Raw genomic sequence first — 57671 nt, forward strand, 5'->3', positions numbered from 1 at the left:
AAGCGCAGGGTGATCGTGCTTGGTATCGTCATTTGCGTCGCTTGCAATGGGCTTGGCAAGGATTGTCTCCGATCGAAATGGAAGGCGTACTGTCCAAAATTGCTTCATCTTCTCACTCGCGAACCAATGATGATTGGTTAGACACTGTAATGGGTTATCACAGTGGTAACTGGACATTTGAGTGGATCAAGCTTGGTATGGATCATCAGAAGCGAGCAAATGAAATGCAAGGAGAAGAGGCAGCGGATGAACTCTTCACTGCTTCTTTGTGTTTTAGTATTGCAGGCTACCCACATTTAAAAAATGATAACTTGGCATCGCAGGCTCAAGTACTGGCAAACAAAGCGTATTCTGACGGCGCAGAAAAAACTAAGTACACCATCAAGCAAATTGAAGTGCCTTACCAAAATCGCAAAATCATCGCGAACCTCCATTTACCAAGAACGGATAAACAGTTGCCTGTGGTCATGGTGAGCGCTGGTTTGGATACTCTACAAACCGACATGTGGCGTTTGTTCCGTAATCGTCTTGCACCGCGAGATATTGCAATGTTAACCGTGGATATGCCTTCGGTAGGGCATAGCTCTCATTGGCCCTTGACCGAGAATTCAAGTTGCCTACACCAAGCGGTATTGAATGAGCTTTACTCGCTACCTTGGGTTGATCATCACAAAGTGGGGTTAGTTGGGTTTCGTTTTGGTGGTAATGCCATGATCAGACTCTCTTTTGTCGAGCAGGAAAAGATCAAAGCTTGTGTCGCTCTAGGCGCACCCGTACATGATATTTTTACTTCCCCTCAGAAGTTACAAAAAATGCCGAAGATGTACTTAGATCTTTTGGCTTCCCGTTTGGGGAAAAATGCGGTTGATATTAATAGCATGGCAGGTCAGATGATGGCGTGGTCATTGAAGGTTCAGGGCTTCCTGAGCAGTCGAAAAACCAAAGTGCCTATTTTGGCTTTGAGTCTTGAAGGCGATCCAGTGTCGCCACACAGTGATAATCAACTTGTTGCTCTATTTAGCCAGTATGGTAGAGCGAAAAAAATCAGTTCCAAAACAATTACAAAAGGATATGAGCAATCCCTCGATTTAGCCATAAAGTGGCTAGAAGATGAATTATTAGGGTGACAATTCTCCTAAATTAGTTAAGAGTGATATATCTGAGCAAAAAATAAGCTCATGATAATTAAAAATAATAATCATTCTTGGGTGTTTACTTTTAACTATGAAAACGGAGATTCATATGTCAGAGACGACTCAGGGCCCGACTCACTTTCGCTTGATGTCAAAGTTGAAGGCGATAGGGCCTTACCTGCGCGAACCACAATCGCAAGAAGGGCGCTATTATTTTGATTGTTTATCTGTATGTGTAGACGACAAAAAATCGCCTGAGAAGCGTGAATTTTGGGGCTGGTGGATGGATTTGGAATCCATCGAGGGAGGCTTTACTGCTAAATATCATATTGGCAAGTACAACAAAGAAGGGCAATGGGTATCTGAAGCCCTTCCCAAAAAAGTGGTAGAGGAAGTGTATCTCACGCAGAGCACATTCCATCAAAAGCTGGTTGATACTTTAGAAGAACACTTCAAATTAGAAGTCGAATATCACACGGAGTCTTTCGATTTCGCTTAATTTGGTTGTTTTCATTTAATACCAAACAAAAAGGTGCGAAAACGCACCTTTTCTCTTGTTAATTCCCTATTTGATTGTTAAAACATCCTCTCTTTATTTGTTTTTCACTTCAGAAGACATCATGACAACGAATCAACAAAATGCAGTTGTTTCACAACCACAAACTGTCGTTGTGAAACTGGGTACAAGTGTGCTGACAGGCGGCACTCTGGCACTCGACCGTGCACACATGGTTGAGTTAGCACGCCAGTGTGCTGAGCTTAAAAAACAAGGCCATTCAATCGTAATGGTTTCGTCTGGTGCGATTGCAGCAGGCCGTGAGCATCTTGGTTACCCCGCATTGCCCAACGAGATGGCGAGTAAGCAGTTACTTGCCGCGGTGGGGCAGAGCCGCTTGATTCAAACCTGGGAGTCTTTGTTTGGTATTTATGGTATCAAGATCGGCCAAATGTTACTAACCCGTGCCGATTTAGAAGATCGTGAGCGATTCCTTAACGCGCGTGACACTATTAATGCGCTCGTCGCGAACGATATTGTTCCTATCGTAAACGAAAATGATGCCGTTGCGACTAGCGAGATTAAAGTTGGCGATAACGACAACCTTTCCGCTTTGGTAGGCATTTTATGTGGTGCAGATAAGCTCTTGCTTTTAACGGACCAAAAAGGTCTGTTTACTGCTGACCCTCGTAAAGATCCGAACGCAGAGCTTATCAAGGAAGTAAAAACCATCGACGACACGCTGCGTAAAATCGCAGGTGGAAGCGGTACAACATTGGGTACTGGTGGTATGGCTACGAAGCTGCAAGCCGCAGACATCGCTCGCCGCGCAGGTATCGAGGTTATTATTGCTGCTGGTAGTGCGCCGAATGTTATCTTTGACTCTCTAAGTGCTGAACCTCAGGGCACGCGCTTCCTACCTTGCGCTGAAGCCTTAGAGAACCGTAAACGCTGGATTCTAGCGGGACCTGCGGCATCGGGCGACATCGTTATTGATGATGGTGCAGTCAATGCTGTGGTCGGCAAGGGCAGTAGCCTACTTGCTAAAGGGGTCATCAAAGTTAGTGGTGACTTCGCACGAGGCGAAGTGGCGCGTGTAACAAACGCTCACGGTAAGTTGGTGGCTCGTGGCATCAGCGCCTACTCAAGTGATGACCTAACTAAAATTACTGGTAAACACAGTAAAGATATCATCTCTATTTTGGGGCATGATTATGGCTCTGAGGTGATTCACCGCGATGATTTGGTCGTCATTCAGGAATAGAATTAGAGGGAAGCAAAGTGGATTTAACGAATATGGGTAAAGCTGCTAAAGATGCAGCTTTCGAATTAGCGACAGCGTCAACTGCGCAAAAGAACCAAGCATTAGCCATCATTGCTGATGAGCTAGAAGCAAACTCTGCTGCTATTTTGGCGGCAAACGCTAAAGACATCGAACTTGGCCGTGAAGCGGGTTTAACCGATGCGCTGCTCGATCGCCTTTTGCTTAATGAAGAACGACTGACTGCAATTGCGAATGATGTTCGCAACGTCATTAGCTTGAACGATCCTGTAGGCAGCGAAATAGACAGTAAGGTACTGGAAAATGGGATGTCACTGTCTCGTCGTCGTGTGCCGCTTGGTGTCGTGGGCGTAATTTATGAAGCGCGTCCAAACGTAACCATTGATATTGCAGCGTTGTGCTTGAAAACCGGCAACGCAAGCATTTTACGTGGTGGCAAAGAGACCTTTTTCTCGAATATGGAATTAGTGAAGGTTATTCAGTTTGCGCTCGCAAAGGCGAACCTTCCAGCCGCTTCTGTGCAGTACATTGAAAAACCAGATCGTGAGCTTGTTTCTCAATTGCTTAAGTTGGACGATTACGTCGACATGATCATTCCACGCGGTGGTGCTGGCCTACACAAAATGTGTAAAGAAAACAGCACGATTCCGGTGATTATTGGTGGCTTTGGTATCAGCCATATCTTTGTCGACGAATCCGCTGATCTAGAGAAATCCCTGAATGTGGTTGAGAACTCTAAAGTTCAACGTCCATCTGCGTGTAACTCATTAGATACGCTGCTCGTGCATGAAAAAATTGCAGCGCAATTCCTACCAATGATCGTAGAGCGCATGAACGATAAAGTGACCTTCGTGACAGAGCCTAAGGCAAAAGCACTGATGGCTCAAGCAACACAAATTCGCGATGCTGTTGAAGGTGACTTTGATACGGAATGGTTGAGCTACACTCTTGGTGTAAAAGTTGTGTCTGATGTGAAAGATGCCATTGTTCATATGCGTGTCCATAACGCGAGCCACTCAGATGCGATCATGACCAATAGTTTGGAAAACTCAGAACTGTTCATCAATTCTGTCGGTTCGGCGGCGGTTTATGTGAATGCTTCAACGCGCTTTACAGACGGTGCGCAATTTGGCCTTGGCGCAGAAGTCGCAGTATCTACGCAAAAGCTACATGCACGCGGTCCGATGGGCTTAGAAGAGCTAACTAGCTACAAGTGGGTTGGTAAAGCGAACTACTTAGCACGCAGTTAACACATTCGACGAGATCTTGAGTGAAAAAGGGGCCTTTGCGCCCCTTTTTGTTTTGTCTAACATACCAATTCCGCTACACTACATGAGCTTTTATTTCGGTTTGAAAGCGTTATACCCAAATAGCTTTAATAGAGTCCGTATAACCATGAACGCGTGGTTATCCGTGATTGCTCATGAGGTTATTTTGGTATAGATATGGAGGTGATATGCATTGTCCTTTTTGTTCCGAGAACGATACCAAAGTTATTGATTCCCGCTTAGTGGCTGATGGCCATCAAGTTCGACGTCGCCGTCAGTGCTTGGCGTGTAGCGAGCGTTTCACTACGTTTGAAAGCGCAGAGTTAGTGATGCCTAAAGTGATCAAATCGAATGGCAACCGTGAACCATTTGATGAAGATAAAATGGTTGGCGGTATTCAACGAGCTTTAGAGAAACGCCCAGTGAGTGCCGATTCTATAGAGTTAGCGATCAGTATGATCAAATCACAACTGCGTGCGACGGGTGAGCGAGAGGTTCCGAGTGAAATGATTGGTAATTTAGTCATGGACCAGCTCAAAGAGCTCGATAAGGTGGCTTACATTCGTTTCGCTTCCGTTTACCGCAGCTTTGAAGATATTCGCGAGTTTGGCGAAGAGATTGCCCGCCTAGAAGACTGAGTAGCTCATGACTCAACACACTCCTGAAAGCGCGTTTTCTGATTTAGATTTCGCCATGATGTCACGAGCTATTAAGTTAGCGAAACGTGGCATTTATACCACCGCCCCTAATCCAAATGTAGGGTGTGTCATCGTTCGTGATGAAGAAATTGTCGGTGAAGGCTATCACCATCGTGCTGGTGAGCCGCATGCCGAAGTGCACGCGATGCGCATGGCGGGTGAAAAAGCAGTTGGTGCAACCGCTTATGTGACGCTAGAACCTTGCTCTCATTACGGCCGTACACCGCCATGTGCCGAAGGGCTGATTAAAGCGAAAGTGGCACGTGTGGTTTGCGCCATGGTAGACCCAAACCCGAAAGTTGCAGGTCGCGGCATCCAGATGTTACGTGATGCCGGAATTGAAGTTCAAATCGGCTTGTTAGAGCAAGATGCCCTTGCCCTTAACCCTGGTTTTATAAAGTACATGCGTACAGGCATGCCGTTTGTTCAATTAAAAATGGCGGCCAGTTTGGATGGGCAAAGCGCACTCAATAATGGTCAGAGCCAATGGATCACCTCCCCAACGGCCCGCCAAGATGTGCAGCGTTATCGAGCAATGAGTGGTGGCATTCTTTCTACTAGCAAAACGGTGATTGATGATAATGCATCACTCAACGTGCGCTGGGATGACTTACCTAATAGTGTTCAAGCGCAGTATTTACAAGAAGAGCTTCGTCAACCAGTACGTGTAATCTTAGATCGTCAGAACCGTTTAACTGATGCGCTCAAGCTGTTCCATACCGATGGAGAGCGAGTTATTGTTCGCTCTGATGGAGACTGTATCCCTCTATTGGACAGCGCTGACCAAATTGACTTATCAACGACATTAAAACGTATCTCTGATGAGCACCATATCAATCACTTATGGGTTGAAGCTGGAGCTACGCTAGCGAGTGCGATGATAAAGGCTAATCTTGTAGATGAGCTCATTGTTTACCTTGCGCCAAAACTCATGGGCAGCGATGGTCGGGGGCTTATCGGTGCTTTAGGGTTAAGCGCTATGGCTGACGTCATAGATTTAAACATTACAGACGTTCGTATGGTTGGGGTAGACATTCGCATCACCGCCACCATAAAACGTAATGAAATTAGATAAGAAATAGTATGTTTACAGGAATAGTAGAAGCAGTTGGCAAGTTAGCTGCGATTACGCCGAAGGGCGAAGACATCACCGTCACGGTTGAAACGGGTACGCTTGATATGTCAGACGTTAAGTTAGGCGATAGCATTGCGACCAATGGTGTTTGCTTAACGGTAGTTGACTTCGGAAGCCACTATTACAGTGCTGATCTGTCATTAGAAACCTTGAAGAAAACGGGGTTTGCTGAATACCAAGTAGGCGATAAGGTGAATCTAGAAAAAGCCATGTTGCCAACAACGCGATTGGGTGGACATATCGTTTCTGGCCATGTCGATGGGGTTGGTGAAATTGTCGAACGCAATTCAGTTGGCCGTGCGATAGAGTTTTGGGTTGCAATGCCTGCGGAAATTAGCAAGTACGTTGCAGAGAAAGGCTCGATTACTGTTGATGGTATTAGCCTAACCGTCAACGACTTACGTAAAAATGCTTTTAAGCTGACGATCGTTCCTCATACGAGTGAAGAAACTACGATTGACCAGTTTCAAGTGGGGCGCAAAGTCAACTTGGAAGTTGATGTACTTGCGCGTTATATGGAGCGTTTACTGCAAGGACAACAAGAAGATAAGGCCGAGTCTCGTATCACGATGGACTTTTTACAGCAAAACGGTTTTGCATAAGTCTTGGGAGTGGCTGCGTGAGGCATGCGATAAAGAGCAGACTCACAGAACACCGCGAGATTCATTGACTTGCTTAATGCAAAGCTCAAACTATTGACCTAACTAGCATTCACTGCAACGTAATTTTTCATTGCTGTCGCAATAACAAATTTAGAATAACGGGATAACAGACTATGCCAATCAGTACGCCACAAGAAATTATTGATGATATTCGCGCAGGCAAAATGGTCATCCTAATGGATGATGAAGACCGCGAGAATGAAGGTGACTTGATCATGGCTGCCGAGCATATTACGCCGGAAGCCATCAACTTTATGGCAACCTATGGCCGTGGCCTGATTTGTTTAACCATGACCAAAGATCGTTGCGAAAGTCTAGGTCTGCCACCAATGGTGCAAGACAATAATGCGCAATACACCACCAACTTTACTGTTTCGATTGAGGCAGCAGAAGGGGTAACGACGGGTATTTCAGCCGCAGATCGCGCACGTACCGTTCAAGCAGCAGTCGCGCCAAACGCTAAAGCTGCGGATTTGGTGCAGCCTGGTCACATCTTCCCTCTCGCAGCTCAAGACGGCGGTGTACTGACTCGCGCAGGTCACACTGAAGCTGGCTGTGATTTGGCTCGTCTTGCTGGTTTAGAGCCAGCATCGGTGATTGTTGAGATCTTAAATGACGACGGCACCATGGCTCGTCGCCCAGATCTAGAGATCTTTGCAGAGAAGCACGGTATTAAATTGGGCACTATTGCTGACCTAATTGAGTACCGCAATAACACTGAGACAACGATTGAACGTGTGGCAGAGTGCAAGTTACCGACAGAGTTTGGCGAGTTCACGTTAGTCACGTACAAAGACACCATTGATAACCAAGTGCACTACGCAATGTGCAAGGGCGATTTGAAAGAAAAAGCGCCACTGGTTCGCGTTCATCTTCAAGACGTTTTTACCGACTTACTACGTAGCGATCGTAATGCAGAGCGCAGCTGGACACTAGATAAGGCAATGAAACGCATTGGTGAAGAGGGCGGTGTACTGGTTGTTCTTGGCCATGAAGAATCGACCGATCTACTTATTCATCGCGTGAAGATGTTCGAAGCGCAAGACAAAGGTGAAGCACCAACGCTTGCTAAAAAACAAGGCACGTCTCGCCGTGTTGGCGTTGGTTCACAGATTCTTGCGGATCTCGGTGTACATGATATGCGTCTTCTGTCATCGACCAACAAAAAGTACCACGCGTTAGGTGGTTTTGGTCTGAACGTTGTTGAGTACGTCTGCGAGTAACAACCGAACAATAAGTTCCTAGTCTTTGACGTGCTTAACTCGTCAATGGCTAGGAACCAGTGATTTGCCTCCAATTTCCATTAGATATTGCTCACAAATTTGTGCTAGAATCCGGCGATTCTCACTTGATGAACATATTTCACTTATAAATAGAGTTAAAGGAAAGCTTATGAAAGTGATCGAGGGTGGCTTCCCAGCGCCAAATGCAAAAATTGCTATCGTTATTTCTCGTTTCAACAGTTTTATTAACGAAAGCCTACTTTCTGGTGCGATCGATACACTAAAGCGTCACGGACAAGTAAGCGAAGACAACATCACGGTTGTGCGTTGTCCAGGTGCCGTAGAACTACCTCTAGTAGCTCAGCGTGTTGCTAAAACTGGCAAATTCGACGCTATTGTTTCTCTAGGGTCTGTTATTCGCGGTGGAACGCCTCACTTTGACTATGTTTGTAGTGAAATGAACAAAGGTCTAGCACAAGTGTCTATGGAATTCAGCATTCCAGTAGCATTTGGTGTTTTGACTGTTGATACGATCGATCAAGCGATTGAACGCGCAGGAACCAAGGCTGGTAATAAAGGTGCAGAGGCTGCACTAAGCGCACTTGAAATGATTAATGTACTATCTGAAATTGATTCCTAATGGGGGCCAGTGTGAAACCAGCCGCACGTCGTAACGCACGTCAATTCGCTCTACAGGCGATCTACTCATGGCAAATTACTAAAGAGAATGTTGCCAAGATTGAAGAACAGTTTTTGTCTGGCGACAAATACGATGAAGAAGAACTTCATGCATCTGAGCCAGCGCTTGCTGCTCCAGAGACAGACGTAGCTTACTTCCGTGAACTATTAAGCGGTGTTGTACTTAGCCACGCTGAGCTAGATAGCAAAATTCGTCCATACATCTCTCGTCCTATGCAGGATTTAGATATGATGGAACTTGCTCTTCTTCGCCTTGCTATGTACGAGATGACTCGTCGCGAAGATGTTCCTTACAAAGTTGTTATCAATGAAGCGATTGAACTTGCAAAAGTTTTTGCAGCAGAAGATAGCCACAAGTTTGTGAATGGTGTACTTGATAAAGCAGCACCTCACATTCGTAAGAAATAACGATTTCTTCAATGAAAAGGTCAGCACATGCTGACCTTTTTTGTATCAAAAGCTTTTACATCAAAAAGTAAGTGAATTATGTCTGGTGAATTTAATCTGATAGACAAGTATTTCGTCGGTCGTCAGAGCCAACGTAAAGATGTCCATCTAGCCGCTGGTGATGATTGCGCTTTGGTCAAAGCGCCAGCTAATGTTCAGATTGCGATTAGCACGGATACATTGGTAGCTGGAACGCATTTCTTAGCCGACGCGAACCCAGCATGGGTCGCACACAAAGCATTGGCTTCTAACATCAGTGATTTGGCGGCGATGGGCGCAACGCCTGCGTGGGTGAGCTTTGCATTAACGATGCCTGAGCCAGATGAAAAATGGCTTGCTCCTTTCTGTGATGCATTTTTCGAACTGGCTGATTACTATGGTATTCAGTTAATAGGCGGTGATACCACCAAAGGGCCATTGTGTCTGACACTCACGGTGCAAGGTTTTGTACCTGAAGACAAAGCGCTCACGCGATCCGGAGCCAAGCCTGGGGATTGGGTATATGTAACGGGAAACCTTGGCGATGCAAAAGCTGGCTTGGATGTGATTCTAGATGACTCTCTGCGCAGCAGAGCCGGCGCGGAAGCACTAGAGCGAGCTCATTACCTTAGTTCTCCGCGTGTGCTTGCTGGACAAGCTCTTGTTGGCTTAGCCTCGTCGGCGATAGATATTTCAGATGGTTTAATCTCTGATATTAAGCACATTTTACAGCGATCTCAGGTTGGGGTTAGTATTGATGTCTCTCAGCTACCGATCTCTTCAGAATTAGTCCAGTTTTTAGATGATAAGATCAGCGCGCAGCAGTATGCTTTAGCAAGTGGCGAAGAATACGAGTTGTGTTTTACCGTGCCGGAGCAAAATCGAGGCTCGTTACAAAGCGCTTTATCTCATACTGGCTGTAAGGTCACATGTATTGGTCAAATCCGACCAAATGGAACCTTCGAGCTGCATGATAACAATCAACCACTTGATTGGGACTTAAGTGGCTTCGACCACTTTAAATGATCTGAGCTAAGCTCTAGCCAAGAGCCTGTTACTATTGAGTAACTCGCAGGCATGACGATTGAAACCAAACTAGCAGTATAGGTTTAAGGATATGACCAACCCTCTTTCTCTGATTTCATTAAAGAATCCGTGGCATCTATTGGCGACGGGTTTTGGCAGTGGATTATCCCCGTTTATCCCTGGAACAATGGGCACACTGGCGGCCGTGCCTTTCTTTTTGCTGTTGGCACAATTACCATTTACGGCGTATGTCATTGTTGTTCTGATTTCGTGTGTGATCGGCATTCAAATATGCCAAGTGACGTCTGCAGACATGAAAGTACATGATCATGGTTCAATCGTATGGGATGAGTTTGCGGGCTTTTGGATTACGATGAGTATTGTACCTGCACTGAATATTCCACTCACTGAATGGAAGTGGTTGATCACTGGCTTCATCTTATTTCGTTTTTTCGATATGGTAAAACCTTGGCCAATTGGGTGGCTAGATAAGCGAGTTCACGGTGGGCTGGGTATTATGGTTGATGATATCGTGGCGGGAATTATGGCTGGTGTTGCCCTGTTTCTAGTCGCAAAATACGCTGGCTGGATGAATTAAACCATGAACTAAACACTGGACGTAAAAAAGGGATGCCATGAGCATCCCTTTTTACATGCTATTTTGCTAAATAATCCAAGATGGATTTTTCAATTCCTTTTGCATCGAGACCAAGCTCTTCATGCAGTTCATCTTGTGTTCCCTGATGAATAAACTCATCGGGTAAACCTAGGTTTAAGACTGGCTTAATGATTTTATCTTTCATCATGAACTCAACGACACCCGCACCTGCACCACCTGCGATAACATTTTCTTCTAACGTCACGAGCACGTCATGATCTGCGGCTAATTGACGAATTAATGCTTCATCGAGCGGCTTCACAAAGCGCATATCAGCAACAGTGGCGTTAAGGTATTCTGCCGCTTCTAGCGCGTTACCCAAGAAAGTACCAAAGCTCAGAATAGCAACTTTTTCACCTTGGCGAACCATGCGCCCTTTACCGATTTCTAACGCCGTAAACTCAGTTTCGATTTCTACGCCCATGCCGCTACCACGAGGGTATCGAACCGCACTCGGGCCAGAATGCTTATGGCCAGTGTAAAGCATTTGTCGGCACTCGTTTTCGTCGCTTGGCGCCATGATCACCATGTTCGGAATACAGCGCATAAAGCTCAAATCGAACGCACCTTGGTGAGTTTGACCATCTGCGCCAACGAGACCTGCGCGGTCGATCGCAAACATCACTGGTAAGTCCATGATCGCGATGTCGTGGATCAATTGGTCATAACCACGTTGCAAGAAAGTCGAATAGATAGCAACGATTGGATGATCGCCCGCAATTGCCATGCCTGTTGCCAGTGTCACTGCGTGCTGCTCAGCAATCGCCACATCAAAGTATTGGTCTGGATACTCTTTTGAGAAACGCACCATACCTGATCCTTCGCGCATTGCTGGCGTAATTGCCATTAGCTTAGGATCTTGGGCCGCCATGTCACATAAAAAGTCACCGAAGATCTTTGAGTAAGTTGGCTTACCGCCACTGCTCTTCGGCAGACAATTATGCGTTGGATCGAATTTAGGAACACCATGGTAGCCGATAGGATCTTTCTCGGCAGGCTCATAACCTTTGCCTTTCTTGGTCATGATGTGCAGGAATTGAGGGCCTTTGAGCTCACGCATGTTTTTTAGCGTTTTGACGAGTTCATTGACGTCGTGTCCATCAATCGGGCCAATGTAATTAAAGCCGAACTCTTCGAACAGAGTACCAGGCACTACCATGCCTTTGAGGTGTTCTTCCGTACGGCGAACCAACTCTTTAATAGGTGGAACACCAGACAACACTTTTTTACCGCCTTCACGGATAGAAGTGTACAAGCTGCCAGAAAGTACTTTCGCAAGGTGGTTATTCAGGGCGCCGACGTTTTCTGAAATCGACATTTCGTTGTCGTTCAAAATCACCAACATATCAGGATGAACGTCGCCAGCGTGGTTCATGGCTTCGAATGCCATGCCTGCTGTAATTGCGCCATCACCAATCACACTGACGATTTTGCGACCTTTACCTTCTTTTTGTGCGCTGATGGCCATGCCAAGACCTGCACTAATCGATGTCGAAGAGTGGCCGACAGATAAGGTGTCATATTCACTTTCTTCACGCCAAGGGAAAGGGTGTAGACCATCCTTTTGGCGAATTGTTGGCATTTTATCGCGACGTCCGGTGAGGATTTTGTGCGGGTAAGCCTGATGACCAACATCCCAGATCAATTTGTCGATAGGGGTGTTGTAAACATAATGCAGAGCGACAGTTAGCTCTACGGTGCCTAAGCCAGACGCTAAGTGTCCGCTAGATTGGCTCACTGAATTTAGCAGATACGTTCGCAGTTCATCACACAGATTTGGTAATGTTTCTTTCGGAAGAAGACGTAATTCTTCCGGTGTATTTGCTAACGCCAGTGTTGGGTACTTTGAAATATCAAGAGTCATATAAATGCGCGCTTATAGTGTTAATTTTTGCGCTCGATGACATATCGGGCGAACTCTTCGAGTAACTGAGTATTGTATGGGATAGCTTCCAATGCTTGAAGTGCTTCCTGTAACAGAGTGTGAGCTTTCTCTATGGCTCCCTCTAAACCCAGCAGGGAAGGATAAGTGCTCTTATTCAGACCTTGGTCGGAACCTTGAGGCTTACCCAGTGTTTCTGTGTCACTGATGATATCAAGAATATCGTCTTGAACCTGAAACGCCAAACCAATTGCTTTTGAGTAGCGCTCCAAGTGAGGTAGAACCTCGATACCTTTCTCACCAGCAGCTAATGCACCTAATTTTACCGCACAATCAATCAGAGCTCCGGTTTTTTTACGGTGTATCTCTTCCATTTCTTCAAGAGAAACTTGGCGATTTTCCGCGCCTAAATCTAAGGCTTGCCCTACACACATGCCGCTGGCACCAGAGGAATGCGCTAAGGCTTTGATCATATTGATGCGTTGAGCTTCTGCCGCCGAGCTTAATTGACCATCAGAAATAATAGTGAAGGCAAGAGTTTGTAGTGCATCACCTGTCAGTATTGCGGTTGCTTCATCAAACTTAATATGACAAGTTGGTTGACCTCGACGCAGTTCATCATCGTCCATGGCTGGCAGATCATCATGAATGAGTGAGTAGGCATGTATACATTCGATAGCAGCGGCGGGGGTGTCTAAGTCTTCAGGTTTACAGCCGAGCATTTGACCTGTGATGTAAACAAGAAAAGGGCGAACGCGTTTCCCACCTAGCAAAAGGCCGTATTTCATTGCTTGAATCAATGGCTGCTCTTGATATGGAAGCTGATCGAGCCACAAATTCAATTGCTGATTGTTTCTTTGTTGAAAAGACGTCAATGTCTGTTGCATCACATTGCTCACTACTGATTGTTATTCTGAATCTGGTTTGAAGTCACTCAGTGGTGCTTCATCATCTTCACTAAGAAGAATGCTCACGCGCTGTTCGGCGTCGCTTAATTTAGTTTGGCCTGCACGAGCTAAGGCAATGCCTCGTTCAAACTTACGCAGGGCATCATCTAGAGCAAGATCGCCATTTTCTAATTGATCAACTAAGCTATCAAGCTCTTCAATGGTTGCTTCAAAGGTCATGTTTTCTGGTTTCTTGACCGCCATCTTTTTTCTGCCTTAATCAAGCCTCGGGTAAGATGCACGAAAGTTACCTTAGCCTAGTAACTTGGTCAAATTTAACCTTATATAATTGTCACAAAATTAGCGTTCAACGAGTCTAAGCGATGAAACCCCATATTTTGGTTGAGGTTGTTAAGTGTAATTTGTGATCCATTAGCTAAGATTTTTCTAAAAATTCTGCGCGAGTTGTCGATACAGGTAATAATCCGCCCAATGGCAGTATTTGAGTATAGCGTGAGGAGTGCTTTGTGGATTTAGCAACCCTATTAGGTTTGATTGGTGGTTTTGCATTCGTCATTATGGCGATGGTGCTTGGTGGCAGCATCGGCATGTTTGTCGATGTCACGTCGATCCTTATTGTCGTTGGTGGCTCAATATTCGTTGTGTTGATGAAGTTCACAATGGGACAGTTTTTTGGTGCGACAAAGATTGCTGGCAAAGCCTTCATGTTTAAAGCGGATGAACCCGAAGACCTGATTGCAAAAATTGTGGAAATGGCCGACGCGGCACGTAAAGGTGGTTTTCTTGCTCTTGAAGAGATGGAAATAAACAACACATTCATGCAGAAAGGCATTGATCTACTGGTTGATGGCCATGATGCCGACGTTGTGAGAGCGGCACTCAAAAAAGACATCGCGCTTACGGATGAACGACATACGCAAGGTACTGGTGTATTTCGCGCCTTTGGCGACGTTGCTCCTGCGATGGGAATGATTGGCACCTTGGTTGGTCTTGTTGCGATGCTTTCAAACATGGATGACCCTAAAGCGATTGGACCAGCAATGGCCGTTGCACTCTTGACCACATTGTATGGCGCGATCCTGTCCAATATGGTGTTTTTCCCTATTGCGGATAAACTTTCTCTTCGCCGTGACCAAGAAACGCTAAATCGCCGTTTGATCATGGATGGCGTATTAGCGATTCAAGATGGCCAAAACCCGCGAGTGATCGATAGTTACTTGAAGAACTACCTCAATGAAGGTAAACGTGCCCTTGAGATTGACGAGTAACTTGGAGAGTCGTGATGGATGATGAAGATAACAAATGCGATTGTCCGCCACCTGGCCTCCCGTTATGGATGGGGACATTCGCAGATTTGATGTCGCTGCTGATGTGTTTCTTTGTTCTTCTGCTCTCGTTTTCTGAGATGGATGTACTGAAGTTCAAACAAATTGCAGGATCAATGAAATTTGCCTTCGGTGTGCAAAATCAGCTTGAAGTGAAAGACATTCCCAAAGGCACTAGCATTATTGCCCAAGAGTTTCGACCGGGTAGGCCGGAACCTACTCCGATTGATGTTATCATGCAGCAAACCATGGACATCACTCAGCAGACGCTTGAATTCCATGAAGGAGAGTCTGATCGAGCTGGTGGCACAAAACGTGATGAAGGCAAGTTAACGGGTGGGCAATCGCCAGAAACGTCAACTCAAAACAATGAGTCTGCCGAAGCGGACATGCAACAACAGCAATCTAAAGAGATGTCGCAAGAGATGGAAACCTTGATGGAAAGCATCAAGAAAGCCTTAGAACGAGAGATTGAACAAGGCGCCATTGAAGTTGAAAACCTCGGTCAGCAGATTGTTATACGTATGCGTGAAAAAGGTGCATTCCCAGAAGGTTCGGCCTTCTTGCAGCCTAAGTTTCGCCCTTTAGTTCGTCAGATTGCAGAGCTAGTAAAAGATGTGCCAGGCATTGTTCGAGTATCTGGCCATACAGACAATCGACCGCTAGATTCGGAGCTTTATCGTTCTAACTGGGATCTCTCTTCTCAGCGCGCAGTATCAGTCGCGCAAGAGATGGAGAAAGTGAGAGGCTTCTCTCATCAACGTTTAAGAGTACGAGGCATGGCGGATACTGAGCCCTTGTTACCGAATGATTCTGATGACAATCGCGCACTTAACCGACGGGTTGAAATCAGCATTATGCAAGGCGAGCCTCTCTACAGCGAAGAAGTGCCGGTAATTCAATAACTAGGCTTTAGTTTTAAGTCAGTAAAGAGATAAGAAAGCGAGCAGATTGCTCGCTTTTTTTGTTTTTCCAATCCGCTTGGGTGTATAATCTTGCGCCTTAAAAGTGAGCTCAGACTACTTTTTGTGACTGAAACGCGGTTTTACTGCGTATGAAGTATTGAAGTTGAGTGTCACTCTTTGTTGATTGCGAAACTAACCTGCGAATTAGACTATGAAATTTATTGTAAAGCCCCATCCAGAAATTTTTGTAAAAAGTGAATCTGTGCGTAAGCGCTTCACAAAGATTTTAGAGTGCAACATTCGTAACATCATTAAGAGCCGCACGGAGTCTGTCGCGGTATTTAACCGTCGTGATCACATTGAAGTGACCTCTGATAGTAACGAATTCCACGCTGAAGTTCTTGAGGTTTTGACTCATACACCAGGCATTCACCACGTACTGGAAGTGAAGCAAACTGAATTTAAAGACTTGCACGATATCTTCGAGCAAGTGCTAGAACTCAACCGTGCTGCACTCGAAAATAAAACCTTTGTTGTACGTGCGAAGCGTCGCGGCAAGCATGACTTTACCTCTATTGAACTAGAGCGTTATGTAGGCGGTGGTTTAAATCAAGCGATTGAAAGCGCTAGTGTTAAGCTACGAAACCCAGACGTGACGATCAAGGTAGAAGTCTCGAACGACAAGCTAAACCAAGTATTGTCTCGTCATAAAGGCCTAGGTGGTTTCCCTCTGGGTACGCAAGAAGACGTGTTAAGCCTGATCTCAGGTGGTTTCGATTCTGGTGTTTCAAGCTATCTTCATATCAAGCGTGGTTCAAAAGTACATTACTGCTTCTTTAACTTAGGTGGTCCAGCACACGAAATCGGCGTTAAGCAGGTTTCTCACTACCTATGGAACAAATACGGTTCTTCAGCAAAAGTACGTTTTATCTCAGTTGATTTCGAGCCTGTGGTTGCGGAAATCCTAGAGAAAGTCGATGACGGCCAAATGGGCGTGATCTTGAAGCGTATGTTTATGCGTGCAGCAGGCATGATCGCCCAGAAGATGAAGATCGAAGCATTGGTAACAGGTGAAGCGCTAGGTCAAGTATCGAGCCAAACGCTAACCAATCTACGCCATATCGACAACGTAACAGACACGCTGATTCTGCGTCCGCTTATCAACTGGGATAAAGAAGACATCATCAATCTAGCACGTGAAATCGGCACAGAAGATTTCGCGAAGACAATGCCAGAATACTGTGGTGTTATCTCTAAGAAGCCAACCGTGAAAGCGGTGAAAGGCAAGCTAGAAGCTGAAGAAGAGAAATTCGACTTTAGTATCCTTGAGCAAGTGGTTCAAGAAGCTCGCATGATGGACATTCGTGATATTGCGAAAGAGTCTGAGCAAGCCGCACCAGAAGTAGAGCAAGTTCAAGCGGTAGAAGAGCACGCGGTTGTGCTAGATATTCGTAGTCCTGAAGAGGAAGACGATAACCCACTTGAAATCGAAGGTGTGGATGTGAAACATATCCCTTTCTACAAGCTGGGTACACAGTTTGGTGACTTAGACCAGTCTAAGACATACCTACTTTACTGTGACCGCGGTGTGATGAGCCGTCTGCAAGCGCTTTACTTGCAAGAGCAAGGCTTCAGCAACGTAAAAGTTTACCGTCCATAGCTGACTGTTAAAATACGTTAAAAGGCGCAAATTGAGACATCAATTTGCGCCTTTTTTGTTTTTGATCGCGTTACAGACAACCATTACTTAGCATAATGTTGAGGCTTATCGCAAAGCCATACACTTTGTGTTGATATAACGATAATTAATCCGAAAGAAGAGTAATAAAGTGATATTGCTGCCAGATATGCGGATGAGATTTTTGATAGATAAAAAAACACCGCCTAATTTAGGCGGTGTAACAAATTTGACAGACAGGTCAAAAATAAATACAGGAAGTATATGTTTTGTCACAGGGAGTGTGGACAAAACATTATGGTAGAAATCTACCTAACTCGAAATACGAGTTTGCAAACACAACATCGCAACAACGAAGCCAATTGATTTCCAAAGAAATCAAGCCGTTCAGGCCCGTGTTGCGGGGTGAAATATAGAATTTATCTGGCTGTTCGACAACGGACATTTTATAATGTTTCAGATTAAAAAAACTAATCCTATTAGAGGTCCCATATGTCTCGCAGATTGCCTCCATTAAATTCGCTTCGAGTCTTCGAAGCGGCTGCTCGTCATCTCAGTTTTACACGAGCAGCAGAAGAGTTATTTGTTACTCAAGCCGCGGTCAGTCACCAGATTAAAGCGCTTGAAGAGTTCTTATCATTGAAGCTCTTCCGTCGACGTAATCGTTCTTTGTTGTTAACAGAAGAAGGCCAAAGTTACTTTCTCGATATCAAAGATATCTTCACCTCGATTGCGGAAGCGACAGATAAGGTGTTGGAACGTAGCGAAAAAGGGGCATTGACGATTAGCCTACCGCCGAGTTTTGCTATCCAATGGCTTGTACCTCGTTTGGCCGATTTTAATGCTCAAGAGCCCGATATCGATGTACGTATTAAAGCCGTAGATATGGATGAAGGCTCACTGACTGATGATGTTGATGTGGCGATCTACTATGGCCGTGGGAACTGGCCAGGTTTGCGAGCAGATAAATTGTACCAAGAGTTTTTGATCCCACTTTGTTCACCTTCATTACTTTTGGGTAACAAACCATTAGAATCTTTAAGTGACCTCAAATTACATACTTTGTTACACGATACTTCGCGTAAAGACTGGAAGCAGTTTGCTCGTCATTACAACATTGAAGGCATCAACGTAAACCACGGTCCTATTTTTAGTCACTCAACGATGGTGCTACAGGCTGCTGCGCACGGTCAGGGGGTCGCGCTCGGTAACAACGTACTCGCCAAACCTGAAATGGAAGCCGGACGACTCATTGCACCATTCGACGAGGTGTTGATATCTAAGAATGCATTCTATGTGGTGTGTCATGAACAGCAGGCAGATATGGGCCGAATCGCAACGTTTAGAGATTGGATGTTAGCAACCGCGAGAAAAGAACAAGAGGAAGTATTGGATGAATCACTGGATAGCTGAGGGGCCTGAAAACGGACCGCTGTTTATTTTTGCTCACGGCGCAGGTGCGGGGATGGAGCATGACTTCATGACAGCTGTCGCCAAAGGATTAGTGGAGCAAGGTATTCGTGTAGTGCGTTTTAATTTCCCTTACATGGTGAAACGTTCGGAAGATGGCAAAAAGCGTCCGCCCGATCGCGCGCCAAAGTTGCTCGAAGCATACAGCGAAGTGATCGCTCACTTTACTTCTTCTCCCGTGGTTATTGGTGGTAAGTCAATGGGCGGTCGTATGTCGAGCTTGTTGGCTGAAAATGAGCTGGTGGCGGGCATTGCCTGTTTAGGGTTTCCATTTCACCCGCCAGGAAAGCCAGAGAAATACAAAGGCGAGCACTTAGCAACCATTGAGAAACCTACGCTGATTCTTCAAGGGGAACGAGACACCTTTGGTAAGCGTGAGGAATTCGATGATTTCGTCCTTTCGTCACAAGTAACGGTGAGCTTTTTACCTGATGGTGACCACAGCTTCAAACCGCGCAAGATCTCAGGTCATACTGAAGTGGGTAACATTGCACTCGCGATAGAGCAGTTAGCGGCGTTTATAAAAGAGGTGTACAGTGAAAAGTAAGTGGTTACTCTCATTCTCTGGTTTGTCTGGGCTGCTTTCGGTCGCTCTTGGAGCATTTGCTGCTCATGGGCTAAAAGCGACACTGGCCCCTTATTTGCTCGGTGTATTTGAGACCGGAGTTCTGTATCAATTTATTCACACGTTGGCGATTGTGTTTTGTGCCATTCTGCTTCTGCTCAATTTGGGACAAAAAGCACAAAAGTATTTTTTCATTGCGGCGATTTGCTTTATTATCGGCATCTTTTGTTTTAGCGGCAGTCTTTACGCGCTGGCGCTGACGGGCATTAAGTGGTTTGGGCCAATTACTCCTGTGGGAGGATTACTGTTCATGATTGGTTGGTGTCTGTTCTTTTTTGCTGCGTTCAATATCAAAGAGGTCTCCAAGTGAAACAACTAATGCTCTATTGCCGTTCTGGCTTTGAGAAAGAGTGTGCTGGTGAAATTCAGGACAAAGCGACACAGTTGGAAGTGTATGGCTTCCCTCGTGTGAAGAGAAACTCAGGTTATGTTGTCTTCGAGTGTTACCAAGATGGAGATGCCGACAAACTTGCGAGAGGTTTAGACTTTAAGTCTTTAATTTTTGCTCGACAAATGTTTGCGGTAGCAGCTGAGTTTCAATCGTTGCCAAGTGATGACCGCATTAGTCCAATTTTGAATGAACTAGCAGACATTGAAGCATTCCCTCGTTGTGGTGATTTGAGAATTGAAACGCCAGATACAAATGAAGCGAAAGAGCTACTGAAATTCTGCCGTAAGTTTACCGTCCCAATGCGTCAAGCGTTGCGCGGCAAAGGCTTAATGCTGAACAAAGATAACGCGAAAAAACCAGTACTGCACATTTGCTTTGTTGAGCCTGGCCACTGTTACGTTGGTTACTCTTACACTGACAACAACTCACAGTTCTTCATGGGTATCCCTCGCCTTAAATTCCCAGCAGACGCTCCAAGTCGTTCAACACTTAAACTGGAAGAAGCATTTCATGTCTTTATTCCACGTGAAGAGTGGGATGAGCGTTTGGCACCAGGTATGTGGGGTGTGGATTTAGGTGCATGTCCAGGCGGTTGGACGTACCAATTAGTGAAGCGCTCAATGTTCGTTCACTGCGTTGATAACGGCATGATGGCAGACAGTTTGATGGAAACTGGCCAGATCAAACACCATATGGTGGATGGCTTTAAGTTCGAACCAGACCGCAAGAACGTAACATGGATTGTTTGTGACATGGTGGAAAAGCCAGCTCGTGTTGCTCACCTGATGGGACAGTGGCTGTTAAAAGGTTGGGCAAAAGAGGCCATCTTTAACCTTAAGCTGCCAATGAAAGGGCGTTATGACGAAGTGCTGCAAGACCTTGAAAATCTGAAGCAGTTCCTCATTGATAATAAGGTAAAGTTCAAGCTACAAGCTAAACATTTGTATCATGATCGTGAAGAGATCACGATTCATATCCAATGTCTGTCGAATATTTCACCTTACTAACTTTATTCCCTGAGTCTTTTGGGGATAGTGATTAGAATAGAAAAAGCGCCTTCAAATGGCGCTTTTTTAATATCTGAGTGTTTCATGGTGTGAAACTACCATCGGGCACTACTCCGCTTTTTTTGGCCCTAAAAAGCGAATATCTTGCAAGTTAAAGCCTAGTTCTATATCGCACTTTAAAGCGGCGACGCGTTTACATAAACGAGCAGACTCAATGTGCTCATCCAATTTTTTACGGTATTTCGGTACGAGATCTTCACTAGCGTAGGCAGCTTCAATACTCTCAAACTGAGTGAGAATCTCTTTCGCTGCTTTCGGGCCAATTCCAGGTACGCCCGGAACCTGGCTAGAGCTTATCCCTGTTAATCCCCAGTAATCCGCTAGTTGACTTGGTTTTACGCCGAACTCTTTTTCGATAAATGGTTCATCTAACCAACGATGTTGGAAATAATCACGGATTTGTAGGGTAGGGGAAAGTAGCTGGCAGTAACCTTTGTCAGTCGAAACGATGGTGACTTTTTCACCATGGCTGGCCACTTTCGTTGCGAGTGTAGCAACCAAATCATCTGCTTCATCGCCTTCAGACAGCAATGAATCAATACCTTGCTCCCACCACGCTTGTTGAATCGCATCTAACCCTTGCAGTAGTGGCAGAGGCATTGGTTTTCGGTTTTGCTTATAGTCAGGGAGAATTTCAGCGCGCCAACCTCTGTCTTGTTCGTGGTGATCAAAAACTGCGATGATGTGTGTCGGGTTGGCCTCTGACAGAATGCGAGTGAGGGTTCTTTGCGTTGTGGTTATGGTTCTTGCTATGTCGGTTGGATCTGGTTGTGCTGAGTGCACTCGGCGGATCAGGTTTAGGGCATCAATGATAACAAGATGAATAGACATAATGACTTAGCAATAAAAAAGGGGCGTAATGCCCCTAGTGTAACGAATGCTAGCCTGACTATCGACCACCAATTTCCGGGTGAGCGATTCGATAACACGGTTCGTAGTCTGAACCGCCAGGTAATTTCATTCGGTGCTGTTCGACAAAGTCTTTTAGCAACTTATCGAGTTTTTTCATGAGGACTGCGTCGCCATGAATGGTGAAAGGCCCTCTACGTTCTATTTCTCGAATGCCTTCAGCCTTTACGTTACCTGCCACTATGCCAGAGAAGGCTTGACGCAAGTTGGCCGCTAAAACTTGCGGTTCTTGATCTAGGCTTAAATCCAATTGTTCCATCGACTCATGAGTAGGCTCGAATGGCAGTTGGAAGTTTGGCTCAATTTTCAATGACCAGTTAAAGCTGTACGCATCGCCTTTCTCTTTTCGGTGAAGGCGTACCGAGTCCATGGAGCGTTTCATAATACGAGCGACTTCTGCCGGGTCGTCAATGATGATCTCGTAGTGCTTTTGCCCTTCCTCACCAAGTGTGTCGCGAATGAACTCATCAATAGAGCGGAAGTACTCTTCACTCTCTTTTGGTCCTGTTAATACGATAGGCATTGGTTGATCGGCGTTATCCGGGTGCATCATGATGCCAAGAATGTACAGTAGCTCTTCCGCTGTGCCCGGGCCTCCTGGGAAAATAACGATACCATGAGCCATACGGACGAAAGCTTCCAAGCGCTTTTCGATGTCGGGCATGATGACCAGTTCATTTACTATTGGGTTTGGTGGCTCGGCCGCAATAATCGAGGGTTCGGTTAAACCAAGATAACGTTGCTGAGTATAACGTTGCTTTGCGTGCCCAATTGCTGCACCTTTCATCGGCCCTTCCATTGCGCCAGGGCCGCAACCTGTACAGATGTTAAGTTCACGCAGGCCCAGTTCGTTACCCACTTCACGTGTGTACTGATACTCCACTCCATTGATAGAGTGACCACCCCAACATACGACAAGATTCGGTGCGATACCTGGAGTTAATGCTCTGGCATTACGAAGAATGCCGAATACGAGGTTCGTAATGTGAATTGGGTTAGTAAGGTTGAGCCGCTGGGCGTCTGCCAAATGCATGTTTACGTAAACGATATCACGCAATACGGAGAACAGATGCTCTTGGATACCTTTAATTATTTCGCCGTCAACAAAAGCGTGCTCTGGCGGATTAGTCAGCTCAAGCTTAATACCACGCTCACGACGCACGACGTTGACATCAAACGATTGGTATTTATCGAGCAGTTCTTTCGAGTTATCGGTATGGCTACCGGAGTTCAACACCGCTAATGTGCAATTACGGTACAGCTGATAAAGTTCACTCGAGGCTGTGTTCTTTAAGCGCTCTACTTCTAGTTGAGATAGCAAGTCCATGCTACCAGCGGGGCTTATATGGGTAATCATAACGCCTCCTTGTGTTGCATTAATTTGAGGGAAAGTACCAACTTACCTTTTTGGTGTTATACGTATGGTTTGATGAAAGGTAGTTGGCCGATTTGGTTTTATGGTTATCAACTCCCAAGCAACCTCAAGATGATACATTTGCCTTTTATAAATACATCATCTTGAAGTGACTTGGGTTTTTACAGCTTAGCAGACTAAAAGGGAAGAAATGTGATAACTCGTTGAAAATGGGTGGTTATAAAGCGAAGATTGCACCAAATTTGGTTTGTTTGCTCGCTTTTTGTACGAATCTTAGCTCCAGTTAAGCTGGTTTGTTCCACGTTTTTTAGCGTCCGCAAGCATCTTGCCAAGACGATCGAGCACATACTCTGGCGTATCGGACTCTTTGAAAGACGTCGATACAGCAGCTAAGGTAATCATGATATTTTGCTCACGGAACTTAAAGGGTAATTGGCTAATATCACGCTGGATATGCTTAATAAGATCCAGTGTGTATTCTTCAGATTGTTCCGGGACGAGTAGAATGAACTCCTCGCCACCAAAGCGAGCCACTGTTTCCGTTTCTGATACGCGCTTGTTAATAGTACGAGCGATGATCTTCAGCGCTTTATCGCCAGCCGTATAACCATAGCTATCATTCACCGCTTTGAAATTGTCTACATCAAACAGCACAACACGAAGGTTTTGCTGAGAGCGAATCCAACGGCGATACTCTAGCTCTAGTCGATCGTTAAATGCAGTGCGGTTATAAACTTTAGTCAGCGGGTCGAGCAACATACGCTGAGCTTGGTCATCTAAGCGTCGACGATAATCTTGCGTAGTTTCAAATACCGCTTCGAGTTGGTTCTTACTGTAACTTAACCGCTCTTGCAGCGCTTGCTCTCGCTCTTCCGTCATTTTCAGTCGCTCTGTCAGCGACGCCATTTTTTCGAGAAGAGGCGTGATTTCTTTTTTCACAACCGCGATATCTTGAGCTTGATTAAGTGACTTTTGGCTTAATTCAACCAAGCTGTTCATTTCTGTGTTGAGCTCTTGGCGGTGTTCAAAGTAGGTATGATGCTGGTCGACGTTCTGATGAACGGTTTTTAGGTTACTTGCGAGAGAAGTGTTCAGCTGATCAAGGAATTGGCTAGACGCCTCGCGCTCGAACTTTGTTGCTTCGACAACCAATTTCAGCGTTGAGAGCGTAAGCTCAATGAGAGACTCGGCACTCACGCCAAGGAGCAACTTAGCGCGAATATCCAGCAATCTATCGCCTGATTCTCCCTCGAAATCAAGCTCTGTAATAGTATGTTGGAGGTCGCTGGCTAAGCACTCAAGCTGAGATCTGTCGGGATTGTTTTCAAATTCACTAAGATGTAGACGTGAATTAGACGTGATGATTTTCAGAGCGCGTTCGTAAATACTCAGTAGCTTAGTGGCTTGATCAGCTTTATTGCTGGCGTGAACTTCAGAGAAACTCATCAGGTTCCGTAGTTCACGTTTTAACTGCGCAGGTAAGCCCGTGACACGTTGCAGTGTTTCACCACTGTGCTTGATTTGTTCGTCAAGGTAACCGTTTTGTTTATCCATCGTCTTCGACTGCTGTTTGAGCATCCTCTCTAATACCGCTAAACGTGGGATAAGAGTACTGATATCTTTTTGATGTTGCAGCTCTTGTTGGATTTCAAACAGGTAATTGGATACCTGGGTATTCGAACCCTGGCAAGCTGAAGACAATGATGCCACAACGCGTTTAAGAACTTGTTGTTCACGTTTGAATTTGAGTGAAGTATCACGATGTGTCAGTCTGAGTTGGTCAAGTTGACAACTCAGCTGATGAAGCTGCGACTGAATATCGGATTCCAAGATTCCCATGAAGTGACTACGGTTAAGTCCATGTACTACTGACAATTATCCGATAATAACAAAAAACGTTATAGCGTCATTAGTTATTATGTCTAACAGGCGTTTAATTATCCATTTTTTAATATTTTCTTGATGTCGTCCTCATTCTTGTAGGACGAATGGATCTTAATCAGGCCTTGGCTAATGGCATGCTGACAGGCGGTTCTTATGTTACCCGTTGCAAAGCTCGCGGCGGGTGCGTTATCGATGGCTTTCAAGAAAACCCAGTGGCTTTGCTTATCCTTCAAGCTGACTTCTCGCGCAATGTGAGTCGCAAGCAGCAACAGATCGAGTAATTCCTCGTCGTTAATTGCAGTGTAGGCTCGTGGTAAGAACGGATAATCGCTGATACCCATGCGAATAATGCGGTTGACGTTGTGCTGCTGAGCGAACTCATCCACCCAAGTCTGGAATTTCTCGAACATGACTTCGGCAGAAGCATCACGGTCAGCGTTCGGTTCTATGTAGAGTAAGTTCGCATCTGAGAAATGGTAAAGACGCGACGGTTTTTCTATTTTTTCCGCAAGGAAGTCGCCAAATGCCCGTTCTAGTTCTAGACCTGCCTTATAGCCGTTATGGACGTACATGCTTCGTAAGAATGGCAAATCGATCATAACAAAGCGTAGGCGATCATTAAGTGGTTCGTGGATCAATTCACCCATTTGCCATTGCTCGAAAGTTTCGCTCGACTTTTTCAATGAGCGAGAAAGCTTAACATTCAGCATACGCAAGTTACGTAAACGAGAGCGAGAGTGGGTGAAGAGGTCGTTACGCAGTTTTTCGATTTCACTTGCTTGGCGCTGCATAATGACACCACGGCGCATAATGAACAAAAACATGACCAAGACAGTAATAAACAATGCAAATGAGATTTTCTGGAATTTACGATGCTCTCTTTCCACTTGCTCTAAGCGTTCTGATTGACCGATGTAATGGATGGTTTGTTCGGCAAATTCTTTTTGCTGACGGAACGCATCCTCACTGATTTGGTTAAGCTGCTTTTGTTCTAGACGAACGAGGTTGGTGTATTTTTTATAAGCTTGCAGAGAAAGTTTGTATTCGCCTGCCTGCTCGTAACCCAACCCAAGTAAACGGTATGACTGCTGCTTAATGAAGTTGTTATTTTCAGGTGACTTTTCAGCAAGTGCTAACGCCAGCTTAGCATTAGTAATGACGTCTTTACTGTCATTTTGATGATAAGCCAGACCTGACTGAAGCAGGGCAGCCTTTGCTTCAAGCTTAGGAATATTGGTGTATTCTAAAAGCTCTTTAGAGCGGTCTAAGTACTGCTCTGCTAGCGCGTAGTTATAGAGTTGTAGGTAGGTAGCCGCCAAGCTTAAGCGAATTTTAATGATTCTATTGATGTTCTTACTGGTACTTTCATGGTCAAGCACGTTGAAGTAATGCACTAACGCAAGGTTAAACTTACCCTGATAAAAGTAGATGTCGCCCATTTGCTCTAGGACGTCCGCTAGGATCGGAGAGCTAGGGTAAGAGTCATAAAAATCTGCGGCTTGAGATAAGTATTCGATCGCTTTGTCGTACACTCGTCGCTCCTGGAAGAGCCTAGCCAAAAGGCGATTCACTTTTGCTAATCTTGCACCACTGTTACTTTCAATAGATTGCCAATAACCGTATAGCAGCTCTGACAAAGCCAAATTGTATTTCTTGCTATTGAGGTAAAACTCGCCGACGGCTGTGTAGTAGTCGATCAAGGCTAACTCAGAGCGGCTATCGTCAAGCATGGTCTTTGCTTCAGAGTACAAGTTTTCCGCTTTAATGATATCGCCACTATGTGAAGCGAGGAGTGCTCTTTGCATCACTAGTCGGTAGCGAACGCTGTCGGTGCGTTGTAATACGGCATCGGCTTCATCGAGCTGTTGTTCAATTTGGTTAAGCGTGTCTTCCGCTTTTGAGTAGTTTTCGTCGTACATCCAAATCATTTGGTTGCGCATCAGCTGGAGATCTAAGTCCATGTACGGCAATTGATATTCTTGCGCTAAGCGTTCCGCTTTATTTAGGTGCTCGATAGCCGAACGAACATTACCCATGGCGTAATCTGCCTGAGCGATAATCTTGTGCGCTTCGATGGTGCTGCTTGGTGTGCGAACGCTACGATCTGTTTCGTCGCGAGACATGGCTGAAGGGCTGTCACTTTCTTTGCGTTCTGTTAGCTCACGCTGTGACAAATAGTTGGTTGCCGCTTGTTTTGCTTGTGATGGTTCTATTTCCGCCAATTGTTGTGCTTCGTTGAGTAACGCGGACGATAAAATGGTTGCATGAAGTGGCTGTACAAACAGCAAGCAAAGAAAGCCAATCAATTTGAATAGACGCGAACTGTCCCAAAACATCCTTTCGTTCCCTCGAACTGTTTTTAGATATGGCGATAACGGCGAAAAGCCTCAATTAGCCGTTTAAATGCGGGTTGAAGCCATTTGATATAGTAACATGCTTGGACAATAAAAACGTCCGGCAACCCTTTAGATTGCCGAACTTATTTCTGTTGCCTATGCGCTTACTGACGAGCCATACGGTGATTGTGAGCTGGCTTATCTTGTTCCGTTGAGCGGTAAGGGTTGATATCCAAGCCTCCACGGCGCGTATAGCGGGCAAATACGGTCAGTTTGCTTGGTTGGCAGTATTTCATTAGATCCGTAAAAATACGCTCTACACACTGTTCGTGGAACTCATTGTGCTCGCGGAAAGACACTAAGTAACGTAACAGCTTCTCACGAGCTATTTTTGCGCCGTGGTAGCGAATTTCTACACTGCCCCAGTCGGGTTGGTTAGTGATCAAACAGTTTGATTTCAATAGGTGGCTATGTAGCACCTCTTCAACTTGTACTTCACCTGCTGCACCTTCAAGCAAATCGGCATCGAAATCGTAACTGGTGATGTTAATGTCTTGGTCATCAATACATTCACCGTCCATTGTTACGATAGGTTGATTGGTATAGTGGGTCACTGGATTCACCTCAACCAGCACCTTTTCACCTGCGCATTCAGAAAGGTCTTGTGTTAAACGCTCAGTCACTTCTTCCCAGCTTGCAAAGCGGGTTTGGTTATAGCTGTTTAAGTACAGTTTGAAAGACTTCGATTCAATCAAGTTTGCGCTGGTGGCTGGAATGTATACTTCGCCAACGGCCACTTGTGGTAAACCTTTACTATTTAACCAAGACAGTTCGTACAGCGTCCAAATGTCGTGCCCCATGAAAGGCAGAGTATCGCCTAACTGGAGGTCATCTCGGTTCAGGCTGCGAGGGACTGGTTGCAGCAAGCTTGGGTCATACTGGTTCGCATACTCGGTCGTTTTACCTAGTGTTAGGCCAGCAAGCTCTTTAGCGTCAGAATATTTGCTCATACTTTGTGGTCGTTTTCGATTAGAATGGCGAGAATTTTACTGAATCCGCTGGTCAATTGCCATCCGGCAAGTACGGCTATCTGATAAATAAGGAATGAGGAGACCTTCATGACCCAAAACGTTACTCAGGCGCTACAAGAGTTCAGCCTGCGCTACCAACAAGCTTGGCAAGCTAAGCACAATGAGTTGCCAAGCAGTGAAGAGCTTGCAGAGCTTGTTTCTCCTTGTGTCGAAGAGAAGCGTGATGGAAAGGTGCTTTGGAAAGCGGTCGCACGTGATGAAATGGCCGATTTCACCAATGTGGAAAATGCGATTGAGTTGTCACTGCAAGATGATGTTAAAGCCTTTTATGGTTCTCAATACTGCGCTGATATGGAGGCAACTTGGCAAGGTAATTCGTTGACGCTGCTGCAAGTCTGGAGCGATGACGATTTCGTGCGTCTACAAGAAAATATTCTTGGTCATTTGGTGACGCAGCGCCGCTTGAAACTTAAACCAACAGTATTTATCGCAGCGACAGATGAGGAAATGGATGTGATTTCTATTTGTAACCTCACTGGCAATGTGATTCTAGAGCGTTTGGGCACCTCTAAACGTGATGTATTGGCAGATTCATTGGTTGAGTTCTTGAATAAGTTAGAGGCTGCCGTCTAAGTATGTATGTTGTTGAGTTGCAGTTTGAGTGTTTTGATAACACCACCGTCAGCGCGGTAGACAAAGCCATTAATGGCTTGATGGATGCTCTGCGTTACAACGGCCAAGTATTAGGTCGTGAATTCCCGATAGTGATGGGAGAAGGTGAATTTTTCGTTCGTGTTGTTTGCCCAGAACAAGACAGCTTGCATCCACGTTATCACTCAGATTTCGTCAAAGTGTGCATGAACCGTTTGTCGGATGCGTCTTTGCTTGCTCCGAAAATGCGTATGCTAGGGCGTGATTTGAATTCAGAACAAGCAGCCGAAGAAGAGACACCTAGCTGGCAAGTGTTGTACACGACTTATGTTCATACGTGTTCGCCTTTGCGAAGTGGTGAAACCCTGTTGCCAATTCCTTTGTATCGTAATGAGCCAACACTTAATGGAGACCATAAAGCCGTCATTAAGTGGCAGACTGAGTGGCAAGCGTGTGATGAAATCCAAATGGCAGGGGGTTGCCGAGCGGAACATGCGGCGCTGCACGAAATTTGCGATGTGGATAGTGTGCTGTTTCGCCGAGGTTGGGACTTACGTGGCCGTATCGAATACATCACGAAGATCCCTACGTACTATTACCAGTATCGTGTCGGTGGTCAGTCGCTGGAGAGCGAGAAAGCGCGCAAGTGTCCAAAATGCGATGGCGAGTGGCTACTCGATGAGCCACTACATGAAATATTTCATTTTAAGTGTGATGACTGCCGAATCGTGTCGAATATCTCTTGGGACCATCTTAAGTAGCGAATTGAAGCTACTTAAATGGGTAGATAGACAAATAGAAAGGGCTGATGTTTTCACATCAGCCCTTTTGTGTTTAGAACGTTTATGTTTAGAACGTTGTTTTCAGTCATGTTTTGAAAAGTGGGATTACCAACCTTTCACAACACCGCCTTTGAACAGCTCTTTTGCCGCTTCGTAAACTTCTTCCGTTTGGTAAGCTTTTACGAAGTTTTGTACGTTTTGCGCATTAACATTTTCTTCGCGAGCGACAATTAGGTTTACGTATGGTGAGTCTTTATCTTCAACGAACACGCCGTCACGCTCTGGCGATAGGTCGATAGAGCTTGCGTAAGTGGTGTTGATGATAGATAGCGTTACGTCATCCAATGAACGTGGAAGCTGTGGGGCTTCTAGTTCAATGATTTCGATATTTTTAGGGTTGCCTACGATGTCACGTACTGTAGCGAGTAGACCAACGCCATCACGTAGCGTAATCAAACCTTGTTGCTCAAGAAGCAGTAGTGAGCGACCTAGGTTAGTTGGGTCGTTTGGTACTGCGATGCGTGCGCCATCTTGAATTTCATCAATTGATTTTACTTGCTTTGAGTAACCAGCAATAGGGTAAACGAATGAGTTACCCGCGATAGCCAGTTTGTAGCCGCGGTCTTTCACTTGTTGATCTAGGTATGGTTTGTGTTGGAACGCATTCGCGTCTACTGAACCATCATCCAGAGCGGCGTTTGGTGTTACGTAATCGGTAAATGTTACTAGCTCAACGTCTAGGTTGTATTTCTCTTTTGCTACTTTAGCGGCAACTTCGGCTACTTGTGCTTCAGCACCAGCAATAACGCCAACTTTTACTTTGTTTACGTCTACTTCTTTGTCGCCGCAACCCGCTAGAGCAAGAGCAGAGGCAGCCGTTGCTACAGTCAAAAGACCTTTAAGGCTAAATTTCATCTTTATCTCCTTATAATTTGTATTTTTGATACTTATCTGTGGTCTACACGGCGCACCACTGCGTCACCGATAGACTGAATAATCTGTACTAGAACAATCAACATCACGACAGTCACGGCCATGATAGTTACATCGTAGCGGTGGAAACCGTAACGAATGGCTACGTCACCTAGGCCGCCGCCGCCTACCGTACCCGCCATAGCTGAGTAGCTAACGAGAGTGACCAAGGTAATCGTTACTGAGTTAACAATAGTCGGCATTGCTTCAGGTAGTAGAACTTTTGTGATGATCTGTGTTGGTGTCGCCCCCATTGACTGCGCTGCTTCCACCAAGCCTGTCGGTACTTCTAATAAAGCACCTTCAATAAGACGAGCGACAAAAGGAATGGCGCCAATAGTCAGTGGGACGATTGCTGCGGTTGTACCGATAAAGGTTCCAACTAGCATTTTTGTCACTGGAATAATCGCAACCATCAGTACGAGGAATGGCACAGAACGACCAATGTTAACGATAGCGCCTAAGCCGCTATTTAGTTTGGTGTTTTCAAGTAGGCCGCCTTTCTTAGTAATATGGAGGATTACGCCTAATGGAATACCCACAGCAAAGCCGACTAATCCGGCAACCGCAACCATGTAAAGCGTTTCCCACGTTGCACCTAAAAGTAGTTTGCTGTTTAAGCTCAGCCATTCAGAAATCGTATTAAAGGACATAACCAAGTACCTCTACTTTTACGTTGTGCTTACGAAGGTATTCAAGAGCTGCGTTGTCATCTTCTTCGTTACCAAATAGCTCTGCGACCATCATGCCGAATTTCACGCCACCAGCGTAATCAAGGTCGGAACTCAAAATACTCACATCAATATTGTATTTACGAGAAATTTGCGACATTAACGGTGCATCGACGGTTGCGCCAGTAAACTCTAAGCGAACCAACGGGTAGCCGCCATCAACACGCTCTGCTTGCAGACGAGCTTGGTAATCTTCAGGAATGGAAAGATCCAGCGTTGAGCGAATGAATTGGTGCGCTAGCTCTGTCTTAGGGTGCGCAAAAATATCGCCAACGGTGCCTTTTTCCACCAGCTCACCACCACCGATGATTGCTACTTCGTGACAGATACTTTTTACGACTTCCATTTCGTGAGTGATAAGTAAAATCGTGATGTTGAGTTTGCGGTTGATCTCTTTCAATAACTCAAGGATAGATTGAGTTGTTGCTGGATCTAGTGCGCTAGTGGCCTCATCACAAAGCAGCACGCTAGGATCGGATGCCAATGCACGAGCAATTGCCACACGCTGTTTTTGTCCGCCACTTAAGTTAGATGGGTAGCTCTCGTGTTTGTCGGCTAAGCCTACAAGCTTTAGCAACTCAGTTACTTTTGTTGTGATTTGCGATTTGTCTTTACCTGCTAGTTCTAGGGGTAATGCCACATTATCAAACACAGTACGAGACGAAAGCAGGTTAAAGTGCTGGAAGATCATGCCAATGTTACGGCGTGTTTCGACTAGTTGTTTTTTACTGAGTTTGGTTAGATCCACACCATCAACGATGATGGAACCAGAGGTCGGCGCTTCTAGCATGTTGACACAGCGGATCAGCGTACTTTTACCAGCACCTGATGAACCGATAACACCAAAGATGGTGCCTTTGTCGATGTGTAAGTTAATGTCTTTCAGGGCAAGGATTTCCTTACTGCCTTGGTAGAACACTTTATTGACGTTTTTTATTTCTATCATGTTTCAACCTGCCCAAAGATACGGGGAACTTCGCTGTCAAAAACGGCCTTTGACAGAACTTAATGTTGAGCTTTATCTCAATTTTCAGTTGATGCTATGGGTTAAGCAGAATGAAGTCAATAGATATTTTTACGTCTAGACGTCTAAATGTATGGATGTTCTGTTTTGAAACGAAGATGTATAGATAACAAGCAGGAGGTAGACGGCAGGGCACCCTCAGGTTTACCGATTCTTGCCCAACAAATCAACCGTTTTGTCGAGGCCAAGAATGAATTAGATAGTGTTGAAGTTTATAAGGTATGTAATAATCTGATTAAACCGAGTTAATAGAGAAATACGTTTTGGCAAAACCTGCTGTTTTTATCGATCGTGATGGCGTGATAAACGTTGACCACGGCTACGTTCATGACGAACATGATTTTGAGTACATTGATGGTGTTTTTGAAGCGACGAAAGTGCTAAAAGATAAAGGCTACCTTCTAGTGTTAGTGACGAATCAATCGGGCATCGCACGCGGTAAATTCAGTGAAGACCGTTTCTTGTCTCTGACTCAATGGATGGATTGGAACTTTGCTGATAATGGTGTTGAGTTCGATGGTATCTATTACTGCCCACATCATCCAGAACATGGCATTGGCGAGTACAAGCAAGATTGTGAGTGCCGTAAGCCAAAACCAGGCATGTTCATTTCTGCGCGTGACTTCTTGAAGATCGACATGGAGAAATCTGTGATGATCGGCGATAAAGCTGAAGACATGATGGCAGCAGAAGCGGCAGGCGTTGGCACTAAGATTTTGGTTCGCACTGGTAAGCCAGTAACAGAACAGGGCGAAGCCATTGCAACGGTAGTATTAGATAGCATTGCAGATGTGCCTGCGTACTTAAACAAGTAATCTTCATTACTGACTGAGTTAAGGGAAGCCACTGCTTCCCTTTTGTTTGATTCCTTCTTTTAGTCTGAACACTTATGAGCAAAAAACTCACCATTCTTGATATCGCAAAATTGGCTGGCGTGGGCAAATCGACGGTCAGCCGTGTGCTTACCAATGATCCCAAGGTAAAACCGCAAACGCGTGAGAAGGTAGAGCAAATCATTCGTGAATCAGGCTACGTCCCATCAAAGTCGGCGCAGTCGATGCGTGGTGGCAGTCAAAAGGTGATTGGTGTGATCATCTCTCGTTTGGATTCACCATCAGAAAATCGCGCCGTTGGTACCATGCTCAATGCTTTGTATTCCGCTGGTTATGATGCGGTGATCATGGAGAGCCAATTCGATCGCGATAAAACCAATGAACATTTGGATGTGCTTAAACGTCGCAACGTCGATGGGGTGATCGTGTTTGGCTTTACTGGATGTGATGAGCGAGCATTGGCGGAGTGGGGGAATCGTATCGTCGTGATCGCGATGGACACGCAAATGGTTTCCTCGATCAACTACGATAACCAAGGTGTGATAGACATGGCTTTGTCTCACCTTGAGCAGCAATCTTTATCTCGCATTGCTTATATTGGTGTTGATCCTGAAGACAAAACCACTGGCTTAGCTCGTCTAAATGCTTATAAAGCTTGGTGTCAACGCAAGCAAATTACACCTTGTTTCCAAACGGGTAAGTTGAGCCATGAAAGTTCTTATCAGTTGGTAGACAAAGTCCTTCAATCTGATACTCAGGCCATCGTGTGCGCCAGTGACACTATCGCGTTGGGCGTGATTAAGCGTCTTCAAGAGTTAGGACGTGAAGACGTGGTTGTGACAGGTGTTGGTGGTAATGAATTGCTCTCTTTCCTTTTCCCTAAAGTATTTAGTGTCGACCCAGGTTATACCCTTGCAGGTGAGAAGTCCGCTAACATGCTGATCAATCAATTAAATGGCGATGAGGAAGTGGTTCACTTTACTCAACAGCCTATCGTTTATTGACCCACACTAAAACGATCTGCTCTAAAATTATACTGTGATCACTCTCAATTAATGGGACTGTTCCCATTTTGTTTTTTGCCTTCGGATGGCAATATTAAAATCAAGAAATGGGAATGTTCCCATTTATAAAAACAAAATGATGAATCGAATGTATCCAATACAGGGTGGACAAAGTTATGAGTAAGATTGCGCGTCAAGATGTACAGCGTCTTATTGAGCTGGTCGGGGGGCCGGACAATATTGCCAGTGTAAGTCACTGTTTAACTCGCTTGCGTTTTGTTCTAAATGATACGGACAAAGCAGATACGAAACAGTTAGAAGCATTACCGATGGTGAAGGGCTGTTTTACCAACGCAGGCCAGTTCCAAGTGGTTATCGGTACTGAAGTGGATGAAGTTTACAAGGTACTGATCGGACTGACGGGTAAAAGTGAAGCCAGCAAAGACGAAGCGAAGAACGCTGCTCGTCAAAACATGAATATCGTTGAGCGTGGTATTTCCCACCTTGCAGAAATCTTTGTACCACTGCTACCAGCGATCATCACCGGTGGTCTGATCCTTGGTTTCCGTAACGTGATTGGCGACATCAAGATGTTTGATGGTCAAACGCTAACGGAAATCAGCCAGTTTTGGGCAACGGTACACTCTTTCTTATGGCTGATTGGTGAGGCGATCTTCTTCTTCCTACCAGTTGGCGTGTGTTGGTCGACAGTGAAAAAGCTCGGCGGTACTCCGATTCTGGGTATCACGCTTGGTGTGACATTGGTTTCTCCGCAGTTGATGAACGCCTACCTGATTGGTAAGCAAGTACCCGAAGTGTGGGACTTTGGCTTATTCGCCATCGAGAAAGTGGGCTACCAAGCGCAAGTGATTCCGGCAATGCTCGCTGGTATGGCACTGGCGTTTATTGAAACCAACTTAAAACGCATCATTCCGTCTTACCTTTACCTAGTGGTTGTGCCGTTTGTCTCAATCATTGTGTCTGTGATTCTTGCGCACTCTATCATTGGTCCATTCGGTCGTATGTTGGGTGACGGCGTTGCTTTCGCAGCAAAAGCAGCCATGACGGGTGACTTCGCAATGATTGGCTCAACCATCTTCGGCTTCCTATACGCGCCATTGGTCATTACTGGTATTCACCACACCACCAACGCGGTAGACCTTCAACTGATGCAAGAGCTAGGCGGTACGCCAATTTGGCCTCTGATTGCACTTTCAAACATTGCTCAAGCGTCTGCGGTCGTCGGCATCATTATCATCAGTAAAAAACACGGCGAGCGTGATATCTCAGTGCCTGCGGCTATCTCTGCTTACCTTGGCGTGACTGAACCGGCGATGTACGGCATCAACTTGAAATACAAGTTCCCAATGCTGAGCGCGATGATCGGTAGTGCGTGTGCTGCTGCTATTTGTGGTAGTGCGGGCGTAATGGCGAACGGTATCGGTGTGGGCGGTTTGCCGGGCATCTTGTCTATCCAACCGCAGTTCTGGGGCATTTTTGCTTTGGCTATGTTAGTCGCAATGCTGGTACCTGCTGCATTAACGTTAATTCTTTATAAGCGTGCACAAGCCAAAGGTGAGCTTGAGCCTGCAAACGCGTAATTCTATTTGAGGCAGTGACTTGGCTGCCTCCTCCTATTTTTCTTTTCAAATTTTAAGTTTCCGATTACTGGTAAGTGAGTGTTAGAAATGGCTATGACCAAGCATGATGAGAGCTGGTGGAAAACCGCAACCATCTATCAAATTTACCCAAAAAGCTTTTGTGACAGTGGCAGTAAAGGCACGGGCGACATCAAAGGGATCATTTCTAAGCTGGATTATCTTAAGCATCTTGGTGTGGATGCGATTTGGCTGACGCCGGTTTACCAATCGCCAATGATCGACAACGGTTATGACATCTCCGATTACTACTCGATCAATCCACAGTTCGGCACTATGGAAGATTTCGATACTTTGCTAGCAGAAGCGCATCAGTTGGGCATTCGTATCATCATGGACATTGTAGTGAACCACACGTCGACAGAACACAAGTGGTTCCAATCCGCACTGGGTGATAAAAACAGCCCATACCGTGATTACTACATCTGGAAAGATCCGGTAGATGGTGCTGAACCAAACAACTGGCAATCAAAGTTTGGTGGCAACGCTTGGGCGCTGGATGAAAAAACAGGCCAGTACTATTTGCACCTTTTTGCTAAAGAGCAAGCGGACTTAAACTGGGAAAACCCAGTAGTGCGTGAAGAAGTGAAAGAAGTCATCAGCTTCTGGGCAGAAAAAGGAGTGGATGGTTTCCGTCTCGACGTTATCAACCTGATTTCCAAGCAGCAAGATTTTCCAAGTGACGATATTGGTGATGGTCGTCGTTTCTACACGGATGGTCCACGTGTGCACGAATACCTTCAAGAGATTAGCGAATCTGTGTTTCAAAAATACGGCAGCGTGACGGTGGGTGAAATGTCTTCCACCACGCTAGAGCACTGCCAGCAATATTCTTCGCTAGACGGCAAAGAGCTATCCATGGTGTTCAACTTCCATCATCTGAAAGTCGATTATCCAAATGGTGAAAAATGGACCAAAGCGCCGTTTGATTTCATTCAGTTAAAACAGATCTTCAATCATTGGCAAACCGGCTTAAATGGCAAAGGGTGGGGGGCGTTGTTCTGGTGTAACCACGACCAGCCACGCGTTGTCAGCCGATTAGGTAACGAAGAGCAATACCGTGTTGAATCTGCCAAGATGCTTGCGGCATCAGTGCACATGATGCAAGGCACACCTTATGTTTACCAGGGGGAAGAGATCGGCATGACCAACCCGGGTTATACCGAAATCAGCCAATATCGTGATGTTGAAAGTACTAACATGTACGACATCATGGTCAACCGTGATGGTGTATCTCATGACGATATGATGGCGATCTTGGCACAGAAGTCGCGTGATAACTCACGTACACCAATGCAATGGAACAGTGCAAAACACGCGGGCTTTACTGAGGGCACGCCGTGGCTTGAAGTGGCGCAGAATTACTCGGAAATCAATGCTGAAGCTGCGGTTGCCGATTTGAACTCGGTGTTCTACTTTTACAAGCGTCTGATTGAACTGCGTAAACAGGTTCCAGTCATCACCGATGGCCGTTACGAGGACCTGCTGCCAGAGCACAAACGTATTTTCGCTTACGCTCGTCAGAACGATAAGCAAACGCTGCTGTGTATCAATAACTACTACGCTGAAGAGGTGGAATGCGTTCTGCCAGAACGTTTTGATATGAGTAAGGCGAAAAACTTGCTATCTAACTATCAAAACTCAGCGAGCGCAGTCGCGTCAAACCATCAAGTGTTACGACCTTACGAAACTCGTATTTTATTGATAGAAGAATAAACTCGGGTGTCATCACCTCTAAGATTGATGTTCGAGATGAAGGCTTTGGTGTGCTCCCCAAAGCCTTTTTTATTGAGGTGCGAGATACTTGTGGAGTACAGGCTTATTTTGTTTCAATTGCTGTTAGCTGCACTTTCTCTTCGTTGATTTGTACTTGTTGTACTTTCAGCAGTTCAATTTGTTCAATCAGACCTAAGCTCGGGTTAAACCAACGTTCTGCCGAAGTGGCGAACTCCATTGAGTCCATGTCATCACAGTTCAGGTTGTAGATGTTTTCTTCCATCAGGTATGCCGCTTCAATTTTCTTGCCTGAGATCGAGAACGCTTTACGCACGCCAGTCTCTCGGATTTGCTGTTGCCAAACCACTTGGCAAGATGCTGTCATAGGAAGGTTTTGTACCCACTCATGCTCTTCAAAACGGTCTAGTAGGTTGTGAACTGAGTAGCCTGTAAGAGTGGTTTGCAGAGATATAGTTTCTTCACCGATGTCAATATTCGGGCTTTTCTCTTTTACGTCGTCACCGTTTAGGCGGAAAATCGGACCGCTGCGCATAAGCATGGCAATAAACTGATGACCAATGAAATAAGCGTCAGTGATTTCATGGAGTGCACCATCTGATCCTGCAAAGTAAAGCGTATTGCTCTCTTCGTCGTCGTTGTACTGCTCGTCTGAATAGTAGAACTGTTCGGCGCCGTAGTTCACCAAGTCATTAACCAACTGGACCATTGCCTCGCTGTTTGGGATTTGTGCCAATGCTGCCAATATTTGCTCGCGACCCATCGCTTGGAAGCTCAGTTTTATGTCGCCTTCTGGTTGGCCATCCAAGCTAAATGCGTAGTTTAGCTGTGTGCTTGGCGTGGGAGCGAAGATTGAGTTGTGAATCGAGACGTCGAAACTTTCTTGAGGCACTTTGTTTGGATTCGCACTGCCAGAAGACGAACCTCCGCCACAGCCGTAAAGAGCCAGAGTTGCTGCTGCGATAAGCGTCATTTTGTTTAGCATGGTTTACATTCCTGATTGATAAGGCCGCTTCATGTTGGGCCGTTGCTTGAATGCGAGCATGCTAAGTTCAGTGAGAGAAAAAGGGCAAAAAACAAAAGATAATAGGGGTTAATGAAAGCTTAATTTTATATTTAGGTCTTTGTTTTATTTGGGGTTATTTCGTTGGCTACGTTAATGCAATACTCGTTAATGAGCGCTTTCCATCGGCTTATGATTTCTTGATCGGTCACACTAACATGCAACGTTTTCCACGGTTGGAGGCAAGTCTCTTTTGATTCAGATTGAGAAAGACGCTCAAACAAGGTTTCGGAAGGTAAAACGCGCAGCAGCGCCACCAGTGATTCCATGTAGTTGAGACGGAACTGTTCAAGTTTGTTCTGCTTGTAAGCAATGTGAGACACAAAGGTATAAATCAGTGCGTTTTGGATACGTGAGTCGCCATCTGGTGTCGTTAACAGAGCTTTTGCCCTGTCTAAGTTACCTAATTTGAAATGCAATAGACCTAACCAGAGGCTCAGCTCATCTGGCAAAACATCAAACGACGATTGTACTTGAGTTAAATACGCTTCCAGCTTTTGATGTTCGTGCTCGTATAAGGCGAGATGTCTTGCCGTTGTTATAGCCGCAAACTCATCAGATTGTCGGAGAGGTTGGCTAGAAAAGGCATTCTCGAATAACATTTTTTTGTGAATATTCGAAAGCTGCCACGAACTTGCCGAAGGTGCAGGCAGATTGAAGTATTGCGCGACATCCGAGTGCATTTGGAAAATATCCGATTGTAAGGCAGATAAACGCAGTGTGTACTCATTGCGAAACGCCAGCTTGCCCGTCGCAGGATAAATAAGGTTCATCTGCGCTTTCAAGATGCCCTGTTTTGTGCCGTCTTTTAACTCGATATTGAGCTCGTAGTCGCTGGTCTGCATGTTTCGTGCGCCAGGGAAATATGGCGTATGACCGATAGGATCAAGAAAGTAACTGGGAGCATCTTGGTTGGCGATGTCGGTGTATGGATATTCGACCTGTTGTTGCAGCAAGATGGCTTTGACCAGTATGCGGTATTTTCGCGCCTGGGAGCCGATTGAATCGACACGGTTGAGTAGTAGCTCGACTTTGGGAATCAGTAGTTGATGACGTGTTTGTTGTGTTGAGATTTCTTGGCGTTGCCATAACAAGCTTGCGAGTGTCATGCTACATACCGCAAGTATGGCACATAAGCTGTAAGCAAAAATCAGCTTGAAGTTCTTATTACTCGCCACCTGGGTTGAGATAACGCGCCGATGGTTTTTCGCTGGTGGCACTAAACGAATATTGGCAGGGTTAAGAAAGTAGCCTTTGCGGGGGTAAGTGACCAAGAGCTTAGCGGCATCGTATTCGGGTAAGTACTGCTGTAGCAGGGCACGTAAGGTGCTAATGCGGTTCGTGAGTATATTCTTAGAGATGAATTTGCTCTGCCAAATGGTTTCGATAATGGTATCGGCAGAGAGCGGATGTCCCACGCTTGTTAGCAGCAGTTCTAATAATTCAATGGTGCGAGGTTCAAGATCAATCGCGATAGCATCTTGATGAAGGGTCTGTGTCTTCGGGTTATAGATCAGCTCTCCAATCGCAATACAACTGTGAGTCTGTTTAGCTTGTTGCAGAAAGTCGCGCATACCGTACCGATCTATTTGGAAATCGCGAAGTATTATATAGCGATGGGAGCGCGAAATCTTATAAATCGCACTTCAATCATTATCAAAAATTTATGAACCGTAGGTCACGGAATAGCGGTGCGGTTTGTGGTTCATCGCTAACACGAGATTGAGTGCAAACGCCCCCAAAATTGAAAGGCCAATCACTTCTGGTGTGACAAAGAAGAATGAAGCAAACAGGATACATGCATCGATTGCCATTTGGCTTTTGCCAACTGAAATGCCAAATTTGTCTTGGATAAACAAACACAGCACGTTAAAGCCACCCAAGCTGGAGCGATGTCGGAATAGGATCAGCATACCGAGCCCCATTAAAAGCCCGCCTGCGACGGCGCAATAAACTTCATTTACCGATTCGAGCGAGATTAGCAAATAAAGATGATCGGCAAAGATAGAAACCAACGCGCCAGAAATGGCACTATTAATGGCGAAATGACGGCCGAAGCGTTTCCATGCTAGTAAGTAAAAAGGACTGTTTGCTAAAAAGTACAGCACACCAAAGGTAAAAGGTGTAAATTGGCTAATAAGCAGAGCCAATCCAGTCGTGCCTCCCGTTAGAAGGTTCGCGGATTGGAGAAAGAAAACGCCTTGAGCTACTAAAAAGGTACCCGTGAGAATCGCTATCCAGTCTTCTTTTAATGAGTGTTTTTCCATCAATGTTGCAGTCATTAGTGATAAATAAGGCTTGCATAGTAGTAAAAAGATGATCTTTTCGGTAGCTAGAGGGTAAAATTTACGGTAAACCTATGTAATTGCTGTTTTACAGGGTGTAAAGCACAAATTTGACAGGCAATAGATTGTCGTTATGCGATTGCAATGCTGGCATGATAAACATTGCTTGTCATCATGAAAAAACTGCATGAGAAAAATTGTAAATTTCTCTTTATGACCTAAATCAAATTATGTAGAATGCGCGCCATTAGGGTGACGAAAACGTTTGCGTCGGGTCATTCAACAGTTTTTTTGCAACTTTCAGTACTAATCTGAGTCAGGAGATACAGATGCTTAAGCGTGATATGAACATCGCAGATTACGATGCGGAACTGTTCGCAGCTATCCAGGAAGAAACTCTTCGCCAGGAAGAACACATTGAACTTATCGCTTCTGAAAACTACACAAGCCCACGTGTAATGGAAGCGCAAGGTTCTCAGCTAACGAACAAATACGCTGAAGGCTACCCAGGTAAGCGTTACTACGGCGGTTGTGAGTACGTAGATAAAGCTGAAGCACTAGCAATTGAGCGTGCATGCCAACTATTTGGTTGTGAGTACGCTAACGTACAGCCTCACTCAGGTTCTCAAGCAAACAGCGCAGTTTACATGGCGCTTCTTAACCCTGGCGATACAGTTTTAGGCATGAGCCTAGCACACGGTGGTCACCTAACTCACGGTTCACCAGTAAACTTCTCGGGTAAGCACTACAACGTTATCCCTTACGGTATCGATGAAGCTGGTCAAATCAACTACGACGAGATGGAACAGCTAGCACTTGAACACAAACCTAAGATGATCATCGGTGGTTTCTCTGCTTACTCGCAAATCGTTGATTGGAAACGCATGCGTGAAATCGCTGACAAAGCAGGTGCTTACTTATTTGTTGATATGGCGCACGTAGCTGGTCTTATCGCCGCCGGTGAATACCCAACACCAGTACCGCATGCTCACGTGGTAACAACAACGACGCACAAAACACTAGCAGGTCCTCGCGGTGGTCTTATCTTGTCAAATGCTGGCGAAGATATGTACAAGAAATTGAACTCAGCAGTGTTCCCTGGTGGTCAAGGTGGCCCTCTAATGCACGTTATCGCTGGTAAAGCAGTAGCGTTCAAAGAAGCGATGGAGCCAGAGTTCAAAGCTTATCAAGCTCGCGTAGTGAAAAACGCAAAAGCAATGGTTGGTCAGTTCCAAGAGCGTGGCTACAAAATCGTATCTAACGGTACAGAAAACCACTTGTTCCTTGTTGACCTAATCGACAAAGATATCACTGGTAAAGACGCAGACGCGGCACTAGGTGCAGCAAACATCACTGTAAACAAGAACTCAGTACCAAATGACCCACGCAGCCCATTCGTAACGTCTGGCATTCGTGTAGGTACGCCAGCGATCACTCGCCGTGGCTTCACTGAAGAAGATGCAAAAGAGCTAGCAAACTGGATGTGTGACGTTCTAGATAACATCGGCAACGAAGAAGTTATCGAAGCGACAAAACAGAAAGTGCTAGAAATTTGTAAGCGTCTACCAGTTTACGCCTAACTGCTTTTCATAGAGTGAGTCGATTTCGGTGTCGAACATACTCATTTGCTCGCGCAAACTCCGTGTGTTCTTCTAGAACTCGACTCATCTATTTTGAACATTGATATACTAAAGGCCCTCATTTGAGGGCCTTTTTGTTTGTCTAGCGTTTGGAATGAGATATAGCGAGAGTGTGTGATAAGGGGATGGCTACCAACACTGTCCCTTTTCAATATATCCAAACCACGTCATTCCGACGAGCCTAGGCGAGATCAGGAATCTTGTTGAGGCACACTCTTTTACTCAGAGTTTCCCTAAAAATCATCAGTACTCTGAAAACTGATTCTGAATCACGCTCGTTCCTCGCTGTTCAGAATGACAGTGGTAGAATGGCTTTTTATCATCATTTGCCAGATACAAAAAAGGTTGGCACTGAGCCAACCTTTTCTCTTCAAAACAAGCTTTTCAAAACAAGCGAGAGCTTATTTAATCTCGATACCTTGAGCTTGCATATCGGCATGGTAAGAAGAGCGCACAAATGGACCACACGCTGCATGCGTGAAGCCAAGTTCTAGTGCAACTTCTTTTAGCTCGTCAAACTCTGATGGCGGAACGTAACGTTCTACTGGCAAGTGGTGACGGCTTGGCGCTAGGTACTGGCCTAGAGTCAGCATCGTTACGCCGTGTGCGCGTAGATCTTTCAGTACTTCGATGATTTCTTCTTTGGTTTCACCAAGACCCATCATCAAACCAGACTTGGTCGGTACATCGGGATGCTGCTCTTTGAACTTCTTAAGAAGCTCAAGTGACCATTTATAGTTCGCACCAGGGCGAGCTTTACGGTAAAGACGTGGCGCGGTTTCTAAGTTGTGGTTGAAGACATCTGGCGGATTGTCTTTCATTAGATCAAGCGCTACATCCATGCGACCACGGAAGTCAGGAACCAGTGTTTCAATCTTAATATGCGGGTTTAACGCACGGATCTCGCGGTTACAATCGGCAAAGTGCTGTGCACCGCCGTCACGCAGATCGTCACGGTCAACAGAAGTGATTACTACGTATTTCAGCTTCATATCGGCAATGGTTTTCGCCAGTTTTTGAGGCTCTTCTGCTTCCGGTGGTAATGGGCGGCCATGAGCAACGTCACAGAAAGGACAACGACGAGTACAAATAGCACCTAAGATCATGAAGGTTGCTGTACCGTGGTTAAAACATTCCGCTAGGTTCGGGCAAGATGCTTCTTCACATACGGAGTGAAGTTTATTCTTACGCATCGCCGCTTTGATGTCTTGAATTCGTTGGCTGTCGGCTGGTAGCTTGATCTTCATCCAATCAGGCTTACGTAGCACTTCTTTCTGCTCTGTAGGCATGTTCTTTACGGGAATCAATGCCATTTTATCGGCGTCACGATATTTAACGCCTTTTTCCATCTGGATTGGTTTGCTCATGCTTTATTACCTTGAGAAGGTGCTTCTGTGCTGAATTCTACTTGCTCATAATCGAGCAAAGTAACGAGTTCTTCTATTAATTGTTTTTCTACGGCTTCTACATTGTCTGGGCCGCCAAATTGGCTGACCTGAACCATTTCCATACCTTCATAACCACAAGGGTTAATACGCAGAAACGGTGTTAAATCCATATTTACGTTCAAGGCTAAACCATGAAACGAGCATCCTTTACGAATGCGTAAACCGAGAGAGCATATTTTCTTACCGGCAACGTAGACACCTGGTGCGTCAGGTCGCGCGGCTGAGTCAATATTGTATGCTTTTAGCGTGTTGATCACGAGGTTCTCGATTGTGGTAACGAGATCTCGTACACCTAATTTTTTACGGCGTAGGTTGATCAAGAAGTAGGCGACCAACTGACCAGGGCCATGATACGTAACCTGGCCTCCGCGATCACTTTGTACAACAGGAATATCGCCAGTGTTAATCAAGTGCTCAGCTTTACCTGCCTGTCCTTGCGTAAATACTGGGTTATGTTCTACCAACCAGACTTCATCACGGGTTTCTTCTGTGCGTTGGTCGGTGAACTCATGCATCGCCTTCCATACAGGCTCATAGTCTTGGCGGCCAAGTCGTTTTACAACAAGTTGGTGTTGCATGGGAATTCCTGTTGCTAATATATAAAGTTTTTGGATTATAAACCGGATAACCCTGATGCTCTACCGCTGCGTAACAGATTTTTAACTGAAAGTGATGTAAAGCCTCGTTATCTCTTTGATAAATAAAAAGAAAGCAGCCAAGGCTGCTTTCAAAAAAAATTTAATATATCAAAAAATTATAGAACCATGCGTACGATGTCAATTTCACCTAACTCTTTGTACAGTGTCTCAACCTGCTCGATAGAGGTTGCAGTAATGTTGATTGACACAGAGTGGTAGTTGCCCTTAGCACTTGGTTTAACGGTCGGGCTGTAGTCACCTGGAGCATGGCGCTGAATAACTTCAAGAACAAGCTCTGGAAGTTCAGGCTTTGCATGACCCATTACCTTGTAAGTAAATGAACAAGGGAACTCAAGCAGGTCTTTTAATTTTGCATCAGAGTTGATGGTTAGCATATCGATAACTCCAGTAGATATTCGTTGCGGTGCGAAATAGTACAGTCAAATTAGGGGGAACTCAAGACGAGGAGCTCAAACTTAAAAAGCCGCCCATTCAGGCGGCTTTGCGAATAAGTTTGCTACTCTAATGTTCTTTTTAGAAGAAGCTCTTGAATAACAATACGATGTAATCCCACATGCGGCTAAATAGACTACCTTGCTCTACGGTTTCTAGTGCCATTAGTGGGTATTCGGCAATATCTTCACCATCGATCTGATAGTATAGCTTACCAACTACATCACCTTTATTAATTGGGGCTTCTAGCTCTTTTTCAAGGACGAAGCTTGCTTTTAGGTTTTTCGCTTCACCACGCGGTAGTGTTACGTAAGTATCTTGGTCAAGACCCAGTGCTACGGTGTCTTTGTTACCCATCCACACTTTTTCTTCTACGAACGTTTCACCTGCTTTGTGCGGTGCCACTGTTTCGAAGAAACGGAAGCCGTAGCTTAGCAGCTTTTTACTTTCTGACTTACGAGCATTGGCATCTTTAGTACCCATAACGACCGCAACCAAGCGCATTTGACCTTCAGTTGCTGAACTTACTAGGCTGTAACCCGCATTACTTGTGTGACCCGTTTTGATACCGTCAACGTTCATGCTCTTATCCCAAAGTAGACCGTTACGGTTGTATTGGGTGATGCCGTTGTAAGTAAATTTCTTCTCTGAGTACACTCGGTACTCATTTGGTACGTCACGGATAAGTGCTTTACCCAGCAGTGCCATGTCGTATGGTGTTGAGTACAACTCTGCGTTATCTAAGCCATGAACGTTGGCAAAGTGCGAGTTAGTCATACCCAATGTGTTGGCCCAAGCGTTCATTAGGTCAACAAACGCATCTTCTGAACCTGCAATATGTTCTGCCATCGCAACACAGGCATCGTTACCTGACTGGACGATGATACCTCGGTTCAGGTCACGTACTTTAACTGTTGTGCCTACTTCAATGAACATCTTTGATGAATCAGGGAAGTTTTTCGCCCACGCATTTTTACTGATGGTGACATCATCATCTTCTGAGATATTACCACGCGCTAGCTCTTGGCCGATTACATAGCTGGTCATCATCTTAGTCAGACTAGCTGGAGACAATTTTGTGTTCATCTCTTTCTCTGCCAGTACTTTACCTGAATGGTAATCCATCAGCACGTAGCCCTTCGCCGCGATTTGAGGGGCATCTGGAACAACGATAGGTGATGCAAGAGCAGATTGAGCGAAAGTTGCAGAAAGGGCAACCGAAGAAACGAGAATAGATTTCACAAACTTATTTTTATTCATGGTAATTCAAATTTTTGGGTTAACTGCAGACATCTTATCAGAATCCCTAGTTATGTAAGAGGGGGATCAAAGAGAAATTCATGACACGAGGTCATTTGGCAGTGTTGTGTTTTTTAATAAATGCAGACGAATAGCCGAGCAACTTTACTTTATCTAATGTGGCTTGCGTCAGGGAATAGTCAGTAAATGGCCCTAACAACAAGCGATAAGACTCTTTCGCACTCTCTAGGAAAGTTTCTGTATCCAATTTTTGACCAAGCTCGGTACCTAAAGTTCGCGCGCGTTCTTCATTTTTTGATGATGCCACTTGAATAACGTACCTAGGGTGCGCTTCTAATGACTTTTTATCCGTGGGCTGATTGATACTGATCACTTCAATTTCCACGTTCGCGGTGCCTGTTTTTATGACATCTAACTTGTGCGCGGCGGCATAGCTTAAATCAATGATACGGCCATCGTGAAAAGGACCTCGGTCATTAACTCGTACTATGGTGGTTTTGCCGTTGTCAGTATTGGTAACTTTTACGTAACTTGGTAACGGTAGCGTTTTATGCGCTGCCGTCATTGAGTACATGTCATAGATTTCGCCATTAGAAGTCAAATGACCTTGGAATTTTTCCCCATACCAAGATGCTCGGCCTTTTTCTTTAAAGCCTTTCGCATTGCGAACTATTTTGTAGTCTTTGCCACGTAAGTGGTAATCTTTGTTCCCACCTAGGCTGTACGGTTCATATTTAGGATGCGCATCCTCGATGTGTTCGACTGAAAGCGGTGTATCCGGTGCAACATCGGATTCGAGTTCGTAACGGCCTTCTTGTTCTTTTTGGCTAGTTGATGAACAGCCTGCCAAAATAAGAGCAGAGAAAACCAAGGAATATAAAGCGCGTTTTTGCATGTCTAGGTCGCCTTAGAGAATGCTTTTCGGTGCGTATGAATCGACATCAGAATACCAAAACCAGCCATCAAGGTTACCATTGATGTGCCGCCATAACTGATGAGTGGCAACGGTACACCTACTACAGGTAGGATGCCACTTACCATGCCAATATTTACAAAAATATACACGAAGAAGCTGAGTACAATACTGCCTGCCATCATTCGTCCAAATGCGGTTTGCGCTTGGCTGGCGAGATATAAACCTCGTCCAATAATAAATAGATAGATGGCTAAAAGGCAAAGGAAGCCAATCATACCCCATTCTTCAGCAATTACTGCAAAGATAAAGTCAGTGTGTCGTTCAGGAAGAAATTCTAGTTGTGACTGCGTACCTTGCAACCAACCTTTGCCGGAAATACCGCCGGAGCCAATCGCAATTTTACTCTGAATAATGTGGTAACCCGCTCCTAGCGGATCAGACTCCGGGTTAAATAGAGTACGAACTCGCACTTTTTGATACTCTCGCATCAAGAAAAACCACAGAATTGGAATGAAACCACTTAATGCAATCGCAGCACCAGCAATTATTTTCCAGCTAATGCCGGCGAGGAAGATAACAAAAATACCGGAAGCGGCGATCAGGATCGAGGTACCTAAGTCAGGCTGCTTTGCAATGAGAATGGTTGGTAAGCAGACCATAATCAGTGCAACAATGAGTGTTTTTAGCGTTGGTGGAAGGGGCTGTCTACCGACATAGCGAGCCACCATTAATGGCACTGCGAGCTTCAATAGCTCTGACGGTTGAAAGCGCACAAAACCGAGGTTAAGCCAACGCTGCGCGCCTTTCGATGCTTCACCGAAAAACAGCACGCCGAAAAGCAGTATAACGCCACCAACGAACATCAAAGGTGCCAAGCTTTCGTAAGTTCGTGGAGAAAGCTGCGCAAGGACGAGCATCACAACGAGTGAAAGCACCATTCGCATGGCTTGGCGATCCATCATCAGTAAACTTTGGCCACTGGCGCTGTACATGATCACCAGGCCAAACCCCATCAGGGCCAGTATGCCAAGTAGGAGTGGTAAGTCGATATGGAAGCGTTCAAACAGGGCGCGATTTTTACCTGTAGAGGGATCCATCTTCATTACTGTTTTACCTCTTTCTTCGCATTGTTTTCAGGCTCAATTTCTTCTGGACCAAGAACGACTCGGTCAAAAATTTTCCTTACTACTGGGGCACCGTTACTAGAACCACCACCGGCATTTTCTAGTACTACAGTGACGACCACTTTAGGATCATCAAATGGTGCAAAGCCAGTAAATAACGCATGGTCACGTAAGTGCTCGGCGATCTCATCGGCGTTGTACTCTTCGTTTTCACCCAGACCGAAGACCTGTGCAGTACCTGATTTACCCGCTGTTTCATAATTCATTTTGTAGAATGAGCGGCGAGCTGTTCCGCGCGTGCCATGGTTTACCCGACGCATGCCTTCTTTCGCCATATCCCAGTACTTTTTAGGCACATTCTTGATTGGTGGGTAAGTCACGTATTCTGTCGTTTGCTGCTCTTCGAAGTCGTTACCATTTTCTATCGTCGCTTTGAGCAAGTGAGGTGCGATCACTTCTCCCTCGTTTACTAATACGGAGGTTGCTTTGGCGATTTGCATTGGTGTTGCTGTCCAATATCCTTGGCCGATACCCACAGGGATCGTATCACCTTTATACCATGGGGTTTTATGGCGAGACATTTTCCAGTCACGAGTCGGCATATTCGCCTTACTTTCTTCGTAGATATCAATGCCAGTGTAATCACCAAAACCGAACATCATCATCCAATTCGAAATACGGTCAATACCCATGTCATAAGCGATTTGATAGTAGAAGGTATCAACAGACTCTTCGATCGACTTAATGATATCGACGCGCCCGTGCCCCCAACGCAACCAGTCACGAAACGGGCGTGTGTTGGAGTTTGGTATGCGCCAATAACCAGGGTCATTTCGTGTGGTGTTAGGTGTGACGACACCTTCTTGCAGCGCGGCTACCGCCATAAATGGTTTGATGGTAGAGGCCGGAGGGTAAATGCCAAGTGTAGTGCGGTTGACCAAAGGACGGTTTTTATCGTTCAAAAGGACACGATAGTCTTTACCTGAGATTCCGTGCACGAACGAGTTAGGATCGTAGCTAGGACTTGAAACCATAGCCAGTACACCGTTGTCTCTAGGATCGATCACTACAGCACTGCCTCTGCGGCCATCCAATAATTGGTGTACGTACAGCTGCAAGTTGATATCAAGGTTTAAAACGATGTCTTTTCCGGGTACAGGTGGAACGTACTTTAACGTACGAATTACTCGGCCGCGGCTGTTTACCTCGACTTCTTGATATCCGGCTGTACCGTGTAAGAGGTCTTCGTAGTATTTTTCAATACCCAGCTTACCAATGTCGCGAGTGGCTTGATAGTTTGCGTCTTTTTCTTCTCGGATCAGGCGCTGCATGTCGCGATCATTGATTCGAGAAACGTAACCAATCACGTGGGTTAAGACTTCGCTGAAAGGGTAGTAGCGCTTTAAGGTCGCACTTATTTCCACACCCGGAAAGCGGTACTGATTGACGGAGAATACCGCTACTTGTTTTTCGTTCAGTTGGGTAAGCAGTGGGACCGATTTAAATCGACGAGTCCGTTTACGCTCGTGGTGGAAACGTTCAATCTGGTCTGGTGTAATTTCCAGAATAGTTTGTAATTCTTGGATGGTTGCATCAATGTCTTTAATTTTTTCTGGGGTCAGTTCTAAGTTAAAGACGGGACGGTTCTCTGCCAGTAAAACGCCATTTCGGTCATAAATTAGACCTCGGTTAGGCGCGATAGGCACCACTTTGATGCGGTTATCGTTCGAGCGGGTTTGATAGTCTTGAAACTGGTTCACCTGAATGTTGTACATGTTGGCAACCAGAGCTCCCATCAAGACAACAATGCCGATAAAAGCAACAATAGCGCGGCTGGCAAACAGACGCGCTTCGGCTTGATAATCTCGGATTTGACTGCGGCGTTTACGAATCATTAACGCTTGGCTCTAAAGTTAAACAACGATTATTCGCGATGATAAGGGTGGTTAGCGGTGATGCTCCACGCTCGGTACAAGCTTTCTGCCATTACGATACGCACTAGAGGGTGGGGTAGCGTTAAGGCAGACAATGACCAGCTTTGGTCTGCTGCAGCTTTGCATGCAGGAGCGAGTCCTTCGGGACCGCCGATTAATATTGATACATCACGGCCATCTAATTTCCAAGCTTCTAACTGCTCAGCGAGTTGAGGAGTGTCCCATTTTTTACCTGGGATATCTAACGTGACGATACGGTTGCCTTTTGGTACCGCAGCGAGCATCGCTTCCCCTTCTTTTTGCAGGATGCGAGCGATATCGGCATTTTTTCCGCGTTTGCCAGCAGAGATTTCAATCAACTCCAACGGCATATCATGCGGGAAACGGCGACGATATTCTTGAAAGCCTTCCTCAACCCATTTTGGCATTTTTGTACCAACAGCAATTAGTTGAATTTTCAAAAGATTAACCCCAGAGCTTTTCTAGCTGGTAGAGTTCGCGGTGCTCTTCTTGCATCACGTGAAGCATAGCGTCGCCCATATCAAGGACTACCCATTCACCTTCGTTTTCACCTTCCATTCCTAGTGGCTCAAGACCGGCTTTTTTCACCTCTGTTGCAACATGGTCTGCGATGGATGAAACGTGGCGTTTGGATGTACCAGTACAGATGATCATGTAATCTGTCACGCTTGATTTATCTTCCACATTTAGGACGATAATGTCTTCCGCTTTCATGTCGTCGGCTTTATCAGCTAAAAAGTCTTTCAGTTCTTCGCGAAGCACTCGGTTTTCCTCGGTTTGTCTCTTATCTCTACAGTGTTTTACATTCTTGCTTGCAAAACAGGTCGCGCACTATATCACGCTTTGATTTTTAAATTGCCAGCTTAATATCAGGAGAGCAGGTTTCTAAGCTCAACTGATGAATAGTTGGCCATACAGACTCGTCATACTGAGTTTTGGCTTTTATCTCGGCTTGAGCCAACAAGGAGAGCAATGCACAAATACGACTCGCTGATAAGCGGGTCAGTGCTGCGTTATAGAGTGGACGCTTGTTTTGCCAAACTCGATATTTCTCAAATACCTGGTTCATTCCCATTTGACTTAAGTCTTGATGCATATTTAAAAGTTGGCTCAACTCTTTTTGTACACTTCGAATCAAGATCACGGTCTCAACCCCTTCCGCCTCAAGTTGGCGAAGAATACGTTGTGCACGGTTTGCTTTACCTGCCAGTAAGGCGTCGATCCAGTTAAAGGTAGTGAAGTGATTATGGCGACTTAGGGCTTCCTCTAAACGTATGATGGTCAGCTCACCATCCGGATAGAGTAGGGCCAATTTCTCTAAGCTTTGTGTCAATGCAAATAGGTTACCTTCATGCCATTGAGCCAACATTTGCAGTGATTGCTGATCGGGTTTTAGTCCCAACGTGCGGCAACGTGTCTGAATGAACATAGGTAGGCGTTGAAGGTCTGGCGACAAGCAGCTTACCCAATCGCCTTTTGAGCTTAATGTTTTGAACCATTTCGCATTTTCTTGGGCTTTGGTCAGTTTGTTACCAACAATGACGAGCATGATGTCATCATGAAGCATATCACACAGTGTTTGCAGCTCTTTGCTGACGGCGGTTGTCACGCCACTTTCAGGAATTTCAAGCTCAATCAATTGACGGTTTGAAAACAGGCTCATCGCTTGGAAACAGTCGTAAACTTGGTTCCAGTCGATGCTAGCATCCACCGCAAAACGGTGTTTTTCCTCAAAACCTTGCTGAAACGCTGCCTTTTGGATGGCTCGGCGGCTTTCTTGAATCAGTAACGGCTCATTACCAAAGATTAAGTAAACCTGTTTAACTTGTTTAGTTAAATGATCCGTTAGCTTATCGGCATAAATTCGCATAGTGACTAAGAGTTTTTGTTCGCTGGCTCAGAGATTTGTCCTGCTTCATATTCGGCACGAATACGGCCCAACTGGCGCATCATCTGTTTTGCAGCTTGCAAGCGCATCTCGTCTTCAATTACGTCACGCTCAACAGATTTTGCAAGTGCGGTCAACGGGTTGTCTAGGTAGTTGCGGTTTACTGTTGTCGTAAAGTTTTTAGAACCATAGCCAGGAATTGTCACACGGTATTTTACTACGTATGTCAGCTCTTTTTCTGCTGCACGGCTATTTTGATAAAGCGATAGTGTACGCTCATCGATTGTCGCTTCCGTCAAATGAAGGTTGGGTACCGTCGATGATGGTTGAACAAGTTCAACTTTGTTCAGTTCGAGTTGAGAGCGAACATAGCGAGTTAATTCACTGTATTCATCGTAGCTGGAGAAAGACATAGTGTGCAGCTCTTCCGGTACGGAATACTCGCCGCGAAGGTGAAAACCACAGGCAGAAAGAAGCCCCGCTAATACCAATACCACTGGTAGTTTAATCAAAGAGAAAAAGCGCATTGATTGTATTCATCCTAAATTGAAGGGGTTATTTACCTTAAACCACTCATGTGAATGGTTTGAGGTAAATAAACAGGGTAGAAAACTACCCTGTTTAATGACTCTTGGTTAACAAATAAGTTCGCTAAACAGAGACAAATTGCAAGCTGTGATTAGTTTGCAACGATGTTCAGCAGTTTACCTGGAACGTAAATGACTTTACGAATAGTCAGGCCATCAGTGAACTTAACCACGTTTTCGTCGTTTAGACCAAGCTGTTCGATATCGTCTTTAGAGATATCCGCTGGGACTGTTAGCTTCGCACGTAGCTTACCGTTAACTTGAACAACGATAGTTTTTTCGTCTTCAACTAGCGCTTTTTCGTCAAACGTCGGCCATGCCGCGTTATCAATGTCTGTTTCACCTAGTGCTGCCCATAGCTCGTATGAGATATGCGGAGTGATAGGGTAAAGCATGACAACAATAGCTTTCAGTGCCTCGTCAAGGATTGCACGATCTTGCGCAGATTCTTGAGGCGCTTTCGCTAGTTTGTTCATCAGCTCCATGATCGCTGCGATCGCGGTGTTGAATGTTTGACGACGAGCGATATCGTCCGTCACTTTCGCGATAGTCTTGTGAACGTCACGGCGAAGTGCTTTTTGATCACCAGAAAGCGCTGCGGTATCTACTGCTTCTGCTGCGCCTTTCGCTGTGTGCTCTTTCACTAGTTTCCAAACACGTTTTAGGAAGCGGTTCGCACCTTCTACGCCAGACTCTTGCCATTCAAGTGTCATGTCCGCTGGAGACGCGAACATCATGAATAGACGTACTGTGTCAGCGCCGTACTTGTCTACCATTTCTTGAGGGTCGATACCGTTGTTCTTAGACTTAGACATCTTGATCATGCCTGAGTGCGTTACATCACGACCTTCAGTGTCTTTAGCAGAAGTAATGCGGCCTTTACCATCACGTTCAACGGCTACGTCTGTTGGAGCTACCCACTCTTTGCCGCCTTTCTCGTTCTCGAAGTAGAACGCATCAGCCAGTACCATGCCTTGACACAGTAGTTGCTTGAACGGTTCGTCAGAAGTTACGTAACCCGCATCGCGCAGTAGTTTGTGGAAGAAGCGTGAGTACAGTAGGTGCATACAAGCGTGCTCGATACCACCGATGTACTGATCTACTGGTAGCCAGTAGTTTGCTTTTTCTGGGTCTAGGATGTCGTCCGCTTGTGGTGAACAGTAACGCGCGTAGTACCAAGAAGATTCCATGAACGTATCGAACGTATCTGTCTCACGTAGAGCAGGTTCGCCGTTAAAGGTTGTCTTCGCCCACTCTTTGTCTGCTTTGATTGGGCTGGTTACGCCGTCCATTACCACGTCTTCTGGAAGAATCACTGGTAGTTGGTCAGCAGGTACTGGGTGAACTTCACCGTCTTCAGTCGTTACCATTGGGATTGGTGCGCCCCAGTAACGTTGACGAGATACACCCCAGTCGCGTAGACGGAAGTTTACAGTCTTAGTGCCTTTGCCTTCTGCTTCTAGCTTCGCTGCAATTGCATCGAACGCCGCTTGGAATTCTAGGCCGTCGAATTCACCAGAATCGAACAGTACGCCTTTCTCTGTGTATGCCGCTTCAGAAATATCTAGCTCGCTGCCATCAGCAGGCTTGATAACAGGCACGATGTCTAGACCGTACTTCGTTGCGAACTCGTAGTCACGTTGGTCGTGTGCAGGTACTGCCATTACCGCGCCTGTACCGTAGTCCATCAGTACAAAGTTTGCTACGTATACTGGTACTTCGCGGCCGTTCAATGGATGAATCGCAGTAAGGCCAGTTGCCATACCTTTCTTCTCCATTGTCGCTAGCTCAGCTTCTGCAACCTTGTTGTTCTTACATTCGTCGATAAACGCTGCAAGCTCTGGATTGTTCTCTGCTGCAAGAGCTGCAAGAGGGTGGCCGGCTGCGATACCCACGTAAGTCACACCCATTAGCGTATCTGGACGTGTTGTGTAAACTTCTAGGTCTTGTTGACCCTTAACTTCAAACTTCAGTTCAACACCTTCAGAACGACCAATCCAGTTGCGCTGCATGGTCTTCACCATTTCAGGCCAACCTTCAAGCTTGTCTAAGTCGTCTAGTAGCTCTTGAGCGTACTCAGTGATTTTGATGAACCATTGAGGGATTTCTTTTTGCTCTACAGGCGTATCACAACGCCAGCAACAACCGTCTTCAACCTGCTCGTTTGCAAGAACAGTTTGGTCGTTAGGACACCAGTTAACAGAAGAAGTCTTTTTGTAAACTAAACCTTTCTCGTAAAGTTTAGTGAAGAACTCTTGTTCCCAGCGGTAGTACTCCGGTGTACATGTTGCGAATTCACGGTTCCAATCGTAACCAAAGCCTAGAAGCTTAAGTTGGTTCTTCATGTATTCGATGTTTTCGTAAGTCCAAGGTGCTGGCGCAGTTTTGTTTTTTACTGCTGCGTTTTCTGCAGGTAGACCGAATGCGTCCCAACCGATAGGTTGCATCACGTTTTTGCCTTGTAGGCGTTGGAAACGAGATACTACATCACCGATAGTGTAGTTGCGCACGTGACCCATGTGCAGTCGACCACTTGGGTATGGGAACATGGACAGACAGTAGAATTTTTCTTTATTTGGGTCTTCACTTACAACAAAGGTTTTGTTGTCATCCCAGTGCTTTTGAACTTTTTGTTCAATATCTTGTGGGTTGTATTGTTCTTGCATCGATGGTATCCGTTATCTTGGAATTTGTGAGTTCGGTTAGAACAGACTTAAATAGATCGTCATAGAATACCTAAAGCTAGGGATCACAACAATAGCCAATCTGTACCCATGCGCCCTTAAGTGACGCAGGTAGGAGAAAGATGGAGGTCAGTTATGCCTAAACGTAAAACAGGTTATGAGGAAATGCTCGAGGATGTGATTGAAACCTTGAAGCACAGTCCGGAAGAAGTTAACAAAGCGATTGAGACGTCGGGCAAAGTGGTGGATGCTGCTAATGACTTGACCAAAGATGAATTGGCTTTAATCAAAGCGTACCTTAAAGCAGACTTAAAAGAGTTTTCAGAGAGTTACGAGGATAGCAAAAGCGGCCCGTTTTACTTAACGATTGCGGACTCGATATGGCAAGGGCTGTTAGAGATTACTGACCGAACTAAAGTTGAGTGGGTTGAGTTGTTCGATGACTTAGAACATCAAGGGCTATATGAAGCAGGAGAGGTGATAGGCTTAGGCACTTTAGTCTGTGATGAGTGTGGTCACAAGACAACGTATAACCACCCAACTGTAATCATTCCGTGTATTAAATGTGGTCACAAAGGCTTTACTCGTCAGTCATTAAAGCCATAAATGGCGCGTAACGACAGTATAATGCTATGAATAAAAAAGAGGCTTAGTCGCCTCTTTTTTGTCTTTTCTACTTTCAAGCTGTTATCAGCTCTGTTTTCTTCTTAAGCCGAGCGCCAGCGCTAAACTTAACCCTACCCAAATATACAATGGCCAAGTACCAACGATTCGATATGGCGTTTTCCCATCGGTTGGGGTGAGCTCTGCGCGCAGTACTGCAGTTTCAAACTGCGGTACTTGCTCAACGATTTTACCTTGGTGATCGGTTACCGCTGTTAATCCGTTGTTAGTCGAGCGGATGAGCGGTTTACCTAACTCTAAGGCACGCATACGGGCGATCTCCATATGTTGAAGAGGGCCGATAGAGTGACCAAACCATGCATCGTTTGAAAGCGTTAGAATGAAGTCTGTTTCGTCAGTCACATTTTGACGCACTTGCTCATTAAAGATGATCTCATAGCAAAGCGCTGGTGCCATGTGCATGCCATTCGCAACGATGTTTGGCTGCACAAAAGCCCCACGGCTAAACGACGACATCGGTAGGTTAAAGAATGGCGCTAATGGGCGCAAAATATCTTCAAATGGTACAAACTCACCAAACGGTAGTAGGTGATGCTTATGGTAACGTTCGCTTAAATCGAAGCTGTAGTCACCGTATGGTGTGATGCCGAGGGACAGAATACTGTTGTAGAACTGTCGATCTTCAGCTTGGTTGACGACACCGGTGATGATTGCGCTGTTATTCATTTTTGCAGCGCTGTCGATATTGCTCAAAAATGAAGGCACTTCAATTTCAAAAGCGGGAATTGCTGCTTCTGGCCAAACGATAATGTCAGCATCCCAGTTTTCACGAGTTAAGTCAGCATACTTCATGATGGTTGGCCAGCGTTGACTTGGTAGCCACTTTAGGTTTTGGTCTACGTTACCTTGAATTAGTGCGAGCTTAGTCGTGTCTTCTGGTCGGGGTGTTACCCAATCGTAGTTGCGAATCCCAAAGCCAGTACTGAGTAGCACCGCAGGGATAATCACCATCAGCCACTGCTTATGAATCCATGCATAGGCTAACGCCCCTGCGCTGATAAGGATAAATAGAGTAAGCAGTTCTACGCCGCCAATTGGTGCAAAGCTTGCGAGTGGAGCATCTATCTGGCTATAGCCTAGCCATAACCAAGGGAAGCCAGTCATCACCCAACCACGTAACCAATCACTGATCAGCCATAAAGCAGGTGCAGCGAGAAGTGCTTTT

Annotated in this window: 54 protein-coding genes (2 of these 54 cut by a window edge); 27 read left to right on the forward strand and 27 right to left on the reverse strand. The window is 45.5% G+C overall.

Features of this window, described 5'->3' with window-relative positions; translation table 11 throughout:
• The 12 genes from frsA to pgpA form a co-directional block, all read left to right on the forward strand.
• Positions 1-1127, forward strand: partial view of an esterase FrsA gene (frsA, locus tag R7P36_RS19405; protein WP_005381586.1) — the 3' portion only. It extends 121 nt beyond the left edge of the window; the window shows 1127 of its 1248 coding nt (coding positions 122-1248); its start codon lies beyond the left edge, outside the window; the stop codon is at positions 1125-1127.
• A gap of 115 nt (positions 1128-1242) precedes the next feature.
• Positions 1243-1632: a sigma factor-binding protein Crl gene (gene crl, locus R7P36_RS19410; protein WP_005381584.1), complete on the forward strand. Its 390-nt coding sequence runs from the start codon at positions 1243-1245 to the stop codon at positions 1630-1632.
• A 121-nt stretch (positions 1633-1753) separates the two neighbouring features.
• Complete coding sequence (proB, locus tag R7P36_RS19415; RefSeq protein ID WP_005383771.1) at positions 1754-2893, forward strand: glutamate 5-kinase; 1140 nt, start codon at positions 1754-1756, stop codon at positions 2891-2893.
• A 17-nt stretch (positions 2894-2910) separates the two neighbouring features.
• Positions 2911-4161: a glutamate-5-semialdehyde dehydrogenase gene (locus tag R7P36_RS19420; protein WP_213899796.1), complete on the forward strand. Its 1251-nt coding sequence runs from the start codon at positions 2911-2913 to the stop codon at positions 4159-4161.
• 206 nt (positions 4162-4367) lie between these two features.
• Positions 4368-4817, forward strand: a complete 450-nt coding sequence (nrdR, locus tag R7P36_RS19425) for a transcriptional regulator NrdR (protein WP_005381578.1) — start codon at positions 4368-4370, stop codon at positions 4815-4817.
• 7 nt (positions 4818-4824) lie between these two features.
• Positions 4825-5952, forward strand: coding sequence for a bifunctional diaminohydroxyphosphoribosylaminopyrimidine deaminase/5-amino-6-(5-phosphoribosylamino)uracil reductase RibD (gene ribD / locus R7P36_RS19430; RefSeq protein ID WP_025768890.1), 1128 nt, complete (start codon positions 4825-4827; stop codon positions 5950-5952).
• 8 nt (positions 5953-5960) lie between these two features.
• Positions 5961-6614 (forward strand): riboflavin synthase, encoded by a 654-nt coding sequence (locus R7P36_RS19435; protein ID WP_005381574.1) that lies wholly within the window; start codon positions 5961-5963, stop codon positions 6612-6614.
• A gap of 173 nt (positions 6615-6787) precedes the next feature.
• Entirely contained in the window at positions 6788-7897 is a 1110-nt protein-coding gene (gene ribBA, locus R7P36_RS19440; protein WP_005381573.1) for a bifunctional 3,4-dihydroxy-2-butanone-4-phosphate synthase/GTP cyclohydrolase II, read from the forward strand.
• Between the two features lie 169 nt (positions 7898-8066).
• Positions 8067-8537: a 6,7-dimethyl-8-ribityllumazine synthase gene (gene ribE, locus R7P36_RS19445; protein ID WP_005381572.1), complete on the forward strand. Its 471-nt coding sequence runs from the start codon at positions 8067-8069 to the stop codon at positions 8535-8537.
• A complete protein-coding gene (gene nusB, locus R7P36_RS19450) occupies positions 8537-9004 on the forward strand; it encodes a transcription antitermination factor NusB (protein ID WP_005381571.1) in 468 nt (155 codons plus the stop codon). The genes ribE and nusB overlap by 1 nt, the downstream gene beginning before the upstream one ends.
• A gap of 78 nt (positions 9005-9082) precedes the next feature.
• Positions 9083-10048, forward strand: coding sequence for a thiamine-phosphate kinase (gene thiL, locus R7P36_RS19455; protein ID WP_047102095.1), 966 nt, complete (start codon positions 9083-9085; stop codon positions 10046-10048).
• A gap of 91 nt (positions 10049-10139) precedes the next feature.
• Positions 10140-10646 carry a phosphatidylglycerophosphatase A gene (gene pgpA / locus R7P36_RS19460; protein ID WP_005381569.1) on the forward strand — a complete coding sequence of 169 codons (507 nt, stop codon included), beginning with the start codon at positions 10140-10142 and terminating at the stop codon, positions 10644-10646.
• Between the two features lie 58 nt (positions 10647-10704).
• Here the strand turns inward: pgpA and dxs are convergent, their stop codons facing one another.
• From dxs to xseB, 3 genes are read right to left on the reverse strand one after another with little or no spacing between them, the layout of a single operon-like run.
• Entirely contained in the window at positions 10705-12570 is a 1866-nt protein-coding gene (gene dxs, locus R7P36_RS19465) for a 1-deoxy-D-xylulose-5-phosphate synthase (protein WP_005381568.1), read from the reverse strand.
• 20 nt (positions 12571-12590) lie between these two features.
• Complete coding sequence (gene ispA / locus R7P36_RS19470) at positions 12591-13475, reverse strand: (2E,6E)-farnesyl diphosphate synthase (protein WP_206946951.1); 885 nt, start codon at positions 13473-13475, stop codon at positions 12591-12593.
• A gap of 21 nt (positions 13476-13496) precedes the next feature.
• Positions 13497-13739, reverse strand: coding sequence for an exodeoxyribonuclease VII small subunit (gene xseB, locus R7P36_RS19475; RefSeq protein WP_005381566.1), 243 nt, complete (start codon positions 13737-13739; stop codon positions 13497-13499).
• Positions 13740-14002: 263 nt separating this feature from the next.
• Between xseB and pomA the strand changes: the two genes are divergently transcribed.
• From pomA to rlmM, 7 genes are all read left to right on the forward strand, one after another.
• Entirely contained in the window at positions 14003-14764 is a 762-nt protein-coding gene (pomA, locus tag R7P36_RS19480) for a flagellar motor protein PomA (RefSeq protein ID WP_005381564.1), read from the forward strand.
• A 14-nt stretch (positions 14765-14778) separates the two neighbouring features.
• Positions 14779-15726: a flagellar motor protein MotB gene (locus R7P36_RS19485; RefSeq protein ID WP_005383619.1), complete on the forward strand. Its 948-nt coding sequence runs from the start codon at positions 14779-14781 to the stop codon at positions 15724-15726.
• A gap of 211 nt (positions 15727-15937) precedes the next feature.
• Entirely contained in the window at positions 15938-17386 is a 1449-nt protein-coding gene (gene thiI / locus R7P36_RS19490) for a tRNA uracil 4-sulfurtransferase ThiI (protein WP_213899797.1), read from the forward strand.
• Between the two features lie 510 nt (positions 17387-17896).
• A complete protein-coding gene (locus tag R7P36_RS19495; protein ID WP_005383616.1) occupies positions 17897-18817 on the forward strand; it encodes a transcriptional regulator GcvA in 921 nt (306 codons plus the stop codon).
• The gene (locus R7P36_RS19500; protein ID WP_005383614.1) at positions 18798-19421 is read left to right on the forward strand and encodes an alpha/beta fold hydrolase; all 624 of its coding nucleotides are present in this window, start codon (positions 18798-18800) and stop codon (positions 19419-19421) included. Before R7P36_RS19495 ends, R7P36_RS19500 begins: the two co-directional genes overlap by 20 nt.
• On the forward strand, positions 19411-19809 hold the full coding sequence (locus R7P36_RS19505) for a DUF423 domain-containing protein (protein WP_047010151.1): 399 nt from the start codon (positions 19411-19413) through the stop codon (positions 19807-19809). Before R7P36_RS19500 ends, R7P36_RS19505 begins: the two co-directional genes overlap by 11 nt.
• Positions 19806-20897, forward strand: coding sequence for a 23S rRNA (cytidine(2498)-2'-O)-methyltransferase RlmM (gene rlmM, locus R7P36_RS19510; RefSeq protein ID WP_017820611.1), 1092 nt, complete (start codon positions 19806-19808; stop codon positions 20895-20897). Before R7P36_RS19505 ends, rlmM begins: the two co-directional genes overlap by 4 nt.
• 108 nt (positions 20898-21005) lie before the next feature.
• Here rlmM and xni read toward each other — a convergent pair whose 3' ends face one another.
• The 5 genes from xni to queF all read right to left on the reverse strand — a co-directional run bounded on the left by xni (position 21006) and on the right by queF (position 28471).
• Positions 21006-21788, reverse strand: a complete 783-nt coding sequence (gene xni / locus R7P36_RS19515; protein ID WP_213899798.1) for a flap endonuclease Xni — start codon at positions 21786-21788, stop codon at positions 21006-21008.
• 58 nt (positions 21789-21846) lie between these two features.
• The gene (gene ppnN / locus R7P36_RS19520; RefSeq protein ID WP_005383611.1) at positions 21847-23223 is read right to left on the reverse strand and encodes a nucleotide 5'-monophosphate nucleosidase PpnN; all 1377 of its coding nucleotides are present in this window, start codon (positions 23221-23223) and stop codon (positions 21847-21849) included.
• A gap of 291 nt (positions 23224-23514) precedes the next feature.
• Positions 23515-25080, reverse strand: a complete 1566-nt coding sequence (locus R7P36_RS19525; protein ID WP_005381978.1) for a sensor domain-containing diguanylate cyclase — start codon at positions 25078-25080, stop codon at positions 23515-23517.
• A 98-nt stretch (positions 25081-25178) separates the two neighbouring features.
• Positions 25179-27461, reverse strand: a complete 2283-nt coding sequence (locus R7P36_RS19530; RefSeq protein WP_017635678.1) for a tetratricopeptide repeat protein — start codon at positions 27459-27461, stop codon at positions 25179-25181.
• A 164-nt stretch (positions 27462-27625) separates the two neighbouring features.
• Positions 27626-28471 (reverse strand): NADPH-dependent 7-cyano-7-deazaguanine reductase QueF, encoded by an 846-nt coding sequence (gene queF, locus R7P36_RS19535; RefSeq protein ID WP_213899799.1) that lies wholly within the window; start codon positions 28469-28471, stop codon positions 27626-27628.
• Between the two features lie 108 nt (positions 28472-28579).
• Between queF and syd the strand changes: the two genes are divergently transcribed.
• On the forward strand, positions 28580-29125 hold the full coding sequence (gene syd, locus R7P36_RS19540) for a SecY-interacting protein (protein ID WP_005381970.1): 546 nt from the start codon (positions 28580-28582) through the stop codon (positions 29123-29125).
• 2 nt (positions 29126-29127) lie between these two features.
• Positions 29128-29904 carry a Zn-ribbon-containing protein gene (locus R7P36_RS19545; RefSeq protein WP_047010147.1) on the forward strand — a complete coding sequence of 259 codons (777 nt, stop codon included), beginning with the start codon at positions 29128-29130 and terminating at the stop codon, positions 29902-29904.
• 126 nt (positions 29905-30030) lie between these two features.
• On the opposite strand, the gene R7P36_RS19550 is transcribed toward R7P36_RS19545, so the two are convergent.
• From R7P36_RS19550 to metN, 3 genes are read right to left on the reverse strand one after another with little or no spacing between them, the layout of a single operon-like run.
• Positions 30031-30840, reverse strand: coding sequence for a MetQ/NlpA family lipoprotein (locus tag R7P36_RS19550; protein WP_005381966.1), 810 nt, complete (start codon positions 30838-30840; stop codon positions 30031-30033).
• 32 nt (positions 30841-30872) lie between these two features.
• Positions 30873-31550, reverse strand: coding sequence for a methionine ABC transporter permease (locus tag R7P36_RS19555; protein ID WP_005383604.1), 678 nt, complete (start codon positions 31548-31550; stop codon positions 30873-30875).
• On the reverse strand, positions 31540-32574 hold the full coding sequence (metN, locus tag R7P36_RS19560) for a methionine ABC transporter ATP-binding protein MetN (RefSeq protein WP_213899800.1): 1035 nt from the start codon (positions 32572-32574) through the stop codon (positions 31540-31542). Before metN ends, R7P36_RS19555 begins: the two co-directional genes overlap by 11 nt.
• Before the next feature lie 341 nt (positions 32575-32915).
• On the opposite strand from metN, the gene gmhB reads away from it, so the two are divergent.
• From gmhB to treC, 4 genes are all read left to right on the forward strand, one after another.
• On the forward strand, positions 32916-33467 hold the full coding sequence (gene gmhB / locus R7P36_RS19565) for a D-glycero-beta-D-manno-heptose 1,7-bisphosphate 7-phosphatase (RefSeq protein ID WP_017635675.1): 552 nt from the start codon (positions 32916-32918) through the stop codon (positions 33465-33467).
• Between the two features lie 74 nt (positions 33468-33541).
• A complete protein-coding gene (gene treR, locus R7P36_RS19570; protein WP_042521221.1) occupies positions 33542-34489 on the forward strand; it encodes a trehalose operon repressor TreR in 948 nt (315 codons plus the stop codon).
• Between the two features lie 176 nt (positions 34490-34665).
• Positions 34666-36090, forward strand: coding sequence for a PTS trehalose transporter subunit IIBC (gene treB / locus R7P36_RS19575; protein ID WP_213899801.1), 1425 nt, complete (start codon positions 34666-34668; stop codon positions 36088-36090).
• 87 nt (positions 36091-36177) lie between these two features.
• Positions 36178-37863 carry an alpha,alpha-phosphotrehalase gene (gene treC, locus R7P36_RS19580; RefSeq protein WP_213899802.1) on the forward strand — a complete coding sequence of 562 codons (1686 nt, stop codon included), beginning with the start codon at positions 36178-36180 and terminating at the stop codon, positions 37861-37863.
• A 103-nt stretch (positions 37864-37966) separates the two neighbouring features.
• Here treC and R7P36_RS19585 read toward each other — a convergent pair whose 3' ends face one another.
• From R7P36_RS19585 to R7P36_RS19595, 3 genes are all read right to left on the reverse strand, one after another.
• Complete coding sequence (locus R7P36_RS19585; protein ID WP_033905857.1) at positions 37967-38866, reverse strand: hypothetical protein; 900 nt, start codon at positions 38864-38866, stop codon at positions 37967-37969.
• A gap of 131 nt (positions 38867-38997) precedes the next feature.
• A complete protein-coding gene (locus R7P36_RS19590) occupies positions 38998-40518 on the reverse strand; it encodes a transcriptional regulator (protein ID WP_213899803.1) in 1521 nt (506 codons plus the stop codon).
• Between the two features lie 90 nt (positions 40519-40608).
• Positions 40609-41211: a YitT family protein gene (locus tag R7P36_RS19595; protein WP_017635671.1), complete on the reverse strand. Its 603-nt coding sequence runs from the start codon at positions 41209-41211 to the stop codon at positions 40609-40611.
• Positions 41212-41558: 347 nt separating this feature from the next.
• Here R7P36_RS19595 and glyA point away from each other — a divergent pair, with 347 nt between their 5' ends.
• Positions 41559-42809 carry a serine hydroxymethyltransferase gene (glyA, locus tag R7P36_RS19600; protein WP_005381985.1) on the forward strand — a complete coding sequence of 417 codons (1251 nt, stop codon included), beginning with the start codon at positions 41559-41561 and terminating at the stop codon, positions 42807-42809.
• A gap of 461 nt (positions 42810-43270) precedes the next feature.
• Here glyA and lipA read toward each other — a convergent pair whose 3' ends face one another.
• The 12 genes from lipA to leuS form a co-directional block, all read right to left on the reverse strand.
• Positions 43271-44236 (reverse strand): lipoyl synthase, encoded by a 966-nt coding sequence (lipA, locus tag R7P36_RS19605; RefSeq protein WP_005391329.1) that lies wholly within the window; start codon positions 44234-44236, stop codon positions 43271-43273.
• Complete coding sequence (lipB, locus tag R7P36_RS19610) at positions 44233-44895, reverse strand: lipoyl(octanoyl) transferase LipB (protein ID WP_005384137.1); 663 nt, start codon at positions 44893-44895, stop codon at positions 44233-44235. Before lipB ends, lipA begins: the two co-directional genes overlap by 4 nt.
• Before the next feature lie 176 nt (positions 44896-45071).
• Complete coding sequence (ybeD, locus tag R7P36_RS19615) at positions 45072-45350, reverse strand: DUF493 family protein YbeD (RefSeq protein ID WP_005384135.1); 279 nt, start codon at positions 45348-45350, stop codon at positions 45072-45074.
• Between the two features lie 139 nt (positions 45351-45489).
• Positions 45490-46668, reverse strand: a complete 1179-nt coding sequence (locus R7P36_RS19620) for a serine hydrolase (RefSeq protein ID WP_005384132.1) — start codon at positions 46666-46668, stop codon at positions 45490-45492.
• 91 nt (positions 46669-46759) lie between these two features.
• Complete coding sequence (locus tag R7P36_RS19625) at positions 46760-47563, reverse strand: septal ring lytic transglycosylase RlpA family protein (protein WP_213899804.1); 804 nt, start codon at positions 47561-47563, stop codon at positions 46760-46762.
• A gap of 2 nt (positions 47564-47565) precedes the next feature.
• A complete protein-coding gene (gene rodA / locus R7P36_RS19630; protein ID WP_213899805.1) occupies positions 47566-48687 on the reverse strand; it encodes a rod shape-determining protein RodA in 1122 nt (373 codons plus the stop codon).
• The gene (mrdA, locus tag R7P36_RS19635; RefSeq protein ID WP_213899806.1) at positions 48687-50603 is read right to left on the reverse strand and encodes a penicillin-binding protein 2; all 1917 of its coding nucleotides are present in this window, start codon (positions 50601-50603) and stop codon (positions 48687-48689) included. Before mrdA ends, rodA begins: the two co-directional genes overlap by 1 nt.
• Positions 50604-50632: 29 nt before the next feature.
• Positions 50633-51103: a 23S rRNA (pseudouridine(1915)-N(3))-methyltransferase RlmH gene (gene rlmH, locus R7P36_RS19640; RefSeq protein WP_017821762.1), complete on the reverse strand. Its 471-nt coding sequence runs from the start codon at positions 51101-51103 to the stop codon at positions 50633-50635.
• Between the two features lie 4 nt (positions 51104-51107).
• Complete coding sequence (rsfS, locus tag R7P36_RS19645; RefSeq protein WP_005373015.1) at positions 51108-51425, reverse strand: ribosome silencing factor; 318 nt, start codon at positions 51423-51425, stop codon at positions 51108-51110.
• A gap of 88 nt (positions 51426-51513) precedes the next feature.
• Complete coding sequence (gene holA, locus R7P36_RS19650) at positions 51514-52533, reverse strand: DNA polymerase III subunit delta (RefSeq protein ID WP_213899807.1); 1020 nt, start codon at positions 52531-52533, stop codon at positions 51514-51516.
• 5 nt (positions 52534-52538) lie between these two features.
• The gene (gene lptE, locus R7P36_RS19655) at positions 52539-53078 is read right to left on the reverse strand and encodes an LPS assembly lipoprotein LptE (RefSeq protein ID WP_005384122.1); all 540 of its coding nucleotides are present in this window, start codon (positions 53076-53078) and stop codon (positions 52539-52541) included.
• A gap of 152 nt (positions 53079-53230) precedes the next feature.
• A complete protein-coding gene (leuS, locus tag R7P36_RS19660) occupies positions 53231-55804 on the reverse strand; it encodes a leucine--tRNA ligase (RefSeq protein WP_005391313.1) in 2574 nt (857 codons plus the stop codon).
• Positions 55805-55957: 153 nt separating this feature from the next.
• Here leuS and R7P36_RS19665 point away from each other — a divergent pair, with 153 nt between their 5' ends.
• Positions 55958-56428 carry a zinc ribbon-containing protein gene (locus tag R7P36_RS19665; RefSeq protein WP_005373024.1) on the forward strand — a complete coding sequence of 157 codons (471 nt, stop codon included), beginning with the start codon at positions 55958-55960 and terminating at the stop codon, positions 56426-56428.
• A gap of 84 nt (positions 56429-56512) precedes the next feature.
• On the opposite strand, the gene lnt is transcribed toward R7P36_RS19665, so the two are convergent.
• Positions 56513-57671, reverse strand: the 3' portion of a protein-coding gene (lnt, locus tag R7P36_RS19670; protein ID WP_213899808.1) for an apolipoprotein N-acyltransferase. Its footprint extends 359 nt past the window's final position; the window shows 1159 of its 1518 coding nt (coding positions 360-1518); the start codon falls outside the window, past its right edge; it ends in the stop codon at positions 56513-56515.

Origin of the sequence: Vibrio sp. 397 (genome assembly GCF_033339395.1) — a bacterium.
GTDB lineage: Bacteria > Pseudomonadota > Gammaproteobacteria > Enterobacterales > Vibrionaceae > Vibrio > Vibrio alginolyticus.

What these genes read in the sequence shown, in the direction of transcription:
- R7P36_RS19595 (WP_017635671.1), bottom strand. Translation starts at nt 41,211, where the DNA reads ATGGAAAAACACTCATTAAAAGAAGACTGGATAGCGATTCTCACGGGT.
- ribBA (WP_005381573.1), top strand. Translation starts at nt 6,788, where the DNA reads ATGCCAATCAGTACGCCACAAGAAATTATTGATGATATTCGCGCAGGC.
- ppnN (WP_005383611.1), bottom strand. Translation starts at nt 23,223, where the DNA reads ATGATTACCCATATAAGCCCCGCTGGTAGCATGGACTTGCTATCTCAA.
- nrdR (WP_005381578.1), top strand. Translation starts at nt 4,368, where the DNA reads ATGCATTGTCCTTTTTGTTCCGAGAACGATACCAAAGTTATTGATTCC.
- R7P36_RS19555 (WP_005383604.1), bottom strand. Translation starts at nt 31,550, where the DNA reads ATGTCCTTTAATACGATTTCTGAATGGCTGAGCTTAAACAGCAAACTA.
- treB (WP_213899801.1), top strand. Translation starts at nt 34,666, where the DNA reads ATGAGTAAGATTGCGCGTCAAGATGTACAGCGTCTTATTGAGCTGGTC.
- treC (WP_213899802.1), top strand. Translation starts at nt 36,178, where the DNA reads ATGGCTATGACCAAGCATGATGAGAGCTGGTGGAAAACCGCAACCATC.
- R7P36_RS19435 (WP_005381574.1), top strand. Translation starts at nt 5,961, where the DNA reads ATGTTTACAGGAATAGTAGAAGCAGTTGGCAAGTTAGCTGCGATTACG.
- treR (WP_042521221.1), top strand. Translation starts at nt 33,542, where the DNA reads ATGAGCAAAAAACTCACCATTCTTGATATCGCAAAATTGGCTGGCGTG.
- R7P36_RS19530 (WP_017635678.1), bottom strand. Translation starts at nt 27,461, where the DNA reads ATGTTTTGGGACAGTTCGCGTCTATTCAAATTGATTGGCTTTCTTTGC.
- crl (WP_005381584.1), top strand. Translation starts at nt 1,243, where the DNA reads ATGTCAGAGACGACTCAGGGCCCGACTCACTTTCGCTTGATGTCAAAG.
- thiL (WP_047102095.1), top strand. Translation starts at nt 9,083, where the DNA reads ATGTCTGGTGAATTTAATCTGATAGACAAGTATTTCGTCGGTCGTCAG.
- R7P36_RS19665 (WP_005373024.1), top strand. Translation starts at nt 55,958, where the DNA reads ATGCCTAAACGTAAAACAGGTTATGAGGAAATGCTCGAGGATGTGATT.
- R7P36_RS19585 (WP_033905857.1), bottom strand. Translation starts at nt 38,866, where the DNA reads ATGCTAAACAAAATGACGCTTATCGCAGCAGCAACTCTGGCTCTTTAC.
- R7P36_RS19620 (WP_005384132.1), bottom strand. Translation starts at nt 46,668, where the DNA reads ATGAATAAAAATAAGTTTGTGAAATCTATTCTCGTTTCTTCGGTTGCC.
- glyA (WP_005381985.1), top strand. Translation starts at nt 41,559, where the DNA reads ATGCTTAAGCGTGATATGAACATCGCAGATTACGATGCGGAACTGTTC.
- ispA (WP_206946951.1), bottom strand. Translation starts at nt 13,475, where the DNA reads ATGCAACAGACATTGACGTCTTTTCAACAAAGAAACAATCAGCAATTG.
- rodA (WP_213899805.1), bottom strand. Translation starts at nt 48,687, where the DNA reads ATGAAGATGGATCCCTCTACAGGTAAAAATCGCGCCCTGTTTGAACGC.
- R7P36_RS19495 (WP_005383616.1), top strand. Translation starts at nt 17,897, where the DNA reads ATGTCTCGCAGATTGCCTCCATTAAATTCGCTTCGAGTCTTCGAAGCG.
- ribD (WP_025768890.1), top strand. Translation starts at nt 4,825, where the DNA reads ATGACTCAACACACTCCTGAAAGCGCGTTTTCTGATTTAGATTTCGCC.
- dxs (WP_005381568.1), bottom strand. Translation starts at nt 12,570, where the DNA reads ATGACTCTTGATATTTCAAAGTACCCAACACTGGCGTTAGCAAATACA.
- mrdA (WP_213899806.1), bottom strand. Translation starts at nt 50,603, where the DNA reads ATGATTCGTAAACGCCGCAGTCAAATCCGAGATTATCAAGCCGAAGCG.
- lipB (WP_005384137.1), bottom strand. Translation starts at nt 44,895, where the DNA reads ATGCAACACCAACTTGTTGTAAAACGACTTGGCCGCCAAGACTATGAG.
- R7P36_RS19545 (WP_047010147.1), top strand. Translation starts at nt 29,128, where the DNA reads ATGTATGTTGTTGAGTTGCAGTTTGAGTGTTTTGATAACACCACCGTC.
- thiI (WP_213899797.1), top strand. Translation starts at nt 15,938, where the DNA reads ATGAAATTTATTGTAAAGCCCCATCCAGAAATTTTTGTAAAAAGTGAA.
- R7P36_RS19625 (WP_213899804.1), bottom strand. Translation starts at nt 47,563, where the DNA reads ATGCAAAAACGCGCTTTATATTCCTTGGTTTTCTCTGCTCTTATTTTG.
- R7P36_RS19550 (WP_005381966.1), bottom strand. Translation starts at nt 30,840, where the DNA reads ATGAAATTTAGCCTTAAAGGTCTTTTGACTGTAGCAACGGCTGCCTCT.
- ribE (WP_005381572.1), top strand. Translation starts at nt 8,067, where the DNA reads ATGAAAGTGATCGAGGGTGGCTTCCCAGCGCCAAATGCAAAAATTGCT.
- lipA (WP_005391329.1), bottom strand. Translation starts at nt 44,236, where the DNA reads ATGAGCAAACCAATCCAGATGGAAAAAGGCGTTAAATATCGTGACGCC.
- holA (WP_213899807.1), bottom strand. Translation starts at nt 52,533, where the DNA reads ATGCGAATTTATGCCGATAAGCTAACGGATCATTTAACTAAACAAGTT.
- xni (WP_213899798.1), bottom strand. Translation starts at nt 21,788, where the DNA reads ATGTCTATTCATCTTGTTATCATTGATGCCCTAAACCTGATCCGCCGA.
- R7P36_RS19525 (WP_005381978.1), bottom strand. Translation starts at nt 25,080, where the DNA reads ATGGGAATCTTGGAATCCGATATTCAGTCGCAGCTTCATCAGCTGAGT.
- ybeD (WP_005384135.1), bottom strand. Translation starts at nt 45,350, where the DNA reads ATGCTAACCATCAACTCTGATGCAAAATTAAAAGACCTGCTTGAGTTC.
- R7P36_RS19485 (WP_005383619.1), top strand. Translation starts at nt 14,779, where the DNA reads ATGGATGATGAAGATAACAAATGCGATTGTCCGCCACCTGGCCTCCCG.
- proB (WP_005383771.1), top strand. Translation starts at nt 1,754, where the DNA reads ATGACAACGAATCAACAAAATGCAGTTGTTTCACAACCACAAACTGTC.
- xseB (WP_005381566.1), bottom strand. Translation starts at nt 13,739, where the DNA reads ATGGCGGTCAAGAAACCAGAAAACATGACCTTTGAAGCAACCATTGAA.
- R7P36_RS19590 (WP_213899803.1), bottom strand. Translation starts at nt 40,518, where the DNA reads ATGCGCGACTTTCTGCAACAAGCTAAACAGACTCACAGTTGTATTGCG.
- leuS (WP_005391313.1), bottom strand. Translation starts at nt 55,804, where the DNA reads ATGCAAGAACAATACAACCCACAAGATATTGAACAAAAAGTTCAAAAG.
- pgpA (WP_005381569.1), top strand. Translation starts at nt 10,140, where the DNA reads ATGACCAACCCTCTTTCTCTGATTTCATTAAAGAATCCGTGGCATCTA.
- R7P36_RS19500 (WP_005383614.1), top strand. Translation starts at nt 18,798, where the DNA reads ATGAATCACTGGATAGCTGAGGGGCCTGAAAACGGACCGCTGTTTATT.
- lptE (WP_005384122.1), bottom strand. Translation starts at nt 53,078, where the DNA reads ATGCGCTTTTTCTCTTTGATTAAACTACCAGTGGTATTGGTATTAGCG.
- queF (WP_213899799.1), bottom strand. Translation starts at nt 28,471, where the DNA reads ATGAGCAAATATTCTGACGCTAAAGAGCTTGCTGGCCTAACACTAGGT.
- metN (WP_213899800.1), bottom strand. Translation starts at nt 32,574, where the DNA reads ATGATAGAAATAAAAAACGTCAATAAAGTGTTCTACCAAGGCAGTAAG.
- syd (WP_005381970.1), top strand. Translation starts at nt 28,580, where the DNA reads ATGACCCAAAACGTTACTCAGGCGCTACAAGAGTTCAGCCTGCGCTAC.
- nusB (WP_005381571.1), top strand. Translation starts at nt 8,537, where the DNA reads ATGGGGGCCAGTGTGAAACCAGCCGCACGTCGTAACGCACGTCAATTC.